Below are 56,478 nucleotides of genomic sequence, written 5' to 3'. Positions count from 1 at the left end.
CCCAGCAGGACGGTGCGCCCGAGATCGGTTACTGGCTCGGCTCCGACTACTGGGGCAAGGGCTACGCCACCGAGGCGGTGCACGCGCTCATCGACTACGCCTTCACCGATCTGGGCTACGACGCCCTGCATGCCGGTGCGCGGGTGACCAACCCGGCGTCGCGGCGCGTGCTCGAGAAGTGCGGCTTTCAGTGGACCGGCGTCGGCCTCTACCGGATCCACTCGATCAAGTCGTCGGCGCCGATCGATCGCTTCCGGCTCGAGCAGCGCATCTGGTCCGCGCTCAAGGGCTGGGCCGCGCTCAAGCGGGTGTCCTAGGCGGTGCATGGAGACATGACATGTACCAGCCTCTGCATTTCCGCGAAGAGCGGCTCGACGTCCTGCACGCGCTCATTCGTTCGCATCCCCTCGGCCTGCTGATCACCGCAGGTCCGGGCGGGTTGCAGGCGAACCACGTGCCGCTCCTGCTCGACGCCAATTCGTCCGAACGGGGCACATTGCGCGCGCACCTTGCCCGCGCCAATCCGCAGGTGCAGGAGCTTGCGGCCGTCTCTGAATGTCTTGTCGTGTTTCAGGGGCCGCAGCACTACATCAGCCCGTCGCTCTATCCGACCAAACACGAGACCGGCAAGGTCGTGCCGACCTGGAACTACATCACGGTCCAGGCTTACGGCGCCCCGCGCGTCGTCGATGATGCTGGATGGCTCCGGCAGCAGATCGGCGATCTGACGCGCCATCAGGAAGGCCCGCGCGCCGCGCCGTGGCAGGTCGAAGATGCGCCCGACAGTTTCATTGCCGCGCAGATCAAGGGCATCATCGGTCTGGAAATTCCACTCGCGCGTCTCGACGGCAAATGGAAGGTCAGCCAGAACCGTCCGGCCATCGACCAGGTCGGCGTTGCCTCAGGGCTCCGCGGTCTCGGCGCCGATGCGAACGCCATGGCCGACGAAGTCGTTGCGCGCGGCAAACCCACGCGTGCGACGAATTAGATCTCCGTTCAACGCACTCCTATCGATGCGGAGTAATCAATGGAACGCAAACTCATCTCCTCCGGCGCCGTCTTCGAATCCAAGATCGGCTTCTCGCGCGCGGTGCGCGTCGGCCCGCATATCGCCGTCTCCGGCACTGCGCCGATCGCGCCGGGAGGCGGCGTCGCCTGCCCGGGCGATCTTTACGGCCAGACCTTGCGCTGTCTTGAGATCATTGAGACCGCGATCAAGCAAGCCGGCGGCAAACGCGACCATGTCATTCGCACGCGCATCTTTCTCAAGGAGATGACGAACTGGGAAGACGCCGGCCGCGCCCATGGCGAGTTCTTCCGCGACATCCGCCCGGCTTCGACCATGATCCAGATCGTGCAGGCGATCGATCCGGGCTGGCTTGTCGAGATCGAGGCGGACGCGATCGTAACTTAGTCGACCGCAAGCTCAGGCCGGCGGCGGCTCGTTGAATGCCGGCGGCTTGGCGAGGCGCTGCTCGCGGATGAAAATGTAGAATCCCGAGGCGATGATGATGCCGGCGCCGATCAGCATGTGCTCCGACGGCACGTCGCCGAAGAAGATGTAGCCGAGCAGCACCGCCCAGACGATGCTCGTATACTGATACGGCACGACCACCGAGGCCGGCGCCATGCCGATCGCGCGGTTGATGCAGAGAAACGCCGTCATGGCCACGGCGCCGAGCAGCGCCAGCAGGCCGGCGTCAAACCAGCTCACCGCCACCCAGGTAAACGGCGCGGTCACCGCCCCGAAGACCAGCGCGGCGATGATCTGCGTCCCGACCAGCACGACATCCGACGTGCCGCGCACCAGCCGTGTGCACACCATGAAGATCGAGAACGACAGGCTGCCGGCGATGGCGACCAGCGCATGCGGCGAGAACGCGCCGCTGCTCGGCCCGAGCGCAATCATCACGCCGACGAAGCCGGCGAGCACCGCCATCCAGCGCCGCCAGCCGACGTGCTCGCCGAGCAGGAACGGCGACACCGCCGTCACATAGATCGGCCCGGCGAGATAGAACGTCATGGTGTCGGCGAGCGACATGCCCGACAGCGCCCAATAGAAACAGGCGACTTCGAACGTGGCGAAGGCGGCGCGCAGCACCTGAAGCCAGGGCCGCGGCGCATTGAAGAAGGCGCCGATCCCGACTTTAGCGATGAAGGGCGACAGGATGATGATCGCGGAAATGCTGCGCAGCAGCAGCACCTGACCCACCGAATACGTGCTGATGAGCCACTTGCCCATGGTGTCGTTGACGGCGAAGAAGAAAATGCCGATCAGCATCAAGGCGATGCCGCCGACGGCGTGCTCACGGCGGCTCTGCGTCTGCGTGGTCATGGCAGCCGTATATACGCGCGCCGGTAGCACGCCAATAGCGCGTCACCGGAACGCCGCGACGGCCCACAGCCGCAGTTCAGCTCTGCTGCGCCAGGCGAGCCGCAGCGGTGAACCTGGCAACGAACTCCTCGAGTTCTTCGCGATTGATGTCGCTGATGGCGAGCAGCGCCAGGCCGTTGTCGCTCCAGCGGATGACATTGAAGCCTTGCACCACCTCGAACTGGGGCGTGCTTGAAGCCCCGTCGGCGCCTTGTCGCACGAACAGATTGATGACATGGACGCGGCGGCGGTAGACGATCGCCGCAGCCGGCTTGCCGTCGATGAAGTCGAGCCGGCCTCCGATCAGGGTGAAGCCCTGGGCGGTCAAATCGACCACCGGTGGCGCGAGGTCGATGCGGCCGTTGAACCACGGCTTCACCGTGTGCTGATCGGTCGATAGTACATCGGTCAAATGGTCCGCCTGCAGCGAGCGCAGATGCGCCGAGATCGCTTCGCCCACCACGATGCTATCGCGATCCTGCCGCAGAATGACGATACCCACGCTCGCCGCCGCGAGCGCCGACAGCGCACCGCCGGCGACAAAGCCCTTGAGCAAGGCGCGGCGGTCGGTCTTCGCCGGCGACGGTACGACGCGCTCGATGCTGGCGCGCAACGACGCCGGCGCGGCGTGACGCAGGCCCTGCACCGGCATGGCGTCGTGCAAGTCGCGCAACGCCGCCAGTTGCGCGGCGCAGCGCGCGCAGCCAGCGACATGTGCTTCGACATCGCGCGCGTGACCAGCATCGAGTTCGCCGTCGATCAGCGCGTGGATGAGCACCTCGGCCTCATCGCAGGTCATGTGTCCTTCTCCTCGGCAAGCCATGCCGCGCGCAACAAGGCCCGGGCCCGCGCCAGCCGCGACATCACCGTTCCGACCGGAACGCCAACCACGTCGGCAATCTCTCGATAGCTTAGATCGTTGATTTCGCGCAGCACCAACGTCTCACGATACGCCTCCGGCAGGCGCGCGATCAGATCCTGCACCGCGACCGCGTCGAGACGACGCAATGTCTCGGTTTCCGGCGACGGCGGATCGTCCCACAGTCCTTCGCTCTTCTGTTCGGCGATATCCTCTTCGCCACCGGTCACGACGATCGACGCATTGCGCCGGGCATATTCGGCGCGGCACACATTGCGCAGAATAGCGAGCAGCCACGGCTTGATCGAACCGCCCCGGAAGCTCGCGAAGTGCCGGAAGGCGCGCAGATAGCACTCCTGAACCGCGTCTTCGGCGTCGTGCGAATCGCGCAGTAGATAGCGGGCCAGCGTGTAGACGTCGTCGAGATATGGCAACGCCGCGGCGCGAAAGCGCTGCGCCGCGTCGTCACCTTTATTGAAGTCCGGCGCCATCATGTCGTCTGCGAGGGCCTACCCCGTTACTGCGGCGCGGCACTCCCCGTCGTGCCCTCGACCACAATCGAGCCGGTCATATGCGGATGCAAGCCGCAAAAATACTTGAACGCGCCCGGTGTCGTGAATGTGAACGAGAAGGATTGATCGGTATCAAGCGCCCGGGAGCGCAGCCCTTGCGTGCCGGAAGCGATGCTGTGCGGGATGTCGTCATGGTTGATCCAGGTGACTTTGGTCCCAGGCTTCACCGTCACGTTCTGCGGCGTGAAAGCGAAGTTATCGATGGTGACCGTTATTTCTTCGGCCTGGGCCGGCGGCGCCACCCAGAGAATGGAGACGGCGACGCCGACCAGAACGACTGGCAGTTTTATTCTCAACATTGATGACCTTTAGGGCTTGAGCGTCGTATCGACGATCGCGAGACGCTGTTCGTTTTGCTTGAAGGTGATATCGGCGATGCCGAGCAACGTGCGCAATTTGTCGTCGGCGACCTTCATCGGACCCGGCGATGGCGCGGTGCCGGGCGCCGGCTGTGGGAAGGCGGTGGAGCGCGCGGTGTGGAAGGTGACGTTGCCTTCGACCTTCTGCATCACCTGGTGAATGTGGCCGTTGAGCACGGTCACCGAGCCGAAGCGCTTGAGATAGCCGAGCGCCTGTGCGCCATCGTCGGTGCCCCAACCCCATTCCGGGTACACGGTCCACAGCGGGATATGGGCGAACACCACGATCGGCTGCGACGCGGAACGACCCTTGAGGTCGTTCTCCATCCAAGCCAGCTGCTCAGGCCCGAGATAGCCAAGGCCGCCGCCTTTGAGGTCGACGACATTGACCAGGCCTATGAAGTGCACACCGTTGGCGTCGAAGGAGTAATAACCGAAGCCTCTGGTGCCGCGGCCGTAGCGCTCCATATAAAGCTTGCCGCGATCTTCATCGATCAGGTCGTGCTCGCCCGGCACATAGTGCACGTCGAGCCGCGCCTGCGAGATGATCTTCTCGGCATCGTCGAATTCAGACGCTTTCGACAGATGCGAAATGTCGCCGGTATGGATCATGAAAGCCGGCTTGCCCGGGATCGCCCGGGCTCTGGTAATGGCCTCTTCCAGGGTACCCTTGGCATTCGGGTTGGCGGGCTTGTCGAAGCCCATATGGCTGTCGCTGATCTGAAGGAATGTGAACCCCTTTGCCTCCTGGGCCACCGCCTCGTCGATGATGCCGAGCGAGGCCGGTACGCCGCCGGCCACGGTCCAGAGCACCCCGGTTCCTGCCCAGGTCATGCATTCGAGCACTTTGCGGCGGCTCGGGCCGTCATCGTGGGTTGTCATATCGGGTGTCCCGCTTTGGTTGATCTGCGGGACTAGATCGGCGGAGCCGGCTTTTTATTCCCGGAAATCTTTCGCCCCCGGCAGGGCAATCGGATATAGAGACAAGATCATGAAATTCCTCGACGAAGCCAAGGTCTATATCGCGTCCGGCGCCGGCGGTAACGGCTGCATCTCGTTCCGGCGCGAGAAGTTCATCGAGTTCGGCGGCCCCAATGGCGGCGACGGCGGCAAGGGCGGCGACGTCTATATCGAAGCCGTCGACGGCCTCAACACGCTGATCGACTACCGCTACCAGCAGCACTTCAAGGCGCAGCGCGGCGAGAACGGCATGGGCAAGGACCGCCACGGCGCCGGTGGCAAAGACGTCACCCTCAAGGTGCCGGCCGGCACGCAGGTCTACGAGGAAGATGGCGAGACGCTGCTCGCCGATCTGGTCAATGTCGGCGACCGCGTCATGATCGCCAAGGGCGGCAATGGCGGCTTCGGCAATGCCTATTTCAAATCGTCGACCAATCAGGCGCCGCGCCATGCCAACCCTGGCCAGCCGGGCGAAGAACTCACGATCCGCCTGCGGCTGAAACTGATTGCCGACGCCGGCCTCGTCGGCCTGCCCAATGCCGGTAAGTCGACGTTCCTGGCGCGCGTTACCGCCGCCAAGCCGAAGATCGCCGATTATCCGTTCACGACCTTGCATCCGCAGCTTGGCGTCGTCCGCGTCGATGACCGCGAATTCGTGCTCGCCGACCTGCCCGGCCTGATCGAAGGCGCGCATGAAGGCGTCGGCTTAGGGGACCGCTTCCTCGGCCACACCGAGCGCTGCCGCGTGCTGCTGCATCTCGTCGACGGCACGTCGGAAGATGTGGTCGCCGCCTACAAGACCGTGCGCGGCGAACTGGAAGCCTATGGCAACGGCCTCGCGGACAAGCCGGAGATCGTGGCGCTGACCAAGGCCGACGCCATGACGCCGGACGAAATCAAGAAACAGGTCGCCAAATTCAAGAAGGCGACGAAGAAGACTCCGCTCGTCCTGTCCTCGGCGTCGGGCGACGGCGTCACCGAAGTGTTGCGCGAACTGTTCAAGATCGTCGGCAAGGACAGCAAGCCGCAGACCGCGAAGAAGAAAGAACAGGCGGCCTGGCAGCCGTAACGTTTCTGTTATCGCCGCCCGCCCACTTCATCACTTCGACGTCAGACGCTCCTCGGCGCGATTGCGTTATCACTCCGCTCCGCTTTAATCCGCCGTCGCTGGCGACGGAGCAAAGCTATGGATCAACATGCGATCATCATCGCCGATCATGACGGCGTCATTCGGTTGTGGAGCGAAGGTGCGGAGCGCCTGACCGGCCATTCCGCCGTTTATGCCGTCGGACAGAAGCTCGATCTTATCGTGCCGGAAGAGTTGCGCGCTCAGCACTGGGCCGGCTTCGGCAAGGTGATGGGCGGCGGTCCGTTCGGCGGCGCCGGGCAGTTTTTCGACCTGCCGGTGCGCTGCAGGGACGGCGCAACGAAGACGTTGCGCGGACAGCTTCACGTGCTACGAAATGAGGCAAGCCACGCCATCGGCGCGATGGCGATATTCTCCGCGCCGCCTTGAAGCGAGAAGGATTGCCGCATGAAAACCCGCGCCGCCGTAGCCTGGAAGGCCGCTTCGCCGCTCACCATCGAGACCATCGACATCGAAGGGCCGAAAGCAGGCGAGGTGCTGGTCGAGGTGAAGGCGACCGGCGTTTGCCACACCGATTATTACACGCTGTCGGGCGCGGACCCGGAAGGCATCTTCCCCGCGATTCTCGGCCATGAAGGCGCGGGCATCGTGCGCGAGGTCGGCGCCGGCGTGACATCGCTGAAGCCGGGCGATCACGTCATCCCGCTTTACACACCGGAATGCCGGCAGTGCAAAACCTGCCTGTCGCAGCGCTCCAATCTGTGCACCGCGATCCGCGGCACACAGGGCAAGGGCCTGATGCCGGACGGCACGTCGCGCTTCCACTGCGATGCCGAGCCGGTGTTCCACTACATGGGCTGCTCGACCTTCGCGAATTTCACCGTGCTGCCGGAAATCGCGCTCGCCAAGGTTCGCGAGGACGCGCCATTCGACAAGATCTGCTACATCGGCTGCGGCGTGACGACCGGCATCGGCGCCGTCATCAACACCGCGAAAGTCTGGCCCGGCGCCAATGTCGCGGTGTTCGGTCTCGGCGGCATCGGCCTGAATGTCGTGCAGGGCGCGCGCATGATCGGCGCCGACAAGATCATCGGCATTGATCTCAATCCCGAGCGCGTCGCCATGGCCAAGAAATTCGGAATGACGCATTTCATCAATCCGGACGAAGTCGGGCGCGACAAGGTGGTGCAGGCCATTGTCGATCTCACCGGCGGCGGCGCCGACTTCTCGTTCGAATGTATCGGCAGCGTCGATGTGATGCGTCAGGCGCTGGAATGCTGCCACCGCGGCTGGGGTGAATCGATCATCATCGGTGTCGCCGGCGCGGGCAAGGAAATCGCGACGCGCCCGTTCCAGCTCGTCACCGGCCGCGTCTGGAAGGGCACGGCGTTCGGCGGCGCCCGCGGCCGCACCGATGTCCCCAAAATCGTCGATTGGTACATGGAAGGTAAAATCAACATCGACGATTTGATCACTCACACCATGCCGCTCGACAAGATCAACGACGCTTTCGACCTGATGCATGAAGGCAAGTCGATCAGAAGCGTCGTTATTTATTGAGAATCCGATGGGACGGCGGGCGGCGCGCCGGCCGCTGCGCCGCCGCCATCGTCAACGCGGATAAACAGTTCCGCCGGAACTGCGGCAAAGACGCGGCACACGCCGCCATATTTCAAACTTGCCGACATCCAACTATCGTCAGGATCACCCCGCATGAAGTCCGGCTTCGGAGGGTATTCCCGTTCTTTCAGAATGAAAGCACGCACCGCGCCACCCCCTGCCAGATCGGGGCGCGGTGAGACGATTGGAGAGAAGCCCACATGCGGCAGCTGTTTCTGCCAGCGTGCATTTGTCTCGTGACGTGGTCAGGCCCGACCAGTTCCGACACTGGCATCACGCTTGAGGAATTTACCAGCAAGCGTCATGTCTTGAGCGAACAGCCGCCGATCAGGCTGGCCTCGCTCGGCACCGCCGAGATCGGCATCACGCATGAAGAGGACGCCAGCGCAATCGCTGCCATTCCGCGCGAGAATTTCTCGCCGCCAAGCAGCGACGAAATCGCCGCGCTGGTGCCGAACCTGCCGGCCGAGTTTCCTGTGCCATCCGGCAAGGTGATCAACAACGGCATTCCCGTCGGCGTTCCGCTGCCGCCGGTGCCGAAGCCGGTGGTCGATCGCTCGGAGGAAGAAGTCTGTCAGGCGCTGGCGCAGGCCGCGCAGCGCAACGACGTCCCCACGCCATTCCTCATTCGCCTCCTGTTCCAGGAAAGCCGGTTCAGGCCCGAAGTGGTCAGCGCCGCCGGCGCGCAAGGCGTCGCCCAGTTCATGCCCGGCACCGCGACCGAGATGGGCGTCGATAATCCTTACGACCCGCTGCAGGCCATTCCGGCATCGGCGCGAATGCTCGGCAACCTCGTCCGCCAGTTCGGCAATCTCGGTCTCGCCGCGGCGGCCTACAATGCCGGGCCGAAGCGCGTCGCCGACTGGCTGGCCGCCAAAGGGAAGACCAAGCTGCCCGACGAGACGCAAGGCTATGTGAAGACCATCACCGGTAACCCGGTTGAGAAATGGAGTGCGGCGACCGCGCGCCATCCGGCGCAGAAGGTGCCGGGAGAAGCGCCGTGCCAGAGCGCCGCCGGTCTGCTCGCGGCCAATGGTCCCGATGCCTTGCCGCTGCCGACGCCATCGCCGTTGCGCGCCACCGTCAAGCTCGCCGACAAGGCTAACGACAAGAGCACCGACGACAAGAAGAACGCCAAGGCCGACCACCAGGCCGACGCGGTGAAGACCGCCGAGGCCAAGCCGGAGAACAAGCCCTCCGACGTTAAACTGGCGGCGATCAAAAAGCCGGGTGCCGCGAAGAAGGCGCTCGACCTCACCATCATCGCGGAAGAGCCACACGCGGCAAGGAAGAATGGCCGCCTCGCGCTCGGCGCCAAGGTCGTTCACCGTTCCGACGCGCGCGCCGAACTGCGGCTCGACGTCAAGCCGGCGGCCAAAGCGGAAGCGAGGGTGGACGGCAAGGCGACCCACAAGTCGCAAGCCAAACCCGAGCCGCGCAAGGATGCGCCGAAGCGCGAGAAGATCGCGCAGCGCTGAGAGCACTGTCCCTCACCTATCGACGGCCCGCTCCCCGGAGCGGGCCGTTTTTCTGCGCGAGCCACCTCCCGGCCCGCATGACGCTGCGCTAGGCTGGCCGAAGCCCGCCTCTAGAGCGCGGCAAACAACTTGGGGAGGAGACCATGAAGCTCGTGAAAGCCGCGGCGGCGTTCGCCATGACTTTTGCCATGACGTTCGCCACCGCGCGGGTATCGGCGGCCGACTATCCCACTCCGCAGCAAGGCGAATGGATCGCCAGGGATTTCAAATTTCACACCGGCGAGGTGATGAAGGAACTGAAGCTGCATTACACCACGATCGGCGATCTGAAGGGCAAGCCGGTCCTGGTGCTGCATGGCACCGGCGGCTCGGCGCAGAGCATGCTGGGCGCGGGCTTTGCCGGCGCGCTGTTCGGGCCCGGTCAGCCGCTCGATGCCACCAAATATTACATCATCATCCCCGACGCGATCGGCGCCGGTCAGTCGTCGAAACCATCGGACGGCCTGCGCGCCAAATTCCCGAAATACAATTACGACGACATGGTCACGGCGCAGCATCTGCTGATCAAGGACGGCCTCGGCATCCAGCATCTGCGTCTCGTCATCGGCAATTCGATGGGGGGCATGCAGACCTGGATGTGGGCGGCCAAATATCCGAGCTACATGGATGCCGCGGTACCCATGGCCTCGCAGCCGACGCCGATGGCGTCGCGCAACTGGATGATGCGGCGCATGTTGCTGGAAGCCATCAAGGCCGATCCGGCTTACAAGAATGGCGACTATACCGAGCAGCCGCCGATGCTTCGGATCGCCAACGTGTTCTTCAGCATCGGCACCAATGGTGGCAGCTTGCGCTATCAGAAGATTGCGGCGACCAACGCCGCGGCCGATGCGTTCGTCGACAAGGCGCTGGCCGCGCCGATGAAGGCCGACGCCAACGACTTCCTCTATCAATGGAGTTCTTCGCAGGACTACGACGTGTCCAAGGATCTCGACAAGATCGAGGCGCAGGTGCTGGTGATCAATTCGGCCGACGACGAGCGCAATCCGCCGGAGACCGGCATCCTCAATCAGGCGATGAAGCGGGTGAAGAACGGCAGGGTTTATCTGATCCCGGCCAGCGCCGACACCGGCGGCCACGGCACCACCGGCGGCATAGCAAGGCTTTACGCCGAGCCGCTCGCCGAACTGCTGGCCACCGCCCCGCAGCGCGGCATGTAGCCCTCTAGCGGTCTTCGTAAATCCAGCGCGGTCCGTAAGCGGGCCGCGCGCCGTCCCGCTGAATCACGACGATACGGCTGCGTTCATAGGGATCGTCGTAACTGACTTCGCCCGGCGATGGCGGCGGCGGCAGGCGCCGCACCGTGCGAACCACTTCGTCGAGGTCATCACCACCACGGCCCACGCTGCCGCGCATCGTGCTCGGCGGCACGCTGGCCTGCCGCGCGCTCTCCGCTGTCATGTCGCACTGCTTCCGGGGGCCCTCGAAAGGCTGATACGTGCAATCCGAAGCGCGGAACGAGCGATACGCGCTGGCGCACGCCTCGATCGCGCAAGCGCCGGCCGGGATCGATGCTCGAACCGCCGACCCGGTGGTGGCCGCAGGTTGAGTGTTGTTTGCTTGACTGTTAGGTGCCGGCTCATTCGTCGCGGCTGGCGGGGCGGGCGTTGCGTTGGCGGCTTGCGCAGGCGCGGGTTGAGGCGTTTTGGCCTCCGGCGCGGGCTTGGTCTCGGGCGCCTTGGCGCCGCCAGCGTCAGTGGCATCGGCCGTCTGAGGCTGGGGCAAATCCTTGCCGGGGGCAGCCGGATAGATCGGCGTCAGGCTCTTGTCGGAGTCGTTCGATGAGGCTTGGGCGGTTGTCTCCCGCGTCGTCTTGCCGATAGGAACCTGGCGCACGGCAGGTCCCGCAGCATTACTATTGTCCGCCTTCGCGGTCTCATGCTTGGCAACCGGCGCACCGGGCGCGGTCAAATAATCGAGGCTGACGGCCGCCGTCACTGCGGTCAGAACGAGCACAAAGAAATAGGCAATGAATGGCATGGCGAGCGCCTCCGTGACCGTCGAAGGCAAACGCGCGGTGCCGTGGCCTTGTTCCGGGAACGAAGGTTCGAAGTTCCGCCGCTATTTCGCACAGAGCCGGCGCGGCCCATCGCTCGGCTGATACGTGCAGTCCGACGCGTTGAACGAGACATAGGCGTCGGTGCAGGCGGCAATGTTGCAGGTCGCTTGCGCCCGCGCCTCCGGCTTCGCCAGGCTTGCTGCAGCAGGCGGAGTGCCCTTGGTGCATAAGCGGCGCGGTCCATCGCTGGGCTGATAGGTGCAATCCGATGCCGTGAAGCTGCGATAGGCCCGCTCGCAGGCGGCGACGTCGCATTTCGGCGGCTCGGCCGCTGCGACAGGCTTCGGCTCCTCAGCGATGATCGGCTGCGGTGCGGGTTCGACCGCTGCCGGGGCCGGTGCCGGGCTCGCAACGGCAACGGCCGTGGCCTCGGCCCGCGCGGTCGTCGCGGCGGTGGCTTTGGTCTCCGGCTTCTTGACGTCGGCCTGCTGTACCGGCGGCGGTGGCGGCGGCTTGGCCACCTGCAACTCATATTTGCTCGGCGCCATAGGCGACATCGGCGCCTGCAGCCAGTCGGCACCGAAAATCACGCTGCCGACCGAAATCAGCAAGACGATGAAGTAGACAAAAAACGACATCGGCGCCCGTCACGAGTCCAACAGCCACATTCTTGCAGCCGAATGTAATATAAGGCCATGAACCGCCACGTTAAATACCCGCGTTCGGCGATGAATCGGCGTCTTTGAGGCAATTTTCGCGAGAATAAGGCTGAATTCTCGACGCGGTCACAGGCAACGGTGAGCACTGCTAACGGCCGAACGCATGCATCATGCCGAAGGCGTGCGCCCTACGATTGCACCACATCGTCACGTGTTGGCGTCACAACCCGGTGAACGTCGCCGCGTTCACGGCGATGCAAAAATTATCCGTCACCGGCAACCCGCAGAAATAGTTTCCGTTCCGATAACCCAACAGAGAATGGCTGCGTTGCGATGACTCGAATTGACGCCACACCGGGCGCCTCCTACAGCGGAACTCCCTCATATTTTAATGCGTGTCATTCAAATGTCGGATTTTCCTCGGTTGGCGTCCACACGACGTCAGTTCCTCACATCCGCCGCCGCATTGTCTTTCGTCACGATCGCCTCGCAGACCTACGCGCAAACGATATCGGGCGCGCTGCCGTGGCATCCTTTTGCCGGCGACCCGCCGCAGCCTTCGCTCGCCGGCTGGTACTTCTTCAAGCCGGAAGAAGCACGCGTCATCGAAGCCATCGTTGACCGGCTGATCCCGGCCGATGATCTGAGCGTTGGCGGCAGGGATGCGGGCTGCGCCGCCTTCATCGACCGCCAGCTTGCCGGGTCCTTCGGCAATTCAAGCCGCCTTTACACCCAAGGCCCGTACGCCAAGGGCACGCCGACGCAGGGCTATCAGGGCGAGGCTACGCCGGCGATGCGCTACCGCGCCGGGCTCGCCGCTATCGACGCCTATCTGCGCAAGAACAAGAACGACCGCGGCTTCGCGCAGCTCAACGCGCAGGAGCAGGACGACTTCCTGAAGACTCTGGAAGCCGGCAAGGTCGATCTCGGCGCCATTGACGGCAAGACCCTGTTCGACCTGTTCCTGCAGAACACCATGGAAGGCTTCTTTGCCGATCCGGTCTATGGCGGCAATCGCGACATGGTGTCGTGGAAGATGATCGGTTTCCCGGGCGCGCGTTACGACTACCGCGACCACATCACCAAACATAATCAGCGCTATCCGCTTGGCCCGGTTTCGATTACCGGCGCTCCGGATTGGTCGCACAAGGGTTGAGCCCAAAGGTCACGACATGGCACGCAAACTCCCGCCCAAGGATGTGGTGATCGTCGGCCTCGGCTGGACCGGCGCCATTCTTGCTCACGAACTCACCGAAACAGGACTCGACGTCGTCGCCATCGAGCGCGGCCCGTGGCGCGACACCGCCACCGATTTCAACATCGGCTACATGCAGGACGAACTGCGCTACGCCGTTCGTCGCGACCTGTTCCTGCAGCCCGCGCAGGAAGCCATGACGATGCGCAACACGACGTCGCAAACGGCGTTGCCGATGCGCGATTACGGCTCGTTCCTCCCCGGCACCGGTGTCGGCGGCGCCGGCGTGCACTGGAACGGCCACACCTGGCGGTTCTGGCAGAGCGACTTCGAAACGAAGAGCCATCTGACTCAGCGTTACGGCGAAGGACGCATCGCCGATCTGCAGGTGCAGGACTGGGGCGTCACCTACGACGAGATGGAAAGCGCCTACGACCGCTTCGAATATCTCTGCGGCATTTCCGGCAAGGCCGGCAATCTCAACGGCAATATCCAGGAGGGCGGCAATCCGTTTGAAAGCGCGCGCAAGCGCGAATATCCGCTGCCGCCGATGCAGATGCCCTACGCGCCTACACTATTTGCCGAAGGCGCGAAGTCGGTCGGTTATCATCCGTTTCCGACCCCCTCTGCCAACCTGTCGAAGTCCTATGTCAATCCGCTCGGCATCGCCATGGGCCAGTGCACGATGTGCGGGTTCTGCGAGCGCTTCGGCTGCGCCAACTACTCGAAGTCGAGCGCCCAGACCACCATCCTGCCGCTGCTGATGCGCAAATCGAACTTCGAGGCGCGCTGCAACAGCGAGGTGCTGCAGGTCAATCTCGATGGCGCCGGCAAGATGGCGAAGGGCGTCACCTATATCGACTCCTCGGGCGTCGAATGGGAACAGCCCGCCGAGATGGTGCTGCTCTGCGCCTACGGCCTGCATAATGCGCGCCTGATGATGCTGTCGAAGATCGGCAAGATCTACGATCCGCAAACCGGCGAAGGCACGGTCGGCCGCAATTACTGCTACCAGACCAATGCCGGCATTCAGCTTTTCTTCGAGGACAAGAACTTCAATCCGTTCATCGCCTCGGGCGCCTGCGGTCAGACGGTGGACGATTTCAACGGCGATGCCTTCGATCACGGATCGCTGGATTTCGTCGGCGGCGCCGGCATCAACTGCATTCCGACCAATGGCCGTCCGATAGGCTTCCGGCCGACGCCGCCGGGCACGCCGCGCTGGGGCAGCGCCTGGAAGAAGGCCACGAAGGACAATTACCTCAGCACGCTCGGCTTCTCCTCGCAGGGCTCGAGCTATGCCGCGCGCGGCAACTATCTCGACCTCGACCCGACCTACAAGGATCGCTTCGGCCGCCCGCTGCTGCGCATGACCTTCGACTTCCCCGACAACGACATCCGCATGTCGCATTGGGTTTCCGATCGCATGGTGGAAATCGCCAAAGCGCTCAAGCCGAAGCAGTATGTCGAGGCGCGCCGGAACAAGTCGTGGAATTCGGTGCCGTACCAGAGCACTCACAACACCGGCGGCGCCATCATGGGCGCCGATCCGAAGACCAGCGCGGTGAACAAGTATCTGCAGAGCTGGGACGTGCCGAACGTGTTCGTCATCGGCGCTTCGGCGTTCCCGCAGAACGCCGGCAAGAACCCGACGGGGACGGTGGGCGCCCTCGCCTTCCATGCCGCCGACGCGATCCGCAACCAGTATCTCCGCAATCCCGGCGCCGCCCTGGTGCAGGCATGAAAGCGATCATGAAGCCGTCACGGATCGTCGCGGCCGTTGCTGCGCTCGTTGTCAGCGCCGGAATCGCCCGCGCCGTCGAACTGCCATTCGATCAGATCAACGCCGGTCGCTATCAGGCCGCGCTCGGCGATTGCGCCGGCTGCCATACCGCGCCGGGCGGCAAACCCTATGCCGGCGGCGTCTCGCTCGAAACGCCGTTCGGCACGCTGGTCGCGCCGAACATAACGCCCGACGGCGCGACCGGCATCGGCACCTGGTCGGAAGCGGATTTCCGCCGCGCGCTGAAGCAAGGCATCGGCCATGGCGGCAAACGGCTTTACCCGGCCATGCCCTACACGGCCTATACCAAGATGACCGACAGCGACGTCGCCGCGCTGTGGGCCTATTTCCGCACCGTGCAGCCGGTCACGAACGAAGTGCAGTCGAACCGGCTGCCGTTCCCGTTCAACATCCGCCTGCTGATGGCCGGATGGAACTGGATCAATTTCACGCCCGGCGACTTCAAGCCCGATCCGAAGAAGACCGATGAGTGGAATCGCGGCGCCTATATCGTCGAGGCCGCCGGCCATTGCAGCGTGTGCCACGCGCCGAAATCCGCGCTCGGCGCCGACAAGGGCGGCCTGACCGGGACTGTCCTGCAGGGCTGGTTCGCGCCGAACATCACCGGGAATCTGCATGAGGGCGTCGGCAGTTGGAGCGCCGAAGAGATCGTGTCTTATCTGAAGACCGGTGTCGGCCGCGGCAGCATCGGCTCCGGCCCGATGCGCGAGGTGATCGAGAACTCGACCTCGAAAATGACCGATGCCGACCTCAAGGCCATTGCCGTTTACCTCAAGGACCTGCCGGCGTCGGACAAGGCGGCGCCCACGCCGGTCGCGACCGACAATCCGGCGATGCAGACCGGCGCCAGGATTTACGCCGTGAACTGCTCCGCCTGCCATAACGGCGACGGCAGCGGCCAGGGCGCGCTCTTCCCGAAGCTCGCCGGCAACAGCGTCGTCCAGCAAGGCGATCCCACGACCCTGATCCATATCGTGTTGGCCGGCAGCCAGGGCGCCGTCACCGCCGCGGCGCCGACCACGCCGGCCATGCCGTCCTTTGCCTGGCGCCTGACCGACCAGCAGGTGGCGGATGTACTGACTTACGTCCGCAACAACTGGGGCAATGCCGCGCCGCCGGTCGCTCCGGATGCCGTCGGCAAGCAGCGCAAGAACGGCTCCTGAGCCACCCCTGTCGGGGTGCATGACGGGATGCGGGGTGGCGTGCTAAGAGCGCGCCATCTCGAACCACCGTCAAGCCATGTCACCTGCTTCGTCGCCCACACCGTCCCTCGCCTCGTTCCGCCGTATCGTCATCAAGGTGGGCTCGTCGCTGCTCGTCGATTCCGCGGCCGGCGAGCTCAAGCGCGCCTGGCTGGCGTCGCTGGTCGACGACATTGCCAATCTGCATGACGGCAAGCGTGACGTGCTGGTGGTGTCGTCCGGCGCCATCGCGCTGGCGCGGGCCACGCTCAAGCTGCCGCGCGGCGCGCTCAAACTCGAGGAAGCGCAGGCCGCCGCCGCGGTCGGCCAGATCGCGCTCGCCCGCTCGTGGTCGGAGACCTTGAGCGCACACCGCATCACCGCCGGCCAGATCCTGCTGACGCTCACCGACACCGAGGAGCGCCGGCGCTATCTCAACGCGCGCGAGACCATCGACAAGTTGCTGGAATGGCGCGCGGTGCCGGTGATCAACGAGAACGACACCGTGGCGACCAGCGAAATCCGCTACGGCGACAACGATCGCCTCGCCGCGCGTGTCGCCACCATGGTCAGCGCCGATCTCTTGGTGCTGCTGTCCGATATCGACGGCCTCTACGACAAGCCGCCGGCGCCCGGCAACGACGCCAAGCTCATTCCGGTGGTGCCGCGCATCACCGCGGAGATCGAGAGCATGGCCGGCGCCTCGGGCTCCGAACTGTCGCGCGGCGGCATGGTCACCAAGATCGAGGCCGGCAAGATCGCCACCACCGCCGGCGTCCACATGGTCATCGCCTCCGGCCGCGTGATGAATCCGCTCAAAGCCATCGCCGATGGCGGGCCGTGCACCTGGTTCCTGACACCGGCCAATCCGGTGACCTCGCGCAAGAAATGGATCGCCGGTTCGCTCGAGCCGCGCGGCGCGTTGCACATCGATGCCGGCGCGGTGCAGGCGCTGCGCACCGGCAAGAGCCTGCTGCCCGCCGGCGTCAAGAAGATCGAAGGCGATTTCGGCCGCGGCGATGCGGTGATCCTGCGCGGCCCCGACGGCGCCGAGGTCGGCCGCGGCCTGGTCGCCTATGATGTCGCCGACGCGGAAAAGATCGTCGGCCGCTCGTCCGCCGATGTGCTCTTGATCCTCGGCTTCACCGGCCGCACCGAAATCGTGCACCGCGACGACCTGGTGATGGGCGGCGGTCTCTAAGAGCCGGAAAAAGAGACCGTTAAGTTTTCTAACAAACTCGTGAGGAAACTCTCGCGCGCTTCGGCCGTTGTTCCGGCACGACGCGCGACGAACACGGCCATCTGGTTACAACTCTGGTGCTGATCTGGCTGCAAGGACGACTGTTGGGTGACGAGCCTTCGACTCCCACCTGAACCCAGCGACCCTACGAGGCGATTGCACGATCGCCCATTAACCCCGGCCCTCGTGGCCGGGGTTTCTGTTTGCGGCGCCGATCGGTCAGTGGCTGCGCGCCCGCTTGATACGCGCGCGCCGGCCGGCCGGGGCCGACTTTTGCGGCAGCGGCCGCTTCGGCAACTTGAGCCGGGTGCCGTCGGGAAATTCGATGAAGCGGCTGAACACCTGCATCTGGCCTTCGTCGCCGGGACGGCCCTCGATCACGAACTTCGTGCCGACCGGAAACCGCGTGGGCAGACGGCTTGAACTGTACGCCATGGCACCCTCCATGCGCGCCGGCCCGGAAACGCTCCAAAAAGCCTTGCGCGGTTGGTTAATCGCACCCTGTCGTACCAATATGTAGCCCCCTTGACGGGTTTCCGGCCGCGCCGGGTTATCCTCGTTATCCCCAGGCGCAGACCGGCTATTCAGGGGGCCGGGGCCATCTCGCCGCGCCGGACTTGACGTGGTAGGAAAGCTTCCCGGCCTCCGGACGGGCCGCGGGGTAGCTGGGTACGGGACAAAACGGCCGGGTTTCTGGTGATGACGGCGCCTTTGAAAGCAATTGACGGGTCTGGCGATGCCGCCAGCCTGGCGAGGACTATGACCGGGATCGGCCGCGACGCGCGCGCCGCTGCCCGGGCGCTGGCGCTCGCGCCGGCCGAGCAGAAGAACCGCGCGCTCGCCGCCATGGCCGCCGCCATTCGCGCCCGCAAGGCCGAGATCCTCGCCGCCAACGCCGCCGATATCGCCGAGGCACGTAACAACGGCATGACCGGTGCGATGCTCGATCGCCTCAAGCTCACCGACAAGAATATCGACGGCATCGCCGACGGCATCGACGTGGTGCGCGACCTGCCCGACCCGGTCGGCGCCGTGATGGAATCCTGGACGCGGCCGAACGGCATGACGATCGAACGCGTGCGCGAGCCGCTCGGCGTTGTCGGTATCATCTACGAGAGCCGCCCGAACGTCACCGCCGACGCCGGCGCGCTGTGCCTCAAGGCCGGCAATGCGGCGATCCTGCGCGGCGGCTCCGACTCGACGCAGTCGAGCCGCGCTATTCACGCCTGCCTGACGCAGGGCCTGCGCGAAGCCAATTTACCCGAGGCGGCGATCCAGTTGGTGCCGACACGCGACCGCGCCGCGGTCGGGCTGATGCTCACCGGCCTCGACAACAATATCGACGTCATCGTGCCGCGCGGCGGCAAGGGCCTCGTCGCCCGCGTCCAGGCGGAGGCGCGCGTGCCCGTGTTCGCGCATCTCGAGGGCGTCAATCACGTCTATGTCGATAAGGCCGCCGATCCGGCGATGGCCAAGGCGATCGTGCTCAATGCCAAGATGCGCCGCACCGGCGTGTGCGGCGCCGCCGAGACCTTGCTGGTCGATCGCGCCGCGGCGTCGACCCTGCTCAAGCCGCTGATCGACATGCTGATCGAGGCCGGCTGCGAGATCCGCGGCGATGCCGCGGTGCAGGCCGCCGACAAACGCGTCAAGGCTGCCAGCGACGACGACTGGAAGACCGAATATCTCGACGCCATCATCACCGCCGGCGTCGTCGACGGCGTCGATGCCGCGATCGATCACATCGAACGCTACGGCTCGCATCACACGGACGCCATCGTCACCGCCGACCAGGCGGCGGCGGACAAGTTCTTGCGCGAAGTTGATTCCGCGATCGTGCTGCACAATGCCTCGACCCAGTTCGCCGACGGCGGCGAGTTCGGTTTCGGCGCCGAGATCGGCATCGCCACCGGCCGTCTGCATGCGCGCGGCCCGGTCGGCGCCGAACAGCTCACGACGTTCAAGTACCGCATCCGCGGCACCGGTCAGACGCGGCCGTGACATCGTGACGTCATCGCCGCCTGCGCAGACCCGCCTGCCGACCATCGAACGGATCATCCCACCGCACGCCCCCCGCATGCGCATCGGCCTGTTCGGCGGCTCGTTCGATCCGCCGCACCGCGCCCATCTCGATGCCTGCCTGCTGGCGATGAAGCGGCTGAAGCTCGATCGCGTCTGGTGGCTGGTGACGCCCGGCAATCCGCTGAAAAACACTAGTCATCTGGCGCCGCTCGCCGAGCGCATGGAGGCGGCGCGCCGCCTCGCCAGTCATCCGCGCATCGATGTCACCGGGCTCGAGGCCGTGATCAACACGCGCTACACCTACGACACCATCGAATGGCTGCGCGCCCGCTGCCCCGGCGTGCAGTTCGTCTGGATCATGGGCGCCGACAATCTTCGTCATTTCCACCGCTGGCAGAAATGGCGCGCCATCGCCGAGCTCATTCCGATCGTCGTCGTCGACCGCCCGGGGCCGAGCCTTTACGCATCGAACAGCACCGCGGCGCAGGCGCTGTGGCGCTTCCGCATTCCCGAAGAGGCGGCGACGTCGCTGCCGGGACGCCGGCCTCCGGTGTGGACCTACCTGCACGGCTTGAAATCGGTGCTGTCCTCGACCGCCCTGCGCGCGTTGCGCGAAAAGCGGAAGACCGAGGAACCGGCGAAGTCCACGACGCCGGCGGCCGACACGGCAAAACAGGCGCCGAAGACCTCGACCCGCAAGGCCACCGGCAAGAAGAAATCGCGCAGCAAAGCGACCACGAAGAAGAAGGCGGCGACGCGCCGCAGCGCCGCTCCCGCCCGCGGCAGCAAGGCACGCAAGGCCAGACCGGCCGCCAAGCGCGGCAAGGTATCCGGCAAGGCTTCCCGCAAAGGCGCGAAATAGCTATCCTGCCGTAAGCGTTATTCATCCGGCTTCAAGTTAGATCGATAACTTGGCAAATCGGGCAAAAGGACCAAGCTCCCCTGGCAAAGACCGTGAAATCCCGAACTGCATCGCGTTCGTCCGCTGGCAAGCGCTCAGGCGCGGCCAAAGGGGGCAGCAAGAAGGCGGCCGCCGCGAAGAAAAACAAGACCAGTTCGTCCGCCGGCAACAAGGTGAGCCCGCGCGCGCTTGCGAAAGCGAGCGTTAAGCCAAGTCCCAAACCGGCGCCCGCGCCGAAGGCCGTCGCCAAGGCGAAACCTCCCGAGAGCAAGTGGCTGAAGATCATTCGTCACAGCCTCGACGACATGAAGGCCGAGGACGTCGTGGTCATTGATCTGTCCGACAAGTCGTCGATCGGCGACACCATGGTGGTGGGGACCGGCCGCTCCAACGTGCATCTGGCCTCGATCGCCGACCGCATCGTCAAGGATCTGAAAGCCGCCGGCATGACCGGCATCGCCGTCGAAGGTTTGCGACAGGGCGACTGGGTGGTGATCGATACCGGCAGCGTGCTGGTGCACATCTTTCGTCCCGAGGTCCGCGCCTTCTACAACATCGAGAAGATGTGGAGCGCGTAACCGTCGGCGCCGGCATCGGCGGCAGGTTTCACAGCTCTTTGCGATAGACGATGAAGCCCGAACGCGCCGCCACCTGATTGTAAAGGCGCATCGCGGTCTGATTGGTTTCATGGGTCTGCCAATAGACCCGACTCGAGCCGCCTTGCCTTGCCTGCTCGTAGACGGCTTCGATCAACGCACGGCCGATGCCCTTGCCGCGGAGCGTCCCGTCGGTGAACAGATCCTGCAGATAGCAGATCGGCCCGAGCAGCGTTGTGCTGCGGTGGAATAGATAATGCACCAATCCCACCAGTCGGCCATCGTACTCGGCAGCCAAGCCACGGACCGGCTCGTAACCGTCGAAGAGTCGCGACCAGGTTGCCTGTGTGATTTCGGCGGGCAGCGCCGTCGGTCCGACGCGGCCGTAGAATTCGTTGTACCCGTTCCACAGCGGCAACCATTGATCGTAATCGGCGCGCACAAGCGGTCGAATGACAGGCGAGATGTTCATCGTGACTCCGGCGTAGACAGGACGGCCAGCCTAGAAGAGCCCAGCGCCCGCAACAAGCGCGGTATCGCCAATCGCTCGCTGCTGCCGGACAAACCGCGGCCAAGCTGATACATTCTTTGCGTCATGCGCATCATCATCGCCGCCATCGGCCGCCTGAAAGGCCCGGAGTCCGAACTCGCCGAGCGTTATCTCAAACGCGCGAACCAGGCCGGCCGTGCGCTCGGCTGGAAAGCGGTCGAGGTCATTGAGATCCGCGAGAGCCGTGCCGACGAAGTGATGAAGCGCATGCTCGAGGAATCGATCGCGCTCGCCAATGTCATTCCGCAAGGCGCCGCGGTGGCGCTGCTCGACGAGAAAGGCGATGCGCTCGGCAGCGAGGCTTTCGCCACAGAACTTGCGACCTGGCGCGGCAACAATGTGCCGGCGGTGGTGTTCATGATCGGCGGCGCCGATGGGCTTGCTGCCAGTCTGCGCGACAAGGCTTCGCTGCGGCTGTCTTTCGGCAAGGCGACCTGGCCGCATCAAATGGTTCGCGTCATGCTGCTCGAACAGCTCTACCGCGCCACGACGATTCTATCCGGGCATCCGTATCACCGGGCATGAGCGTATCTGTCCGGTCGTCCCCTGGATCGGACCCGGCCTGCTGACAGCCCGCGGCGCTCTCTCGGAAAATATACCTTGACGTTGTCTCCTTATAGGACTATATACAATACGTCCTGTTCCGGCCGGGGGCGCTGTCATGAGGCGTCGTTTCAGTGGGAGCAGGGCGCGGTGCCCGCGGGCTTGGCGAATACGCACGCCAGGCGCTCGGGCGGCGCCGGGGCTCCGCCCGCCGGCACTGNCCGAAAGCGCGGCCCGGCGCCGTAACGACACCGCGATGGAGCGCCGCGGGGCGCGGGTTCTCCTGTTCGCCAGGAGAACTACGCACCGCAAGGTGCGATCCAATGGGCGCCTCGCGGCGCTCCATCCCCTCGGCTTTCATGCCGAGGCGAAAGGGGAAGGCAGGCCGCCCCGGGCCTCAAACAACAGGGCCGATGGCGCATGCGCTTCCTCGATTTCGTCCCAAACTCCCGTCACAAGAGCCGCCGAATGACTTGCCGGCAACTCAACCCAGCGTAACGTGGCGACGATGACAGCTCCGCGCCGCGCTTTTGATTCGCACCGCCTGCAGGCAGCCGCGTTCGGCTGCGCCCTGCTCATCGGCGGCGCGGCGCTGGCGCAAACGCCCGCGCCGGCACCGGCCGCGCCAGACAAAACGCAGGTGCTCGACCAGCTCAAGGTTCACGACAAGGAACTGGAAGCGACGCGCAGTCAGCAGCAGCGCTCGAGCGAAGCCGAGGCGGCTCTCAAGCGCGACATCGAACAGATCGGCGCCGACCGGCGCAAGCTGGCGCAGGATCTGATCGATACCGCGGCGCGCGCCCGCGCCAACGAAGCCAAGATCGAGGCGACGCAGCAGCGCCTCGAACCCCTCGACGCCAAGGAAATGACGATCCGCCATTCGATCGACAGCCGCCGCGCCGTCATCGGCGAAGTTCTGGCGGCCTTGCAGCGGATCGGCCGCCGGCCGCCGCCGGCGCTGATCGCCAGCCCCGAGGATGCCCTGATTGCCGTGCGCACCGCCATGGTGCTGGGCGCGGTGCTGCCCGACATGCGCACCAAGGTCGATGCGCTCGCCGCCGACCTCACCGAGTTGCTCAACGTCCGCAAATCGATCGTCGCGGAACGCGACCGGCTGAAACAGGACATCGCCGCGCTCGACACCGAGCGCGCCCGCATGTCGGCCCTGGTCGAGGAGCGGCAGAAGCAGCAGGCGGAACGCGAGCAGGCGCTGGCTGCCGAGCAGGCCAAGGCCGCCGAACTGGCGCGGCAAGCCGGCGATCTCAAAGATTTGATTGCCAGGCTCGAGCAGGCGCTCGATCCGGCGGTCCGCGAGGCCCGCGAGGCCGGCCGCTCCGACAAGCGGCCTGCACTCTCCGCCTACCGCGATCCGGGCCGGCTGGGCCCGGCGGCGGCGTTCGCATCGCTGCGCGGCCGGGTGCCGATGCCGGTGAATGGCGTGAAATTGCGCAATTTTGGCGCTCCCGACGGTAGCGGGGGAACGGAGAAGGGGCTGACCGTGGCGACCCGGGCCGGCGCCCAGGTGACCGCCCCCGCCGACGGCTGGGTGGTCTATGCCGGCCCCTTCCGCTCCTATGGTCAACTATTGATCCTTAATGTTGGCGGCGGATATCATGTCTTGCTCGCCGGAATGGATCGGATATCAGTTGATCTCGGGCAGTTTGTGCTGGCGGGGGAACCCGTTGCGACCATGGGAACCGGCTCTCATATTGCCGCAATTCTGGCGTCAGGCTCCAGCCAACCGGTGCTTTATATCGAGTTCAGAAAAGACGGGACTCCCGTTGATCCAGGCCCATGGTGGGTAGCTGGCGAAGGCGAAAAGGTTCGCGGATGATGCGCAAGACTTCCCTGATTCTTCTTGGTGCAGCGGCCGGCGCGGCCTTGACGGTGATCGCGGTGCAGCCGCGGGCGATCTTTCTGGGATCGAGCGCCAAGGCAGCGGTCGCGGATACGTACAAGCAACTCAACCTGTTCGGCGATGTTTTCGAGCGCGTGCGCGCCGACTACGTCGAGAAGCCGGATGATCAGAAGCTGATCGAAACCGCGATCAACGGCATGCTCGCCGGCCTCGATCCGCATTCGAGCTACATGGACGCCAAGAGCTTCCGCGACATGCAGGTGCAGACCCGCGGCGAGTTCGGCGGTCTCGGCATCGAAGTGACGATGGAAGACGGCCTCATCAAGGTCGTGTCGCCGATCGACGACACCCCCGCCTCGAAGGCCGGCGTGCTCGCCAACGATCTCATCACCAAGCTCGATGACGACCAGGTGCAGGGCCTGACCCTCAACCAGGCGGTCGAGAAGATGCGCGGCCCGGTCAACACCAAGATCCGCCTGACGATCATGCGCAAGGGCTCCGACAAGCCGGTCGAGCTGACCCTGACGCGCGACGTCATCCGCGTTCGCGCGGTCAAGTCGAAGGTCGACGGTGACGACATCGGCTACATCCGCATGACGCAGTTCAACGAGCAGACCACCGACGGCCTGAAGAAGGCGCTCACCGAGATCAAGGCCAAGGTCGCCGACGACAAGCTCAAGGGCTACATCCTCGACCTGCGCAACAACCCGGGCGGCCTGCTCGATCAGGCGATCTCGGTGTCGGACGCCTTCCTCGACAAGGGCGAGATCGTCTCGACGCGCGGCCGCAACGCCGAAGAAACCCAGCGCTTCAACGCGCGCTCGGGCGACCTCACCGACCACAAGCCGGTGATCGTGCTGATCAACGGCGGCTCGGCTTCGGCGTCGGAAATCGTCGCCGGCGCGCTGCAGGACCACAAGCGCGTCACCGTCGTCGGTACGCGTTCGTTCGGCAAGGGCTCGGTGCAGACCATCATCCCGCTCGGTTCGGGTAACGGCGCGCTGCGGCTGACCACGGCGCGCTACTACACGCCGTCAGGCCGCTCGATCCAGGCCAAGGGCATCACCCCGGATATCGAAGTGATGCAGGACGTGCCGGACGATCTCAAGAACCGCGCTGACTCGAAGGGCGAAGCTTCGCTCCGCGGCCACCTCACCGGCGACCCCGGCAAGGAGCAGACCGGTTCGCAGGCTTACGTGCCGCCGGACGAGAAGGACGACAAGGCGCTGCACATGGCGGAAGACCTGCTGCGCGGCACCGTGAAGAACTCGGCGTTCCCGCCGAGCCAGAAGTCGGCAGTTCCGAACTAAGAAACAGCGCACTATCGGATACCCTCGGGGCGGCCTTCGGGCCGCCCCTTTCGTTTGCGGCCCGTCGTTTGCGCCCGGTTAAGGATTGACCGAATCGGCGCGTGATAGACTGCGCCGATGATTCGCCAGGGCCTGTCGAAATACGGTCCGCCTGCCGGGGATTTCGGCCTTGCAACCGGATGATCTGAATACCCCGCTAGGCCAGACCAAACCCAAGAGCCGGCTGCCGAAGCTGCCCGTCGCCGCCCCGCAGATTCTGGCCGGGCTGCTGGCGCTGAGCGGTCTGGTCGTGGTCGGCTGGGCGATGGTCGGCAACAACCCGCTCGGCGGCGAGCCGATGGCCGTGGTCGCCACCAAATCGGCCGGAGCCGGTGGTGATGACGCGCAGAGCGACGGCCGCGAGCATGCCCGCCGTGACGGCCCCAAGGGCCAGGCGGCCAATGCCGGCGCGGTGGCCACGAAAATCCCGGACGGTGCCAAGACCGTCAACATCATCGACGGCTCGAGCGGCAAGACCAAGGAAGTCGTCATTCCCGGCACCGGCAACGACGCCGGGCAAGCAACGGCCAAGGCGGCCGATCAGACGCCGGCCGATCAGACGCCAGCCAATGCGGGAACGCGCGAGCAGAAGCCCGCATTCGCGCCCGAGCAGAAGCCGGCCGAGATCAAGCTGCCGGTCGAGAACGATCCGTCGAAACTCCTGGAAAAAACACGCTACGGCAACATCCCGAAGATCGGACCCGATGGCGGCAAGGCGCTCGCCGTCTATGCCCAGGTCAAGGCGCTGCCAATCAACCTGAAGGACCGCCCGCGTATCGCCATCGTGCTCAGCGGCGTCGGCATCAGCGCTTCGGGCACCGCCGACGCCTTCACGCTGCCGCCGTCGGTGACCTTCGCGGTCGCGCCTTACGCTGTCGACGTCGCCAAGCTCGCCGACCGCGCGCGCGACGAAGGCCATGAACTGCTGCTGCAGACGCCAATGGAGCCGTTCGATTACCCGAACAACGATCCGGGTCCGCAGACGCTGCTCACCTCGCTGACGCCGGAGCAGAACATCGACCGCCTGCATTGGCTGATGAGCCGCATGCAGGGTTATGTCGGCCTGATCAGCTATATGGGCGCGCGCTTTCTCGCCACCGAGCCGGCCATGTCGCCGGTGGTCAATGAAGCGGCCAAGCGCGGCCTGTTGTTCGTGGACGGCGGCGCGTCGAACCGCAGCGTCGCCGGCTCGCTCGCCGCCGCCAAGAGCATGCCCTACGCCAAGGCCGATATCATTATCGACACGGTGCCGACGCCGGTCGAGATCGAGCGCGCGCTGGCCCGGCTCGAGATCATCGCCCGCGAAAGCGGCTCGGCGATCGGCATCGCCACGGCGCAACCCGGCGCCGTCAACCGCATTGCCGAGTGGATGAAGAAGGTCGAAAGCCGCGGCTTCGTGCTGGTGCCGGTCACCCTGGCCATGGCGAAGACGAAGCAGTCCTGACATCCGTCCGGGCGGCTTGCGGCGGCAGCCGGCAGGCGTCATATAGCCGGAATGTCCGACACCGCGCTGCCTTACGAGTCCCTCCCCTACCGCCCCTGCGCCGGCATCATGCTGCTCAACCGAGCCGGCCTCGTCTTTGTCGGGCGCCGCAAGGGCGGCCCCGAACATGTCGACGCCACCCATGTCTGGCAAATGCCGCAGGGCGGCATCGACGAGGGCGAGGATGCGTATCAGGGCGCGCTCCGCGAACTCTACGAAGAAACAAACGTCACGTCGGTCGAGAAGCTTGGCGAGATCGCCGACTGGATTGCCTACGACATTCCGCGCGACATCGCCGGCGAGGCCTGGCAGGGCCGTTATCGCGGCCAGAAACAGAAGTGGTTCGCGCTGCGCTTTGTCGGCAACGACCGCGAGATCGACGTCGTTCATCCCGCCGGCGGCGCTCACAAGCCGGAATTCATAGACTGGCGCTGGGTGGAAATGAAGGCATTGCCGGATCTGGTGGTGCCGTTCAAACGCTCGATCTACGAGCAGGTGGTCAGCGCGTTCGCGCAATATGCGTGACGCGTTCAAAGCGTCGCAGGACATTCCGCCGCACGCCATTCACCTTTCGAGCGCCCACATCGTTTCCTAACTCGTTGGATCGGATCAAAACGAGGGATGAGAACGATGTTCGACGCCAAAAGTCTGCTTGATCAGTTCATCGGCGGCCAGAACCCGCAGGGCAACCGGGGCAACGCGTTCCGCGGCGCCGGCGGCCGCGATCTCCTGCAACAGGCCGGCAATGTCCTGAGCGGCTTCGGCGGCGGCGCACTGACCGGCGGTCTCGCCGGGCTGCTGCTCGGCTCGAAAGGCGGCCGCAAGCTCGCCGGCAATGCGCTGACTTACGGTGGCATGGCGGTCGCCGGCGCGCTCGCCTATCGCGCCTATCAGAATTATCAGGCGGGCAAAGATCCGAGATCGGCCACCACGTCCGCCGCCGCGGCACAGACGTCCCTGCTGCCGCCGCCCGCGGACACGCCATTCAATCCGGCGCACGAGGCGGACCAGCAATCGCTCGGCCGCAATTTGCTGCGAGCGATGATCGCCGCGGCCAAAGCCGACGGTCACATCGATGCGGCGGAGCAGGCCAATATCTTCGCGCAGATGGATAAGCTCAATGTAAGCGCGGAAGACAAGATCTTCGTCATGGACGAATTGCGCAAGCCTCTCGATGTCGACGCGGTGGCGCGCACCGCGCGCACGCCGGAGGAGGCCGCGGAGATCTATACGGTATCGCTGCTGGCAATCGACGTCGATAATCCGTCCGAGCGCGCCTACTTGGCGCTGCTCGCGGCGCGGCTGAAACTCGACGACAGACTGGTCGCGCATCTGCACAGCACCGTCGACGGCGCCATGGAGCCGGTGAAGCAGACGGTCGCCTAACCTTGCTTTTCCCTCGCGCCGCAAAGCGCGGGAGCAAGTGGCGAAACAAAAACGCCGCCGGATTTCTCCGGCGGCGTTTGAATTTCGATTGCCGGCCGATGCCTAGTGCATCGCCGTGCCGGTCAGATGCCGATCGACCTGCTTGAAGTGATCGAGCCGGGTGATCAGCTTGTCGAGCGCGGAGCCCTGCTCCATCTTGGCCGCTTCCTGCTCCATCTCGGCGATGCGGGCCGCAATCGCGGCGCGATCGATGTCCTTCACCGCGTCGGCGGTGTCGGCCAGGATGGTCAGGCCCTTGTCCGAGACTTCGGCGAAGCCGCCGAGCACGACGATCTTCTGCTCACCGCCGGCGGCATGCACCGTGAGGATGCCGGGGCGCAGCGTCGTCACCAGCGGCGCGTGCCCTTCGAGCACGCCGAAGTCACCTTCGGCGCCGGGCACGTCCACCTGATCGACTTCGCCGGAAAAGACCAGCTTTTCAGGCGACACGAGTTCGAAATGCAGGGCCATCGGCTGTTCTTACCTTGAGCGTAATAGCTTAAGCGGCTTCGGCGGCGAGCTTCTTGCTCTTCTCGACGGCTTCTTCGATGTTGCCGACCATGTAGAACGCCGCTTCCGGCAGATGGTCGTACTTGCCTTCGACCAGGCCCTTGAAGCCCTTGATGGTGTCGGCGAGGTCGACGAGCTTGCCCGGCGAGCCGGTGAACACTTCGGCGACGAAGAACGGCTGCGACAGGAAGCGCTCGATCTTGCGGGCGCGCGACACCGTCAGCTTGTCCTCTTCCGACAGTTCGTCCATGCCGAGAATGGCGATGATGTCCTGAAGCGCCTTGTAGCGCTGCAGCACCTGCTGGACGCTACGCGCAACGGCGTAGTGCTCTTCACCGACGACCAGCGGCGACAGCATGCGCGACGTCGAGTCGAGCGGGTCCACCGCCGGATAGATGCCCTTGGCGGCGATGTCGCGCGACAGCACGGTGGTCGCGTCCAAATGCGCGAACGAAGTCGCCGGCGCCGGGTCGGTCAAGTCGTCGGCCGGCACGTAAATCGCCTGCACCGAAGTGATCGAGCCCTTGGTGGTGGTGGTGATGCGTTCCTGCAGCGCGCCCATGTCGGTCGCCAGCGTCGGCTGATAACCCACCGCCGAAGGAATACGGCCGAGCAGCGCCGACACTTCCGAACCGGCTTGCGTGAAGCGGAAGATGTTGTCGACGAAGAACAGCACGTCCTGGCCCTGATCGCGGAAGTATTCCGACAGGGTCAGACCGGTCAGGCCGACGCGGGCGCGGGCGCCCGGCGGCTCGTTCATCTGACCGAACACCAGCGCGCACTTCGAGCCTTCGCCGCCGCCCTTCTTGTTGACGCCGGATTCGATGAACTCGTGATAGAGGTCGTTGCCTTCGCGGGTACGCTCACCGACGCCGGCGAATACCGAATAACCGCCGTGCGCCCTGGCGACGTTGTTGATGAGTTCCTGAATGAGCACGGTCTTGCCGACGCCGGCGCCGCCGAACAGGCCGATCTTGCCGCCCTTGGCGTAAGGCGCGAGCAGGTCGACGACCTTGATGCCGGTGACGAGAATCTGCGCTTCGGTCGATTGCTCGGTGTACTTCGGCGCTTCGGCGTGGATCGGACGCGTCTCGTCGGATTTCACCGGACCGGCTTCGTCGATCGGCTCGCCGATGACATTGATGATGCGGCCGAGAAGACCGGGGCCGACCGGCACCGCGATCGGCAGACCGGTGTCGGTCACCTGCTGGCCGCGCACCAGACCTTCGGTGACGTCCATGGCGATGGTGCGCACGGTCGATTCACCGAGATGCTGCGCCACTTCGAGCACCAGGCGGTTGCCGCCGTTGTTGGTTTCGAGCGCGTTCAAGATCGCCGGCAGATTGCCTTCGAACTGCACGTCAACGACGGCGCCGATGACCTGCGTGATCTTGCCCGTTTTGTTGGAACCAGCCTGAGTCGCCATGTTCGGTCCTCTTACTCTCTAATTTTTTCGCGCTTAGAGCGCTTCCGCGCCGGAGATGATCTCGATGAGTTCCTTCGTGATCATCGCCTGACGCGTACGGTTGTAGGTAATGGTCTGCTTGCGGATCATGTCGCCGGCGTTGCGGGTTGCGTTGTCCATCGCCGACATCTGAGCGCCGTAGAACGAAGCGTTGTTCTCGAGCAGCGCGCGGAAAATCTGGGTCGCCACGTAGCGCGGCAACAGGTCGCCGAGGATTTCCTCTTCCTCCGGCTCGTAGTCGTAGGACGCCGCGGCGGCCGCGGGTTTGCTGCCGTCGAACTTCGGCGGGATGATCTGCTGCGCGGTCGGCACCTGCGAGATCACCGACTTGAACTGCGCGTAGAACAACGTCGCGATGTCGAATTCGCCGGCGGCGAACATCGCCAGCACCTTGTCGGCGATCTGCGAAGCATTGGCGTAGCCGAGCACACGCACGCCGCGCAGCTCGAGACGATCGACGATCAGCTTCTCGTAGTTGCGGCGGAGCTGCTCGTTGCCCTTCTTGCCGACGGTCAGAATCTTGACCTGCTTGCCTTCGGAGACGAGCCGGTTGATGTGCTCGCGCGCCAGACGCACGATCGACGAGTTGAACGCGCCAGCCAGGCCGCGCTCGCCGGTCGCCACGATCAGCAGGTGAACGCTATCGGAACCGGTACCGGCCAGCAGCTTCGGCGCGCCGTCGGCGCCGGCCATGCCGGCAGCGATGTTGCCGAGCGCCAGATCCATACGCTCGGCGTAGGGCCGCGCGGCTTCGGCCGCCGCCTGCGCGCGGCGCAGCTTCGACGCCGCGACCATCTGCATGGCCTTGGTGATCTTCTGCGTCGCCTTTGTCGCGGCGATGCGAACGCGCATGTCCTTGAGTGACGCCATGTCTTCTCAGTCGCCCTCTGGGGGTCTCAAATCACAAATCGGCAAGGCGTGATGGCCGGGCTAGTCCGGCCATCACGAATGTGCGCTTAAGCGAAGCTGCCCGCGAACTTCTCGACCTGCTCTCTCAGCTTCTTCTCGGTATCCGAGGAGAGGTCGTTGGTCTTGCGGATGTCGTCGAGGATGGTCTTCTCGTTGCGCAGCAGCGACAGAAGCCCCTGCTCGAACTTGCCGACCTTCGCGACCTCGATCTTGTCGAGATAGCCGTTGGTGCCGGCCCAGATCACGACGACCTGCTCTTCCATCTTCAGCGGCGAGAACTGCGCCTGCTTGAGGAGCTCGGTCAGGCGCGAACCGCGGGCGAGCAGACGCTGCGTGGTGGCGTCGAGATCGGAGCCGAACTGCGCGAAAGCCGCCATTTCGCGGTACTGCGCGAGCTCACCCTTGATCTTGCCGGCGACTTTTTTCATCGCCTTGGTCTGCGCCGACGAACCGACGCGCGACACCGACAGACCGACGTTCACCGCGGGACGGATGCCCTGATAGAACAGATCGGTCTCGAGGAAGATCTGACCGTCGGTGATCGAAATCACGTTGGTCGGAATGTAGGCCGACACGTCGTTGGCCTGGGTTTCGATGACCGGCAATGCGGTCAGCGAGCCCGCGCCCTTCGAGTCGTTCATCTTCGCCGCGCGCTCGAGCAGGCGCGAGTGGAGATAGAACACGTCGCCCGGGTAAGCTTCGCGGCCCGGCGGGCGGCGCAGCAGCAGCGACATCTGGCGATAGGCGACGGCCTGCTTCGACAGATCGTCATAGATGATCACGGCGTGCATGCCGTTGTCGCGGAAGTACTCGCCCATGGTGCAGCCGGCGAATGGCGCCAGGAACTGCATCGGCGCCGGATCTGACGCGGTGGCGGCGATGACGATCGAGTATTCCAGCGCGCCCTGCTCTTCGAGCACCTTGACGAACTGGGCGACGGTCGAACGCTTCTGGCCGACCGCGACGTAGACGCAGTACAGCTTGATCTTCTCGTCCGGCTGCGCGTTGAGCGGCTTCTGGTTGAGGATGGTGTCGAGCGCGATCGCGGTCTTGCCGGTCTGGCGGTCGCCGATGATCAGTTCGCGCTGGCCGCGGCCGATCGGGATCAGCGCGTCGATGGCCTTGAGGCCGGTTGCCATCGGCTCGTGCACCGACTTGCGCGGAATGATGCCGGGCGCCTTGACGTCCACCTGCTTGCGCACATCGGCCTTGATCGGGCCCTTGCCGTCGATCGGGTTGCCGAGCGCGTCGACGACGCGGCCGAGCAGACCCTTGCCGACCGGCACGTCGACGATGGCGCCGGTACGCTTGACGGTCTGGCCTTCCTTGATCTCGCGGTCGGAGCCGAAAATAACGATACCGACGTTGTCGCTTTCGAGGTTCAGCGCCATGCCGCGCGTGCCGTTCTCGAACTCGACCATTTCGCCCGCCTGGACGTTGTCGAGGCCGTAGACGCGGGCGATACCGTCACCGACGGACAACACCTGGCCGACTTCGGAAACTTCGGCTTCCTGGCCGAAGTTCTTGATCTGCTCTTTGAGAATGTTCGAAATTTCTGCGGCGCGGATATCCATCAGCGTGCCTCTTTCATCGCAATTTTGATCGAATTGAGTTTGGTGCGGAGGGACGTGTCGACCATACGGCTGCCGACCTTCACAATCAGCCCGCCGATGATGGCCGGGTCGATCTTGACGTCCATGTCGATGTCCTTGCCGCCCGTGACCGACTTGAGAGCGCCCTTGAGCGCCTCTTTGTTCGCGTCATTGAGCGGCTCGGCAACGGTGATCTGCGCCACCACCTCGCCCTTGTGCTGGGCGACCAGCGCGCGATAGGCGCGGATCATGTCGCGCACTGCAAACAGCCGGCGGTTGGTGGTGATGACGCGGAGAAAATTGACGGTGATGGCGTTGAGCCCGGCCTTGGCGAGAATGGCGCTGAGCGCCTTGAGCTGTTCGTCGGCGCCGAAAACGGGGCTGCGCACCAGCCGGTTGAGATCGGACGATTCGGCAATCAGCGCATCGAATTTTTCGAGGTCCTGCTTCACCGCATCGGTGGCTTTTTCCTCGAGCGCCAGCTCGAACAGGGCCCCGGCATAGCGGCCCGCCATTCCTGAAACTAGGTGTTCTTCGCCCGCCACTTTGAACGCTCTTTCTTGTGACTTTGAACAGGTCACGCGCCACCGCCGATGCGGCGGCACAAACCATTGGAATTCAAGAGGGAATTCCGATCCCGGCGGCGCTCAGCCAAGCCCCGTGGGCGCCCCTCGGAAATCGAGGGGGTAGCTAACACAGCGGCCGGAGCGGCGCAACACGGCGCGCCATGTTTGGACCGTTTCACGGCTGCGGCGAAAGCGACCGAGGCTTCGCGCGGCACCAGAGGAGAAAAAACCTGCCGATATCGCGCTGCCGTGCCGAAGCGGCGGCCGGCGACTAAGGGAAATCTCGGAGTTGCGGCAGGCGAGTTCCCGGCGCGATGGTGTCGTTTTACGCCAGAGCCGCCCATGTCTTCCCAGCCGCCCGTCTTTGCGCCGCCGACCTTCGTCGAACTGTTCACTCCCAAGCTCGTCACCGTGTTCCGCGAGGGCTATGGCTGGCGCGACCTGCGCGCCGACGCCATTGCCGGCCTCACGGTCGCCGTGGTGGCGCTGCCGCTGTCGATGGCCATCGCCATCGCCTCCGGGGTATCGCCGGAACGCGGGCTCTACACCGCCATTGCCGGCGGTTTCATCGTTTCGCTGATCGGCGGCAGCCGCTTCCAGATCGGCGGCCCGGCGGGCGCCTTCATCGGCCTGGTGGCCTCGGTGGTCGAACGTCATGGCTACGACGGCCTGGCGCTGGCCACGATCGTCGCCGGTCTCATCCTGATCGTGGTCGCGCTGCTCCGGCTCGGCACCTACATCAAATACATCCCGTTGCCGGTGACGGTCGGCTTTACCGCCGGCATCGCCGTGATCATCGCGGCGAGCCAGGTGCGCGAGGTGCTCGGCCTCGACATCGCGCACGAACCGTCGGCGCTGGTGCCCAAGGTCGAGGCGATCGCCGCGGCACTCTCGACCATTAGCTGGCAGACGCTCGGCATTGCCGCCCTGTCCCTCGCCATCATCCTGGTGCTGCGCCGCTACCGGCCGCGCTGGCCTGGCTTCCTGATCGCCATCGCGGTTGCCGGTGCGATCTGCTTTGCCTTCCATCTCGACGTCGCCACCGTCGCCTCGCGCTTCGGCGCGGTGCCGCGATCGCTGCCGGCGCCGTCGTTGCCGCCGTTCAGCCTCGAGAAGCTGCAGGCGGTGCTGCCCGACGCCTTCACCATCGCCCTGCTCTGCGCCATCGAATCGCTGTTGTCCGCCGTGGTCGCCGACGGCATGAGCGGCCGCCGCCATCGCTCGAACGCCGAACTCGGCGCTCAGGGCATTGCCAGCATCACCTCGGTCATCTTCGGCGGCATCTGCGTTACCGGCACGGTGGCGCGGACCGCGACCAACGTCCGCTCCGGCGCGCGCGGGCCGATCTCCGGCATCTTCCATTGCGGATATCTGCTGCTGTTCCTCGCCGTCGCCGCGCCGCTGGTCGGCTATATTCCACTCGCCGCGCTCGGCGCCGTGCTGATCATCGTTTCCTGGAACATGGCGGAGAAGGAAGAGTTCTGGTCGCTGGTCCGCACCTCGCGTGGCGACGCCGCCGTGCTGCTGGCAACCTTCCTGCTCACCATCTTCGTCGACCTCACCACCGGCATCGCCGTCGGGGTGGTGATGGGCGCGCTGATGTTCCTGCACCGCATGGCCGAATCGGTCGATGTGCAGGCCGGCGGCCTTGAAGACGTCGCCGACAGCGTGGACCAGGCCAAATACGACGCCGAGCAGGCGAGCAGCCGCGACGTCATGGTCTATCGCATCACCGGCGCCTTCTTTTTCGGCGCCACCGCGCAGGTGCTGATGACGCTGGAACGCATCGGCCGGCCGGCGAAGCTTCTGATTCTCGATTTCTCCGACGTGCCTTTGATCGACACCACGGCGGCGCGCTCGCTCCATGCCTTCGCCAAGAAACTCGATCGCGCCGGCACCAAGGTGAGCATCGCCGCGGCCAAGCAGAACGTGCGGCACGAACTCACCGCCTCGGGGCTCAAGCCGCCGCTGGTGACATACGCCGCCAGCGTCGCCGCGGCGCGCGCGGCGCATTGAGCCCGGTCCTTGCTGGTACGATAGTCGAATACGCGAAATCGGCGGGCTGTCCTGCGCCGGACGCGGCGCGTGGGGCCTTTCCCGACCGATGTGGCTCACTATCTCACGGGTTCACGTCAAGGCCGCGACCACGGCCGAAAATCCCATGGAAACGTCTGCCTGAACGCCTGCGCAAGCCGGCTCGCCTTGCGCGCGTTAAAGCGTTTCTGGAATCCGGAATCCGGCCTATGAATCCGAAGCTGTCCGCTGCACTGGCCGCCGCCATCTGGGGCACAACCTACATTTTCGTCAGCGTGGTGCTGCCGCACAATCCGATCTTCACGGCCGCGGTGCGCGCGCTGGGCGGCGGATTGCCTCTCCTGCTGCTATACAACGAGGTGCCGCCGCGCGACTGGTGGGGCAAGGTGGCGGTGCTCGGCACGCTGAATTGCGGCATCGTCTTCGCCTTCCTGTTCATCGCCGCGGAGCGGCTGCCTGGTGGCGTGGCCGGCACGCTGCAATCGCTTGGACCCATCATCACTGTGCTGATCGCCTGGCCGCTGCTCGGCGAACGGCCGACCTGGCTGCGCCTCGCCAGCGTCGTGCTCGGCTCGATCGGCATCATGATCCTCCTGACCAGCGGCAAGATCGTACTCGACGGCGTCGGCGCGGTAGCGGGCCTCATTGCGGCGGTGTCGCTGGCGCTCGGCGGCGTGCTGCTCAACCGTTGGGGTCGGCCCATTCCGCTGCTTGAATTCACCGCCCGGCAACTCGTCATCGGCGGCGTCGAATTGGCCGTGCTGGCGGCGATCCTCGGCGACGTGCCCTCGTCGCTCAGCCTCGCGAGCATCGGCGGCTATGTGTATGTGGCGCTGATCGGCACTTCGATCGCTTACGCGCTATGGTTCCACGGCATCGAAAAAGCCGGCGCGCCCGCAGTGGCGCCATTCTTCCTGCTCATTCCGATGGTGGCCTTCGCACTCGATGCGGCGGTGCGCGGCTTCGTGCCGACAGGCGTGCAGGCGCTCGGCGCGGTGATCGTGATCGGCAGCCTGATCGTCAACCAGAGCGCCGGCAAGCGACGGGCCGCCGTCGCGCGGTAGCGGCCGACGGCCCGGAAATTACGGGGGCGACGCGTCACTGGAGAAACGTCATGCCAATAACACGCGAAACCATCGCCATCCCCGGCACCGATCTCAAACCGTCGCGGGTTGCGCTCGGCACCTGGGCCATCGGCGGATGGATGTGGGGCGGCAGTGACGATGCCCTATCGATCCGCACCATCCAGTCCGCCGTCGATCGCGGCATCACGTTGATCGACACCGCGCCGGTTTACGGGTTCGGTCATTCGGAGGAGATCGTCGGCAAGGCTCTGGCCGAGGGCGGACGCCGGCACAAGGCGGTGATCGCCACCAAGGTCGCGCTCGCCTGGACTGCGGACGAAAAAGTGTACCGCGACGCCAGCCGCGCCCGCATCATGACGGAGATCGACGACTCGCTGCGCCGGCTCAAGACCGACGTCATCGATCTTTATCAGGTGCATTGGCCCGATCCGAACATACCGGTCGAGGAAACGGCGGCGGCGCTTGCCGCGCTGCTGAAAGCGGGAAAGATTCGCGCGATCGGCGTCAGCAATTTCTCGACGGCGCAGATGGACGCGTTCCGCAAGATAGCGCCGCTGCACGCCGATCAGCCGCCTTACAATCTGTTCGAGCGCGGCGCCGAACGCGATGTGCTGCCCTACACTACACGCAACAAGATGATCGCGCTGGCCTACGGGCCGCTGTGCCGCGGCCTGCTCGCCGGCAAAATGACGGCCGCCAGCCAATTCCCGGCCGACGATCTGCGCAGCGCCGATCCGAAATTTTCCTCGCCCCGGTTCGAGCAGTATCTTCAGGCGGTGAAGCAGCTCGATCGGTTCGCGCAAGCCAATTACGGCAAGTCCGTTCTGCATCTTGCCGTGCGCTGGATCCTCGACAAGCAACCGAACAGCATCGCTCTGTGGGGCGCGCGCAAGCCGGAACAGCTCGACGCCGTCGACGAGGCTTACGGCTGGACGCTGGACGCGGCGGCACTTGCAGAGATCGACAAGATTCTCGCCGCCACCATCGCCGATCCGATTGGCCCCGAATTCATGGCGCCGCCGGAGCGCTCGGCGGCTTAATAAAAGCTCATCGGATCGACATCGACGTCCATCTTGACGCCGCCGCGCGTCTTCGGCGCGACGGCGAGCCAGTCGCGCAGGTAAGCCGACAGATTGAACTCGCGCGGTGCCTTCACCAGCAGGCGGAAGCGATGACGGCCCCGCACGACCGCGATCGGCGCCTCGGCGGGACCGAGCACACGCACCGTTTCCTCGTAGGGCGCGCATTTCGCCAGCGCTTTGGCATAGCCTTCGGCGTCGTGACGGTTGTCGGCGGATATGACGATGCCCGCGAGTCGGCCGAACGGCGGATAACCTGACGACTCACGCAGCGCGATCTCGTTTTCGTAGAACGCCTCACGATCGCCGAGGATCAGCGCCTTCATCACCGGATGTTCGGGCTGGTGCGTCTGCAGAAAGCCGACGCCGCGATTGTCCTCGCGGCCGGCGCGGCCGACCACCTGATGCAGCAATTGGAAGGTACGCTCGGCGGCGCGCGGATCGCCATTACCAAGGCCGAGATCGGCATCGACGATGCCGACGAGATTGAGCTTCGGAAAATGATGGCCCTTCGCCACCAGTTGCGTGCCGACGATGATGTCGAATTTGCCGTCGGCGACGTCGTCCAGTTCCTGACGCAGCCGCTCCATCGACTCGACGAGGTCGCTCGACAGGATGAGGATGCGCTTGTCGGGAAACAGGTCGCCGGCTTCCTGTTCGAGCCGCTCGACACCGGGGCCGACCGCGGCGAAGCTCTCGGTGGCATGACAGTTCGGACATGCCTGAGGAGGCGGCATGTTGAAGCCGCAATGATGGCAGATCAGCCTTTTGCGAAAGCGGTGATCGACCAGCCAGGCATCGCAGTTCGGGCATTGCAGGCGGAAGCCGCAGGCGCGGCATAAGGTAAGTGGTGCGAAGCCGCGGCGGTTGAGAAACAGCAGCGCCTGGTCGCCGCGCTCCAGCGTATCCTTCACCGCCTCGGCGAGACGCGGCGCGATGAAGCGGCCGCGCGGCGGGCCTTCACGTGTCAGGTCGATGGCTTCGACATGCGGCAGGCTGGCGCCGCCGAACCGCTCCGGCAGATGCAGGCGGCGATAGCGGCCCTTGCGCGCATTGACTTCGGATTCGACCGACGGCGTCGCCGAGGCCAGCACGACCGGGATCTTGGCGATCGAGCCGCGCACCACGGCCATGTCGCGCGCGTTGTAGCGCGCGCCCTCTTCCTGCTTGTAGGCCTGCTCGTGCTCTTCGTCGACGATGATAAGCCCGAGATCGGCATAGGGAAGAAACAGCGCCGAGCGCGCGCCGACCACGACCGAGACTTCACCCTCGGCCACCGCCGCCCAGGTGCGGGCGCGCAGCCGCGGCGACAATTGCGAATGCCATTCGGCAGGCCGCACACCGAAGCGCTCGGTGAACCGATCGAGCGATTGACCCGTCAGCGCGATTTCCGGCATCAGGATCAAGGTCTGCCGGCCCTTGCGGATATTTTCGGCGACCGCTTCGAAATAGACTTCGGTCTTGCCCGAGCCGGTGACGCCATCGACCAGCGAAACGGTGTAGCCGCCCTGATCGACCGTGATGCGCAGCGCGTCCGCGGCGGCGAGCTGGCCGAGGGAGAATTCGGGTTTGCGAAAGTCAGGATCGGGCTGTCGCGTCACCTTCTCCGGCGGCAGCACCACGGTTTCCAAGGTGCCTTCATCGACCAGGCCGTCGATCACGCCGGTCGAGACGCCGGCTTCGCGCGCGGCCTCGCCCTTGACGCGGACCATGCCGTCCTCGAGCGCGCGCAGCACGCGCTGGCGGGCCACCGTCATGCGCTGCGGCGGCGGTCCGACAAGGCGCACGCCGACGCGCTCGCGCGCCGGGCCGAGGCCTTCGCCCATGCGCAGCGCCATGCGCAGCACCATGCCGCGCGACGACAGCGTGTAACCCGCGACCCAGTCGATGAAGGTGCGCAGTTCGCCCTTGAGCGGCGGCACGTCGATCTTCGCCGCGACGTCCTTCATCCGGTTGTGCAGGCCCGGCGCCGGGTTCGGGTTCTCGGCCCAGACCACGCCCATGGTTTCGCCGCGCGCGCCGAGCGGCACGGCGACGACGTCGCCGACCGCAAGCTCCATCCCTGCCGGCACGCGGTAGGAATAGGCCTGGTCGAGCGCCACCGGCACCAGAACATCGACGACGCGGGCTGCCATACAGAGGGTCTGGCCGATTCCGGCTCTTTAAGGAAGGGTAAGGAAGGGCTCCTACTCTGCCGTATATGGGTATGCCGCTCGCCATTTCCGCCGACGTCGCCGCCGAAATCGGCCGCTGGCGCGCCTATCTCGGCGCCGAGCGCCGCATGTCGCCGAAAACGCTGGAAGCCTATGAGCGCGATGTCGGCCAGTTCCTGAGCTTCCTCGCGGAGCATTTGGGCGGGCCGCCGACGCTGAAGACCCTGGCCAGGATCACCCCGGCCGATGTCCGCGCCTTCATGGCCGCGCGGCGCGCCGGCGGCGCCGGCAACCGCACCCTGATGCGCTCGCTGGCCGGCGCACGCTCCTTCGCCCGATTCCTCGAGCGCAACGGCAAGGGCAAGGTCGGCGCGCTCGCCGCCATCCGCGCGCCGAAGCTGGCCCGCACCTTGCCCAAGCCGCTGGCGGCCTCCGCCGCCAGGCAGATGACCGACATCGATCTGCGCGCCGGCGAGGACCGCGACACCTGGGTGCTGGCGCGCGATGCCGCGGTGCTGGCGCTGCTCTATGGCTCCGGCCTGCGCATCTCCGAGGCGCTCGGCCTCAAGCGCCGCGACGCCGACGGCAAGGACGCGCTCACCGTCACCGGCAAGGGCAACAAGACCCGCATGGTGCCGGTGCTGCCGCAGGTCAACAAGGCGATCGCCGATTACATCGCGCTGTGCCCGTACAAGCTGCAGCCGGACGGACCGCTGTTCGTCGGCGCGCGCGGCGGGCCGCTGTCGCCGCGCATCGTGCAACTGGCGATGGCGAGCTTGCGCGGCGCACTCGGCCTGCCCGACAGCGCGACGCCGCACGCGCTGCGCCATTCCTTCGCCACGCATCTCCTCGGCCGCGGCGGCGATCTGCGCTCGATCCAGGAACTGCTCGGCCACGCCTCGTTGTCGACGACGCAGATCTATACCGCCGTCGACACCGCGCGTTTATTGGAAGTTTATGCCAGCGCCCATCCGCGGGCGTCATCGTAATATCATCGTCGACAACGGCGCCGCGCCCTTGCGCGCCTGCCGGACTCCGCCCATCGTCCCCGCGCCAACCAGGGGACGACAATGGCCGGACCGCACGAAAACCTCGAACACGCCGAGCACGCCGAACACGCTCATCACGGCGGCAACAAGAAGATCGCGCTGCTGATTTCCGTGCTGGCGCTGTTTCTCGCCTTCACCGAAACGCTCGGCAAGGGCGCGCAGACCGAAAGCATCGGCCTCAACATCAAGGCGTCCGACACCTGGAATTTCTTCCAGGCAAAGACCATCCGCCAGACCGGCATCCGCACCGCGGCCGACAACCTCGCCGCCATCGCGCCGTCGATCGACAAGCCCGAGGTGAAGGCGGCGATGGAGAAGCAGATCGAGACCTGGCGTGCCACGGCGGCGCGTTATGAGTCCGATCCGAAGGAAAAGGATGGCCGCAAGGAATTGCGCGAGCAGGCCGAGCATTTTGAACATCAGCGCGATTATCAGCTTGCGCGCTACCACCAGTTCGAACTCGGCTCGGCGGCGTTCCAGATCGGCATCGTGCTGGCGTCGGCCGAGGTCATCACCGGCATGGCCGTGCTTGGCTGGCTCGCCGGCCTGTCCGGCGTAATCGGCCTGGTGTTCAGCCTGTTCGGACTATGGGCGCCGCACGCGCTGGATTTCCTGCTGCACGCCAGCGCCGCGCACTGAGCGTCAGGCGGCGCGGCGCCGCAGCCGCTTCAGCCAGCGCAGGATGCCGCCGCGCTCGGATGTGAACCGCGCGGTGATCTCTTTCATCCGCAATCGTACCGGCTCGGTGATCGCGTGCGCCCAGGCGCGCACGCGCAGCAGCCACTCATACAGCGCGCGAAACCACGCCATCTGCAGCAGCTTGTGGCGCGTCGCGTCGAAGATGAAGGCGGTGACGCCGACGCCGATCAGCTTGGCCGCGACAATGACGGCCGCGGCCGCAAACCAGCGGTGCGTGGCGAGACAATAGACTTCGAGGAATTTCAGCGGCAGCAGGACGAGACCCAGCGTCACGACGAAGACGATCAAGGTCGCCCAGGGCGGCAGTCGCTCGATCGCCTGCGCCAGCCGCCGCTTGAACGCCGCCCAGGGGATAAAGCTGATGATCCGCGCGACCACCGGCGACAGATGGTCCCACAGCCATGCTTCCAGCAGGAAAAGCAGGGCCAGCAGAATCCAGAGGGGACGGAGCCAGCGGCGCATCCGCAATAGATAAGGCCGCGCGCCGCGGAAAATAAGGCGGGCGGGCGCCCTCTCCCCGTTTGGCGGGAGAGGGAAGCGCGTCACATATGAATCGAGCGCTTGGCGACCGCCATGGCCGCTTCCTTGACCGCCTCAGGCAAGGTCGGATGCGCGTGGCAGGTGCGGGCGATGTCTTCCGCCGCACCGCCGAACTCCATGACGATGGCCGCTTCGGCGATCATGTTACCGGCGTCGGAGCCAATAATGTGGACGCCGAGCACGCGGTCGGTCTTGGCGTCGGCGATGACCTTGACGAAGCCGTCGGTCTGCTGGTTAGCCTTGGCGCGGCCGTTCGCGGTGAACGGAAACTTGCCGACGTTGTAGGCAATGCCGGCGGCCTTGAGTTCTTCCTCGCCTTTGCCGACCGAGGCGATCTCCGGCATCGTATAAACAACGGCCGGGATGACGTCGTAGTTCACATGGCCGGCCTGGCCGACCAGCATTTCCGCGACAGCGACACCTTCGTCTTCGGCCTTGTGCGCCAGCATCGGCCCGGTGATGACGTCGCCGATCGCCCAGATACCCGGCACGCTGGTGGCGTAATAGTGATCGGTGACGACGCGGCCTCGCTCGTCCATCTTCACGCCGAGCTCTTTCAGACCGAGACCATCGGTATAGGGCACACGGCCGGTAGAGACGAGCACGACATCGGCCTCGATCGTCTCGGCCTTGCCCTCGCCCTTCGCCGGCTCGACAGTCGCCTTCAGGGTCTTGCCCGATGAATCGACCGCGGTGACCTTCGACGACAGCTTGAAAGTGATGCCCTGCTTTTCCAGCAGACGCTGCGACTGCTTGCGCACTTCGCCGTCCATGCCGGGCAGGATGCCGTCGAGGAATTCGACCACCGTGACCTTGGCGCCGAGGCGGCGCCAGACCGAGCCGAGCTCGAGGCCGATGACGCCGGCGCCGATCACCAGCAGATTCTTCGGCACCTCCGGCAGCGACAGCGCGCCGGTGGACGACACGATGCGCTTCTCGTCGATGTCGATGCCGCGCAGCTTGGCGACGTCGGAGCCGGTGGCGATGACGATGGATTTAGTCTCCAGCGTCGTCACCTTGCCGTCGGCGGCCTTCACCTCGACCTTGCCCGGCGCGGCGATGCGGCCGAAGCCGTAATGCGTGTCGATCTTGTTCTTCTTGAACAGGAAGTCGACGCCCTTGACGTTGCCGTCGATGGCGTCCTGCTTGAACTTGAGCATGGTCTTGAGATCAAGCTTGGGCGCAGGAACGCCGATGCCCATCTTGGCGAAGGAATGCCCGGCTTCCTCGAACAGTTCGGAGGCGTGCAGCAGCGCCTTCGACGGAATGCAGCCGATGTTAAGGCAGGTGCCGCCGAGAGTCTTTTCCTTTTCGACGACCGCGGTCTTGAGACCGAGTTGTGCCGCGCGAATGGCGCAGACATAGCCGCCGGGGCCGGAACCGATGACGATAAGATCGTAGGACATAATGGACCTGTCTATATTTCGTTTATCCGCGTTATTCGGCCTCATGGTGAGGAGCCGCGCAAAGCGCGGCGTCTCAAACCATGTGGCCGCCTCGTCCTTCGAGATGCCCGCCTTCGGCGGGCTCCTCAGGATGAGGCGGATTATAGATCCAGCATCAGCCTTGCCGGATCCTCGAGATTTTCCTTCACGCGCACCAGGAAGGTGACCGCCTCGCGGCCATCGACGATGCGGTGATCGTAGGACAGCGCCAGATACATCATCGGCCGCACTTCGATCTTGCCGCCGACCACCATCGGCCGCTCCTGGATCTTGTGCATGCCGAGAATGCCGGATTGCGGCGCGTTGAGGATCGGCGTCGACATCAGCGAGCCATAGACGCCGCCATTGGTGATGGTGAAGGTGCCGCCCTGCATCTCGTCGATCTTGAGCTGACCGTCGCGGGCGCGCTTGCCGAAATCGTTGATCTTCTTCTCGACGCCAGCGAGCGACAGCATGTCGGCGTCGCGCACGACCGGCACGACGAGGCCCTTCTCGGTGCCGACGGCGATGCCGATGTGGTAGTAGTTCTTGTAAACGAGATCGGTGCCGTCGACTTCGGCGTTGACCGCCGGGATGTCCTTGAGCGCCGCGATGCAGGCCTTCACGAAGAAGCCCATGAAGCCGAGCTTGACGCCATGCTTCTTCTCGAACAGCTCCTTGTACTGATTGCGCATCGCCATCACCGTGGTCATGTCGACCTCGTTGAAGGTCGTCAGCATGGCGGCGGTGTTCTGCGCGTCCTTGAGACGGCGCGCGATGGTCTGGCGCAGCTTGGTCATGCGCACGCGCTCTTCGCGGCTCGCATCGTCCGGCGCCGAGGGCGCCCGCATCTGCACCGGCGCGGCGACGGGGGTCGGCTGCGCCGCGGCCTTTTCGATCGCCGCCATCATGTCGCCCTTGGTCACCTGACTGCGCAGGCCGGTGCCGGCGACCGTCGAGGGATCGACGCCGCTCTCGGCGGCCATCTTGCGCACTGACGGCGCCTGCGCGGTGTTGGCCGCGGCGGCCGGCATCTCGCGGAGCTGCGGCACTTCCGGTCCGGCGCCGATCGGCTTGGTCTTGTCCGACTTCTCGTCGGGCGCGCCGGTCGCCGATGCGGCCGGCTTGGTGGCTGTTGACGGCGTCGCCTTGGCGCCGGCGGCGCCGTCCTTGATCGAGCCTAGGATGGCGCCGACGCCGACGGTGTCGCCGTTCTTGGCCGCGATATCGCCGAGCACGCCGGCGGCGGGCGCCGGCACCTCCAGCGTGACCTTGTCGGTCTCGAGTTCGACAAGCGGCTCGTCGACAGCGACGGGATCGCCCGGCTGCTTGAACCATTTGCCGACGGTGGCTTCGGTCACCGATTCGCCGAGGGTGGGCACGCGGATGTCAGTCATGATTGTTTCTCTGCCTCAAAATGTTCTGCGTCATGACCGGGCTCGTCCCGGTCATCCACGTCTTCGTTCCGAACACCCGTCAAGACGTGGATGCCCGGCATAAGGCCGGGCATGACGGCGTGTGTATGGTCCTGTCAGCCCAGCGCCTCTTCGAGGAACTGCTTGAGCTGCGCGAGATGCTTCGACATCTGGCCGACCGCGGTCGAGGCCGAAGCGGGCCGTCCTGCATAGCGGGCGCGGCGGTGCTTGGCGTTGATCTGGTTCAGCACCCATTCCAGATAGATATCGACGAAGAACCAGGCGCCCATGTTGCGCGGCTCTTCCTGACACCAGACGATCTCCGCCTGCTTGAAGCGAGACAGCTCGGCGATCAGCGCCTTGGTCGGGAACGGATAGAGCTGCTCGACGCGCAGGAGATAGATGTCGTCGACGCCGCGCTTCTCGCGCTCGTCGTAAAGGTCGTAATAGACCTTGCCCGTGCAGAGCACGACGCGACGGATCTTGTCGTCGGCGACAAGCTTGATCTTCTCGCCCTGCAGAAACTGCGCGTCATCCCACAACAGGCGGTGGAACGAAGTGCCGGCGTCGAACTCGGCGAGCTTCGACACCGCGCGCTTGTGGCGCAGAAGCGACTTCGGCGTCATCAGGATCAGCGGCTTGCGGATCTCGCGCTTGAGCTGCCGGCGCAGGATGTGGAAGTAGTTCGCCGGCGTGGTGCAGTTGGCGACCTGCATGTTGTCTTCGGCGCACATCTGCAGGAAGCGCTCGAGACGCGCCGATGAATGCTCCGGGCCCTGACCTTCGTAGCCGTGGGGCAGCAGGCAGACGAGGCCGGACATGCGCAACCACTTGCGCTCGCCCGACGACAGGAACTGGTCGAACACCACCTGGGCGCCGTTGGCGAAGTCGCCGAACTGGGCTTCCCACAAGGTCAGCGCGTTCGGCTCGGCGGTCGAATAGCCGTATTCGAAACCGAGCACGGCCTCTTCCGACAGCATGGAGTTCAGCACTTCATACTTGGCCTGACCCTTGCCGAGATTGTTGAACGGCACGTAGCGCTTTTCGGTGTTCTGGTCGAACAGAACCGAGTGACGCTGCGAGAACGTGCCGCGCTCGGAATCCTGGCCGGACAGACGCACCGGGTTGCCTTCCTTGACCAGCGTGCAGAAGGCCAGCGCCTCGCCGGTCGCCCAGTCGATGCCCTCGCCGGTCTCGATCGCCTTGGCGCGATTGTCGAGGAATCGTTGCACCGTTTTGTGCACGTTGAAGTCGTCAGGAACGGTAGTGATCGCCTTGCCGATGGCGCGCAGTTCGTCGAGCGCGACGCCGGTATTGCCCTTGCGCGGGTCTTCGGCATCCTGCGCGGCCTTGAGACCGGACCAGCGGCCGTCGAGCCAGTCGGCCTTGTTCGGCTTGTAGCCCTGGCCCGCTTCGAATTCGGCGTCGAGGCGCGAGCGCCAGTCGGCCTTCATCTTGTCGATTTCGCCTTCGGTGACGACGCCTTCGGCGGTGAGCTTCTCGGCGTAGATTTCCAGCGTCGATTTGTGGCCGCGAATCTTGCGGTACATCACCGGCTGGGTGAAGGCCGGCTCGTCGCCTTCGTTGTGGCCGAAGCGGCGATAGCACCACATGTCGATCACGACCGGCTGCTGGAATTGCATCCGGTATTCGATCGCCACCTTGGCCGCGAAAACCACCGCTTCCGGATCGTCGCCGTTGACGTGCAGGATCAGCGCCTCGATCATCTTGGCGACGTCGGACGGATAGGGCGACGAGCGCGAGTAGCGCGGATAAGTCGTGAAGCCGATCTGGTTATTGACGATGAAATGGATCGAACCGCCGGTGCGGTAGCCCTTCAGTCCCGACAGGCCGAAGCATTCCGCCACGACGCCCTGGCCGGCGAAGGCCGCGTCGCCGTGCATCAGCAGCGGCAGCACGGCAGTGCGGTCGTCCGGCGGACAGCGATGCTGATCCTGCTTGGCGCGCACCTTGCCGAGCGTCACGGGATCGACGATCTCAAGGTGCGACGGATTCGGCGTCAGCGACAGATGCACCTTGTTGCTGTCGAACTCGCGATCCGACGAAGCACCGAGGTGATACTTGACGTCGCCGGAGCCTTCGACTTCGTCCGGAGTCGCCGAGCCGCCCTTGAATTCGTGGAACAGCACGCGGTGCGGCTTGCCCATCACCTGCGTGAGCACGTTGAGGCGGCCGCGATGCGGCATGCCAAGGACGATCTCCTTCACGCCGAGATTGCCGCCGCGCTTGATGATCTGCTCGAGCGCCGGGATCAGCGCTTCACCGCCGTCGAGGCCGAACCGCTTGGTGCCGGTGAACTTGACGTCGAGAAACTTCTCGAAGCCTTCGGCTTCGACCAGCTTGTTGAGGATGGCGCGCTTGCCTTCGCGGGTGAATTGGATTTCCTTGTCGCGTCCTTCGATGCGCTCCTGAATCCAGGCCTTCTGCGCCGCGTTCGAGATGTGCATGAACTCGATGCCGAGCGTCTGGCAGTAGGTCCGCCGCAGGATGGCGACGATCTCGCGCATCGACGCGAATTCGAGGCCGAGCACCTTGTCGAGGAAGATCTTGCGGTCGAGGTCGGCTTCGGTGAAGCCGTACGAAGCGGGCTGCAGTTCCTCCTCGTTCGGCTCTTCCTGGATGGCGAGCGGATCGAGCTTGGCATGGAAGTGGCCGCGAATCCGGTAGGCGCGGATCAGCATCAGCGCATGGATCGAGTCGCGCGTCGCCTGCATCACGTCGGCGTTGGACAGCTCGACGCCTTTGGCCTGCGCGGTCTTGGCGATCTTGTCGCCGATCTTCTTTTCGGTTTCGGCCCACTGCCCGTCGAGCGCGGCGACCAGGTCGCCGCTCGGCCGTACCGGCCAGTTCGGCTTCTTCCACGATGCGCCTTCGGCCGACTTCACCACATCGGCGCTGTTGTCCTTGAGCGCCTCGAAGAACGTCCGCCACTCGGCCTCGACCGAGCTCGGGTCTTTTTCGAACCGGGCCTGGAGGTCTTCGATATAGGCGGCGTTGCCGCCGTAGAGGAATGAGGTTTGGGCGAATGCGGCGTTGGCGTCTTGGCGAGACATGGTGACGAGGTCCTAGCGGCTCGATTCCGGCGCGGCGCGACGGCCGAGCAAATGGTTTTGGCGCATGAGCGTCGAAATTCGCGGCTCCTGCCCCCGGTTGGACGGGATCCGGCCTTTGCGATGCCTCGGCACAGGCGTTAGCCGCCCGCGTCGATGCGGCTCACTCTTAAACCCTTTTATGACGTAGTTAAGTCGAAAAAAGCGTAAGAATGAACATGGGATCATTTCTTATAGGCGGCCCGTTTTGACGGGCCCGGAGTTCTCCGGACCGCCCCTTTGGGCTCCCTCTCAAATGGTAGTCGGCGATGGCTCCCGCCAGCCTCAAAGACGGAAAGCCGCGGGCTCCGAAAATGCATTCGGCCCGGAGGCCGAAGCCCCCGGGCCGATGGAACCCGACTGCCGGACGTGCCGGCCGCTATGTTGCGAACACCTACTTGCCCTTCAGCACTTCCATCAACGTCTTGCCGATGCGGGCCGGCGATGGCGATACCCTGATGCCGGCCGCTTCCATCGCCGCGGACTTCGACTTCGCGTCGCCCTTGCCACCGGAGATGATCGCGCCGGCATGACCCATACGACGGCCGGGAGGCGCCGTGACGCCGGCAATGAAGCCGACCATCGGCTTCTTGCGGCCGCGTTTGGCTTCGTCGATCAGAAATTGCGCGGCGTCTTCTTCCGCCGAGCCGCCGATCTCGCCGATCATGACGATCGACTCGGTCTTCGGATCGCCGAGGAATTTCTCGAGCATGTCGATGAATTCCGTGCCCTTGACCGGATCGCCGCCGATGCCGACCGCGGTGGTCTGGCCGAGACCTTCACGTGTCGTCTGGAACACCGCTTCATAGGTCAGCGTGCCGGAGCGCGACACGATGCCGACCGAACCCGGCTTGAAGATGTTGCCCGGCATGATGCCGATCTTGCATTCTCCGGCGGTCATCACGCCCGGGCAGTTCGGCCCGATGAGGCGCGACTTCGAGCCCGACAGCGACCGCTTCACCTTGACCATGTCCATCACCGGAATGCCTTCGGTGATGCAGACGATGAGCGGGATCTCGGCCTGGATCGCTTCACAGATCGCGTCGCCGGCGCCCGGCGGCGGCACGTAGATCACCGAGGCGTCACAGCCGGTCTTTTCACGCGCTTCGGCGACGGTGTCGAACACCGGCAGATCGAGATGCGTCGAGCCGCCTTTGCCGGGCGAAGTGCCGCCGACCATCTTGGTGCCGTACTTGATGGCCTGCTCGGAATGGAAGGTGCCGTTCTTGCCGGTGAAGCCCTGGCAGATGACCTTGGTGTTCTTGTCGATGAGGATGGACATTACGCAGCCTCCTTCACCGCTTTGACAATCTTCTGCGCGGCATCGTCGAGGTCGTCACCCGAAGTGACGTTGAGCCCCGACTCCTTGATGATCTTTTTGCCCAACTCGACGTTCGTGCCTTCGAGACGAACGACCAGCGGCACTTTGAGGCCGACTTCCTTCACGGCAGCAACGACGCCTTCGGCGATGACATCGCATTTCATGATGCCGCCGAAGATGTTGACCAGGATGCCCTTCACGTTCGGATCGGAGGTAATGATCTTGAACGCCGCGGTCACCTTGTCCTTGGTCGCCGAGCCACCGACGTCGAGGAAGTTCGCCGGCTCCATGCCATACAGCTTGATGATGTCCATCGACGCCATGGCGAGGCCGGCGCCGTTGACCATGCAGCCGATCTGGCCGTCGAGCGCGATGTAGTTGAGGTCGTATTTCGACGCCTCGACTTCCTTCTCGTCTTCTTCGGTGATGTCGCGCAGCGCGATCACATCGGGATGGCGGTAGAGCGCGTTGTCATCGAAGCCGACCTTGGCGTCGAGGCAAATGATCTTGGCGTCCTTGGTGACGACCAGCGGATTGATCTCGAGCAGCGCCATATCCTTGTTGGTGAAGGCGGCGTAGAGCTTCGGCAGGATTTCGCCGATCTGCTTGGCAAGATCGCCGGTTAGGTTCAGCGCCTGCGCGACGCGGCGGGCGTGGTGCGGCATGAAGCCGGTCGCCGGATCGACCGAGAAGGTCAGAATCTTGTCGGGCGTGTCATGCGCCACCTGTTCGATATCCATGCCGCCTTCGGTCGAGACGACGAAGGCGACACGCGAGGTTTCGCGATCAATCAGCGCCGACAGGTAGAACTCCTTGTCGATCGCCGAACCTTCTTCAATGTAGAGGCGGTTGACGACCTTACCCTTCGGCCCCGTCTGATGCGTCACCAGCGTCGATCCGAGGATGCGGGTCGATTCCTTCTTCACGTCATCGACGGATTTGACGACCTTGACGCCACCGGCCTTGCCGCGGCCGCCGGCATGGATCTGGGCTTTCACCACCCAGACCGGCCCGCCCAGATCGTTGGCCGCCTTGATCGCTTCATCGACAGTGAAGGCGGGGATGCCGCGCGGCACCGGGACGCCGAATTCTTTCAGAACTGCCTTGGCTTGGTACTCGTGGATATTCATCCGGCTCTCCCCAACTGCTCGCGCTGTCATGCCCCGCTCGCGCGGGGCATCCAGTTATTTCACAATTCTCGCGTCGCGAACTCCGACGCTGACAGTTACTGGATCGCCCGCTTGCGCGGGCGATGACAGCAAAGAGCTATGCCAAAGTCGGCGCGATTTTCTTGCAGGCCTCGACCAAGCCCTGCACCGAGCCAACCGACTTTTCGAACGCGCTGCGCTCGGCGCCGCTGAACTCGACCTCGACGATGCGCTCCACGCCCTTGGCGCCGATCACCACCGGCACGCCGACATAGAGATCCTTCACGCCATATTCGCCATTGAGCCAGGCGGCGCAGGGCAAAACGCGCTTCTTGTCGAGCAGATAGCTCTCCGCCATGGCGATCGCCGAAGCAGCCGGTGCGTAGAAGGCCGAGCCGGTCTTGAGCAGGTTGACGATCTCGGCGCCGCCATTGGCGGTGCGCTTGACGATCTCGTCGATGCGGGCCTGTGTGGTCCAGCCCATCTTGACCAGATCCGGCACCGGAATGCCGGCGACCGTCGAGTAGCGCACCAGCGGCACCATCGTGTCGCCGTGGCCGCCGAGCACGAAGGCGGTGACGTCTTCAACCGAGACGTTGAATTCGTCGGCGAGAAAGTAGCGGAAGCGGGCCGAGTCGAGCACGCCGGCCATGCCGACGACCTTCTGCTGCGGCAGGCCGGCCGACTTCTGCAGCGCCCAGACCATGGCATCGAGCGGGTTGGTGATGCAGATCACGAATGCGTTCGGCGCATACTTGGCGATGCCGGCACCGACCTGGCCCATGACCTTCAGATTGATGTCGAGCAGGTCGTCGCGGCTCATGCCGGGCTTGCGCGGCACGCCAGCGGTCACGATGCAGACATCGGCGCCTTCGATCGCTTCATAGGAGTTGGCGCCGGTGAAACGGGCGTCGAACTTGTTGACCGGCGAAGACTGGGCAATGTCCAGAGCCTTGCCTTGCGGGGTGCCTTCCATGACGTCGAACAAAACGACGTCGCCCAATTGCTTGAGGCCGACCAGATGGGCCAGCGTGCCGCCGATCTGGCCAGCGCCGATCAATGCGATTTTATTACGCGCCATGATGGGAAAACTCTTTGCTGCTGCCGCGGAGCGCGGCCGGCGCTGGCTTAGCCATTTTGCTGTGATGCAGCAACATTTCCCCCCGGAATTCTTATCGTGTATACATTATACCAGCATCGGTTACGACGAAAGTCCAGCGCTGATTTGATCCATCTGCGGATGGCCCGGGTCTCATGCGCTAAGGTCGCGCGATAACGACCGGGGGGATTGCCGTGCGGCCGGTTCATCTTTCAGCGAAGGCGGTGTGGCGCGCGCTCGGCCCCGGGCTGGTCACCGGCGCGGCGGACGACGACCCGAGCGGCATCGCGACATACTCACAGGCAGGCGCACAGTTCGGCTATGCGCTTTTGTGGAGCCTGTTTCTCACGCTGCCGTTCATGGCCGCCATTCAGATCATCAGCGCGATGATCGGCTGGCAGACCCGGCGCGGACTTTCGGCCAACATCGCGCGCACGATGCCGCGCGCGGTGCTGTACCCGCTGATCGGTTCGCTGCTGGTGGCCAACACGCTCAACATCGCCGCTGACCTTGCCGCGATGGGCGAGGCCCTGCGGCTCGTCGTTGGCGGTTCCGCTCTGGTCTTTGCGGTGATGTTCGGAATCTTCTGCCTGACGGCGGAGATATTCGTGCCTTATCATCGCTATGCCGGCGTTTTGAAACTCATGACCATGGTGCTTCTGTTTTACGTCGCGGCCGCGTTCAGCGTGAACGTGCCGTGGGGTGAAGTCGCAGTTGCGACCTTCATGCCAACGCTGTCGTTCGACCGCGATTTAATGCTGATGGTGGTGGCGGTGTTCGGCACGACCATCAGCCCGTATCTCTTCTTCTGGCAGGCCTCCCAGGAAGCGGAAGAATCACGGCTCAGCCATCGCCGGCTTCTTGCGGCCGCCGGGAAAACGGATGCGCTTCGCGCAATCTCGATCGATACCTGGGTCGGCATGTTCTTTTCGAATCTGATCGCTTTCTTCATCATCGTGACGACGGCCGCGACGCTGCACGCCAGCGGCATCACCCGCATCGACACGGCGACGCAAGCGGCTGAGGCGCTGCGGCCGGTCGGCGGTCCCTTTGCCTTTGCTCTGTTCGCGCTTGGCATTATCGGCACCGGGCTTCTGGCCGTGCCGGTCCTGGCGGGCTCCGCGGCCTACGCTGTGGCCGATGTTTTCAAATTGCCGGGCAGCCTCGAACTACCCTTCAATCGCGCCATCGGCTTTTACGCCATCGTAGCCGCCGCGACTTTGGGCGGCGCCGCGCTCGCCGTCACCAGCATCGATCCGATCGCAATGCTGTTCTGGACCGCGGTGGTCAACGGCGTCGTCGCCGTACCGATCATCGTGGCGATGATGGTTGTGGCCACCAGCAAGCGCGAAGCGAAATTGACGCTGCCGCGATGGCTGATCGTTGTCGGCTGGTTCGCCGCGGCGCTGATGACCGGCGTCGTCGGAATGCTGATTTGGACCAGCCTCTAGGCCGCTTTCGGCCCGCCGCAGCAACATTCGCGGGAACTCTTGCGGTGGCCCGGCTTTAACGCGTGACTTTTCACGCGTGCGAGGCATCCCGCGATGATCAAGGACCTCTGGTACAAGAACGCCGTCATCTACTGCCTGTCGGTCGGCACTTACATGGACGCCAACGGCGATGGCATCGGCGACTTCTCCGGCCTGATGCGCAGGCTCGATTATCTCAACGGGCTCGGCGTTTCCGCAATCTGGCTGATGCCGTTCCAGGCTTCGCCCGGCCGCGACAACGGCTACGACATCTCGGATTACTACAGCGTCAATCCGGCTTACGGCACGCTCGGCGACTTCGTTGAATTCACGCATGCCGCCAAACAGCGCGGCATTCGTGTGCTGATCGACCTGGTCGTCAATCACACCTCCGACCAGCACCCATGGTTCAAGGAGGCGCGGCGCGACCCGAAGTCGAAACACCGCGACTGGTACGTCTGGTCGAAGAAGAAGCCGACCAACGCCAACAAGGGCATGGTGTTTCCCGGCGTTCAGAAATCCACCTGGACGCACGATCCCGTCGCAAAGGAATACTATTTCCACCGATTCTACGATTTTCAGCCCGACCTCAACACCTCGAACCCGGAAGTGCTGGCCGAGATCCTGCGCATCATGGGCTTCTGGATTCAGCTCGGCGTCTCGGGCTTTCGTATGGACGCCGTGCCTTTCGTGATTTCCACCAAGGGCGCCGACGTCAAGAAGCCGCGCGAGCAATACGCCATGCTGCGCGACCTGCGCGAATTCCTGCAATGGCGGGTCGGCGATTCGATGATCCTGGCCGAAGCCAATGTGCTGCCCAGCACGGACATGCAGTATTTCGGCGACGACGGCGACCGCATGCACATGATGTTCAACTTCCAGGTCAACCAGAACCTGTTTTATGCCCTCGCCTCGGCGGATACCAAACCGCTGATCCGCGCCATGGACAAGACGAAGAAGCGACCGCACAGCGGCCAATGGGGCATGTTCCTGCGCAATCACGACGAACTCGATCTCGGCCGTCTGAGCGAAAAACAGCGCCAGACGGTGTTCGATGCCTTCGGACCCAATAAGGAAGACCAGCTCTACGATCGCGGCATCCGCCGGCGATTGGCGCCGATGCTCGGTGGCGACCGCCGCCGTCTCGAGCTCGCCTACAGCCTGATGTTCACGCTGCCGGGCACGCCCGTGCTGCGTTACGGCGACGAACTCGGCATGGGCGACGACCTGTCACTGCCGGAACGCGAATGTTGCCGGACGCCGATGCAATGGTCCACCGAACCGCATGGCGGCTTCACCAAGAGCGACAAGCCGATCATGCCGGTGATCGGCCACGGGCCCTACGGCTACGAGCACGTCAACGCGGCCTTCCAGCGCCGCGACCCCAACTCCATGCTGAACTGGATCGAGCGCATCATCCGCATGCGCAAGGAAGTGCCCGAGGTCGGCTGGGGCGACTTCGAAGCCCTCAATGTCGGCAACGATGCCGTGCTCGCCCTGCGTTACGACTGGCGCAACAATTCGGTTCTGTTCCTGCATAATTTCGCCGCCGAGCCGATCGAGGTGGAGTTCAAGACCGGCCTTGCCGACCAGCGCGGCGCCAGGCTGGTCAATCTGCTCGGCGACGAGCACAGCGAGGCAAAGAAGAACGGCAAGCATTGCGTCTGTCTGGAGAGTTACGGTTATCGCTGGTACCGCGTCGGCGGCCTCGATTACCTGCTCAACCGAAGCGACGTCTGAGACTCTACGGCCGCAGCACCAGCCCCTCGTTCGCGCGCAACAGCGGTTCCGCAAGACGTCCTTGTCGATCCATTGATGTCGACAGCAGGACCTCTGCTTCGGCCAGATGGTCCGGCAACGGCTGTGGCTCATGATCGAGATTGAGCGCCACTATCAGCCGCTCATCGCCGAACGAACGCTCAAAGATTAGCATATCAGCGTCGGAGGAGATGAGCGTGAAGCTGCCGCTGCTCAAGGCGAGATGCTGTCGGCGCAGGTCCAGCAGCGCGCGATAGAGGTTGAGCAGCGATTGCGGCTGCGCGCGCAACGCCTGCACGTTCATGCGCGCATAATCCGCATCGAGCGGCAGCCACGGCTTGTCCGCCGTGGTGAAGCCGGCATTGCGGCCGGCATCCCATTGCATCGGCGTGCGCGAGGGATCGCGGCCGAGTCCGAGGCCCGGCTCGTTCTTTTCCCACGGATCCTGCACCGCATCGGGCGGAATCGTGACGCGGCCGAGACCCAGCTCGTCGCCGTAGTAAAGCGTCGGCGTGCCGCGCAAGGTCAGCAGCAGCATCGCCGCGACACGGGCCTGCGCGGCGCCGATGCGAGCCGCGATGCGCGGTTGGTCGTGATTGCCGAGCACCCAATTCGGCCAGCCGCCGGGCGGCAGGTTTCGTTCATAGTCCTCGATCAGCCGCGCGATCGTCGGCGCGTTCCAGGCGGCGAGGATGAGCTGGAAATTGAACGGCATCTGCGCGCCGGCGAGATCCTTGCCGTAATAGGTCACCAGCTTTTCGACCGGAAGATAGATTTCCCCGATCAGCACGCGCTCGTGGTAGCGATCGAGCAAGCGGCGCATGTCGGCAATGATGTCATGCACCTCCGGCTGGTCGGCATTGTGAATGTTCAGCGTCCGGCGGTGCTCGGATTGCCCGGGCTCCCAGCCCGGATTCACGGGATTATCGCGCAGCGCTTCATCTTTGATCAGCAGCCAGATGACATCGACGCGAAAACCGTCGACGCCGCGCTTGAGCCAGAAGTCGAGCACGGCATACATCGCCGCCCGCACCTCGGGATTGCGCCAGTTGAGATCGGGCTGCTGGCGCAGAAAGCTGTGCAGGTACCACTGCCGGGTCACGGCATCGAAGGTCCAGGCCGGACCGCCGAATTGCGACAACCAGTTGTTCGGCGGCGCGTCGCCGGATTTGCCGTCGCGCCAGACGTACCAGTCGCGCTTCGGATTATCGCGCGACGACCTGCTTTCGCGAAACCACGGATGCTGGTCGGAGGTGTGGTTCGGAACGAAGTCGAGAATCACCTTGAGCTTGCGCGCATGGGCATCGGCGACCAGCGCGTCGAACGCCGCCAGCGAGCCGAACAGCGGGTGGATATCGCAATAGTCCGCCACGTCGTAGCCGAAGTCGGCCATCGGTGAGGGAAAGATCGGCGAGATCCAGAGGGCATCGACGCCGAGCCAGGTCAGGTAATCGAGCCGGCTGCGAATGCCGTCGAGATCGCCGACGCCGTCGCCATTACTGTCCTGAAACGAGCGCGGGTAGATCTGGTAGATCGTCCCGCTCTGCCACCACAACGGCTCCGGCATCGGCCCTCCGGCGAATCAAGCGCCCGGAGGTAGGACGCCACAGAAGCGTGAATGTTCCGCGACGGTTTCGGTCAGCATCATCCTTGCCGCGGATGGCGTATTGCAAGCGCTTGCGACGAAAGACGCGCGGGCCGCCCGTAACCCTCAGGTATCGACGATCCGCGCCAAATCGACATTCTCCGCCGTGCGCGGGCCATGCGGCAGGCCGAGATAGGATTGCGAGCGCATTTCGAACAGCCGCGACGCGGTGCGCTTGAACTCGTTGGCTTCGTAGCCTTCGGTACCCGTATAGAGCTCCTCCGGCGAGGCCTC

51 protein-coding genes and 3 pseudogenes (2 of these 54 running past the window's edge) are annotated in these 56,478 nt (G+C 64.7%); 28 read left to right on the top strand and 26 right to left on the bottom strand.

The window, feature by feature from the left end; genetic code table 11:
• The 3 genes in view from ASD45_RS19065 to ASD45_RS19055 are tightly spaced (at most 39 nt apart) and all read left to right on the top strand, a layout consistent with a single transcriptional unit that may run on beyond the window.
• Positions 1–317, top strand: the 3' portion of a protein-coding gene (locus ASD45_RS19065) for a GNAT family N-acetyltransferase (RefSeq protein ID WP_156380981.1). 283 nt of this gene lie to the left of the window's left edge; only the last 317 of its 600 coding nucleotides appear in the window; the start codon falls outside the window, past its left edge; it ends in the stop codon at positions 315–317.
• Positions 318–337: 20 nt separating this feature from the next.
• Positions 338–988 carry an FMN-binding negative transcriptional regulator gene (locus ASD45_RS19060; RefSeq protein WP_056913253.1) on the top strand — a complete coding sequence of 217 codons (651 nt, stop codon included), beginning with the start codon at positions 338–340 and terminating at the stop codon, positions 986–988.
• Between the two features lie 39 nt (positions 989–1,027).
• Positions 1,028–1,414: a RidA family protein gene (locus ASD45_RS19055; RefSeq protein WP_056913252.1), complete on the top strand. Its 387-nt coding sequence runs from the start codon at positions 1,028–1,030 to the stop codon at positions 1,412–1,414.
• A 12-nt stretch (positions 1,415–1,426) separates the two neighbouring features.
• On the opposite strand, the gene ASD45_RS19050 is transcribed toward ASD45_RS19055, so the two are convergent.
• The 5 genes from ASD45_RS19050 to ASD45_RS19030 form a co-directional block, all read right to left on the bottom strand.
• Positions 1,427–2,335, bottom strand: coding sequence for a DMT family transporter (locus ASD45_RS19050; protein ID WP_056913251.1), 909 nt, complete (start codon positions 2,333–2,335; stop codon positions 1,427–1,429).
• Between the two features lie 76 nt (positions 2,336–2,411).
• Positions 2,412–3,173 (bottom strand): anti-sigma factor, encoded by a 762-nt coding sequence (locus tag ASD45_RS19045; RefSeq protein WP_056913250.1) that lies wholly within the window; start codon positions 3,171–3,173, stop codon positions 2,412–2,414.
• A complete protein-coding gene (locus ASD45_RS19040; RefSeq protein ID WP_056913249.1) occupies positions 3,170–3,724 on the bottom strand; it encodes a sigma-70 family RNA polymerase sigma factor in 555 nt (184 codons plus the stop codon). The genes ASD45_RS19045 and ASD45_RS19040 overlap by 4 nt, the downstream gene beginning before the upstream one ends.
• 26 nt (positions 3,725–3,750) lie before the next feature.
• The gene (locus ASD45_RS19035) at positions 3,751–4,104 is read right to left on the bottom strand and encodes a cupredoxin family copper-binding protein (RefSeq protein ID WP_056913248.1); all 354 of its coding nucleotides are present in this window, start codon (positions 4,102–4,104) and stop codon (positions 3,751–3,753) included.
• 9 nt (positions 4,105–4,113) lie between these two features.
• Positions 4,114–5,046, bottom strand: coding sequence for a metallophosphoesterase (locus ASD45_RS19030; RefSeq protein ID WP_056913247.1), 933 nt, complete (start codon positions 5,044–5,046; stop codon positions 4,114–4,116).
• Positions 5,047–5,155: 109 nt separating this feature from the next.
• Here ASD45_RS19030 and obgE point away from each other — a divergent pair, with 109 nt between their 5' ends.
• From obgE to ASD45_RS19015, 3 genes are all read left to right on the top strand, one after another.
• Positions 5,156–6,193: a GTPase ObgE gene (obgE, locus tag ASD45_RS19025; RefSeq protein ID WP_056913246.1), complete on the top strand. Its 1,038-nt coding sequence runs from the start codon at positions 5,156–5,158 to the stop codon at positions 6,191–6,193.
• Positions 6,194–6,310: 117 nt separating this feature from the next.
• Complete coding sequence (locus ASD45_RS19020) at positions 6,311–6,640, top strand: PAS domain S-box protein (protein WP_056913245.1); 330 nt, start codon at positions 6,311–6,313, stop codon at positions 6,638–6,640.
• Between the two features lie 18 nt (positions 6,641–6,658).
• Positions 6,659–7,771, top strand: a complete 1,113-nt coding sequence (locus tag ASD45_RS19015; RefSeq protein ID WP_056913244.1) for an S-(hydroxymethyl)glutathione dehydrogenase/class III alcohol dehydrogenase — start codon at positions 6,659–6,661, stop codon at positions 7,769–7,771.
• On the opposite strand, the gene ASD45_RS23615 is transcribed toward ASD45_RS19015, so the two are convergent.
• On the bottom strand, positions 7,765–7,977 hold the full coding sequence (locus ASD45_RS23615; RefSeq protein WP_156380980.1) for a hypothetical protein: 213 nt from the start codon (positions 7,975–7,977) through the stop codon (positions 7,765–7,767). The two genes, ASD45_RS19015 and ASD45_RS23615, sit on opposite strands and share 7 nt — an antisense overlap.
• Positions 7,978–8,031: 54 nt before the next feature.
• On the opposite strand from ASD45_RS23615, the gene ASD45_RS19010 reads away from it, so the two are divergent.
• Both ASD45_RS19010 and ASD45_RS19005 read left to right on the top strand, forming a co-directional pair.
• Positions 8,032–9,309, top strand: a complete 1,278-nt coding sequence (locus ASD45_RS19010; RefSeq protein ID WP_056913243.1) for a lytic transglycosylase domain-containing protein — start codon at positions 8,032–8,034, stop codon at positions 9,307–9,309.
• A 143-nt stretch (positions 9,310–9,452) separates the two neighbouring features.
• Complete coding sequence (locus ASD45_RS19005) at positions 9,453–10,529, top strand: alpha/beta fold hydrolase (RefSeq protein WP_056913242.1); 1,077 nt, start codon at positions 9,453–9,455, stop codon at positions 10,527–10,529.
• 4 nt (positions 10,530–10,533) lie between these two features.
• Here ASD45_RS19005 and ASD45_RS24120 read toward each other — a convergent pair whose 3' ends face one another.
• From ASD45_RS24120 to ASD45_RS24110, 3 genes and pseudogenes are all read right to left on the bottom strand, one after another.
• Positions 10,534–11,349: a BA14K family protein gene (locus ASD45_RS24120; RefSeq protein ID WP_244485537.1), complete on the bottom strand. Its 816-nt coding sequence runs from the start codon at positions 11,347–11,349 to the stop codon at positions 10,534–10,536.
• An 81-nt stretch (positions 11,350–11,430) separates the two neighbouring features.
• Positions 11,431–11,511 (bottom strand): annotated as a pseudogene (locus ASD45_RS24115) (BA14K family protein); the annotation flags it as partial.
• Positions 11,512–11,586: 75 nt separating this feature from the next.
• Positions 11,587–11,682: pseudogene (locus ASD45_RS24110) on the bottom strand (BA14K family protein); the annotation flags it as partial.
• Positions 11,683–12,451: 769 nt separating this feature from the next.
• Here ASD45_RS24110 and ASD45_RS18990 point away from each other — a divergent pair.
• The 4 genes from ASD45_RS18990 to proB all read left to right on the top strand — a co-directional run bounded on the left by ASD45_RS18990 (position 12,452) and on the right by proB (position 17,408).
• A complete protein-coding gene (locus ASD45_RS18990; protein WP_244485535.1) occupies positions 12,452–13,183 on the top strand; it encodes a gluconate 2-dehydrogenase subunit 3 family protein in 732 nt (243 codons plus the stop codon).
• A gap of 16 nt (positions 13,184–13,199) precedes the next feature.
• Positions 13,200–14,966, top strand: a complete 1,767-nt coding sequence (locus tag ASD45_RS18985; protein ID WP_056913238.1) for a GMC family oxidoreductase — start codon at positions 13,200–13,202, stop codon at positions 14,964–14,966.
• 8 nt (positions 14,967–14,974) lie between these two features.
• Positions 14,975–16,189, top strand: a complete 1,215-nt coding sequence (locus tag ASD45_RS18980; protein ID WP_056913606.1) for a c-type cytochrome — start codon at positions 14,975–14,977, stop codon at positions 16,187–16,189.
• Between the two features lie 76 nt (positions 16,190–16,265).
• Positions 16,266–17,408, top strand: a complete 1,143-nt coding sequence (gene proB, locus ASD45_RS18975; protein WP_056913237.1) for a glutamate 5-kinase — start codon at positions 16,266–16,268, stop codon at positions 17,406–17,408.
• 258 nt (positions 17,409–17,666) lie between these two features.
• Here proB and ASD45_RS18970 read toward each other — a convergent pair whose 3' ends face one another.
• Entirely contained in the window at positions 17,667–17,882 is a 216-nt protein-coding gene (locus tag ASD45_RS18970) for a hypothetical protein (RefSeq protein WP_156380979.1), read from the bottom strand.
• A 264-nt stretch (positions 17,883–18,146) separates the two neighbouring features.
• Here ASD45_RS18970 and ASD45_RS18965 point away from each other — a divergent pair, with 264 nt between their 5' ends.
• The 3 genes and pseudogenes from ASD45_RS18965 to rsfS all read left to right on the top strand — a co-directional run bounded on the left by ASD45_RS18965 (position 18,147) and on the right by rsfS (position 20,948).
• Positions 18,147–19,448: a glutamate-5-semialdehyde dehydrogenase gene (locus ASD45_RS18965; RefSeq protein WP_056913235.1), complete on the top strand. Its 1,302-nt coding sequence runs from the start codon at positions 18,147–18,149 to the stop codon at positions 19,446–19,448.
• Positions 19,449–19,524: 76 nt separating this feature from the next.
• Positions 19,525–20,121 (top strand): annotated as a pseudogene (locus ASD45_RS24105) (nicotinate-nucleotide adenylyltransferase); the annotation flags it as partial.
• A 302-nt stretch (positions 20,122–20,423) separates the two neighbouring features.
• On the top strand, positions 20,424–20,948 hold the full coding sequence (rsfS, locus tag ASD45_RS18955; protein WP_244485533.1) for a ribosome silencing factor: 525 nt from the start codon (positions 20,424–20,426) through the stop codon (positions 20,946–20,948).
• A 28-nt stretch (positions 20,949–20,976) separates the two neighbouring features.
• Here the strand turns inward: rsfS and ASD45_RS18950 are convergent, their stop codons facing one another.
• The gene (locus tag ASD45_RS18950; RefSeq protein WP_056913234.1) at positions 20,977–21,438 is read right to left on the bottom strand and encodes a GNAT family N-acetyltransferase; all 462 of its coding nucleotides are present in this window, start codon (positions 21,436–21,438) and stop codon (positions 20,977–20,979) included.
• Positions 21,439–21,561: 123 nt separating this feature from the next.
• On the opposite strand from ASD45_RS18950, the gene rlmH reads away from it, so the two are divergent.
• From rlmH to ASD45_RS18920, 6 genes are all read left to right on the top strand, one after another.
• Positions 21,562–22,041: a 23S rRNA (pseudouridine(1915)-N(3))-methyltransferase RlmH gene (gene rlmH, locus ASD45_RS18945; protein ID WP_056913233.1), complete on the top strand. Its 480-nt coding sequence runs from the start codon at positions 21,562–21,564 to the stop codon at positions 22,039–22,041.
• Between the two features lie 526 nt (positions 22,042–22,567).
• A complete protein-coding gene (locus ASD45_RS18940; RefSeq protein WP_082541030.1) occupies positions 22,568–23,893 on the top strand; it encodes a peptidoglycan DD-metalloendopeptidase family protein in 1,326 nt (441 codons plus the stop codon).
• Positions 23,890–25,227, top strand: a complete 1,338-nt coding sequence (locus tag ASD45_RS18935) for a S41 family peptidase (RefSeq protein ID WP_056913232.1) — start codon at positions 23,890–23,892, stop codon at positions 25,225–25,227. Before ASD45_RS18940 ends, ASD45_RS18935 begins: the two co-directional genes overlap by 4 nt.
• A gap of 169 nt (positions 25,228–25,396) precedes the next feature.
• Entirely contained in the window at positions 25,397–26,710 is a 1,314-nt protein-coding gene (locus ASD45_RS18930) for a divergent polysaccharide deacetylase family protein (protein WP_056913231.1), read from the top strand.
• A gap of 51 nt (positions 26,711–26,761) precedes the next feature.
• Complete coding sequence (locus tag ASD45_RS18925; RefSeq protein WP_056913230.1) at positions 26,762–27,274, top strand: RNA pyrophosphohydrolase; 513 nt, start codon at positions 26,762–26,764, stop codon at positions 27,272–27,274.
• A 105-nt stretch (positions 27,275–27,379) separates the two neighbouring features.
• Positions 27,380–28,135 (top strand): tellurite resistance TerB family protein, encoded by a 756-nt coding sequence (locus tag ASD45_RS18920; protein WP_056913229.1) that lies wholly within the window; start codon positions 27,380–27,382, stop codon positions 28,133–28,135.
• Between the two features lie 102 nt (positions 28,136–28,237).
• Here the strand turns inward: ASD45_RS18920 and ASD45_RS18915 are convergent, their stop codons facing one another.
• From ASD45_RS18915 to ASD45_RS18895, 5 genes are all read right to left on the bottom strand, one after another.
• Positions 28,238–28,645: a F0F1 ATP synthase subunit epsilon gene (locus tag ASD45_RS18915; RefSeq protein ID WP_056913228.1), complete on the bottom strand. Its 408-nt coding sequence runs from the start codon at positions 28,643–28,645 to the stop codon at positions 28,238–28,240.
• Between the two features lie 28 nt (positions 28,646–28,673).
• Complete coding sequence (gene atpD, locus ASD45_RS18910) at positions 28,674–30,110, bottom strand: F0F1 ATP synthase subunit beta (protein ID WP_056913227.1); 1,437 nt, start codon at positions 30,108–30,110, stop codon at positions 28,674–28,676.
• 33 nt (positions 30,111–30,143) lie between these two features.
• The gene (locus ASD45_RS18905) at positions 30,144–31,019 is read right to left on the bottom strand and encodes a F0F1 ATP synthase subunit gamma (RefSeq protein WP_056913226.1); all 876 of its coding nucleotides are present in this window, start codon (positions 31,017–31,019) and stop codon (positions 30,144–30,146) included.
• An 86-nt stretch (positions 31,020–31,105) separates the two neighbouring features.
• Positions 31,106–32,632 carry a F0F1 ATP synthase subunit alpha gene (gene atpA, locus ASD45_RS18900; protein ID WP_056913225.1) on the bottom strand — a complete coding sequence of 509 codons (1,527 nt, stop codon included), beginning with the start codon at positions 32,630–32,632 and terminating at the stop codon, positions 31,106–31,108.
• Positions 32,632–33,195, bottom strand: a complete 564-nt coding sequence (locus ASD45_RS18895; protein WP_056913224.1) for a F0F1 ATP synthase subunit delta — start codon at positions 33,193–33,195, stop codon at positions 32,632–32,634. The genes atpA and ASD45_RS18895 overlap by 1 nt, the downstream gene beginning before the upstream one ends.
• A gap of 363 nt (positions 33,196–33,558) precedes the next feature.
• Between ASD45_RS18895 and ASD45_RS18890 the strand changes: the two genes are divergently transcribed.
• The 3 genes from ASD45_RS18890 (at position 33,559) to ASD45_RS18880 (ending at position 37,375) form a co-directional block, all read left to right on the top strand.
• Entirely contained in the window at positions 33,559–35,232 is a 1,674-nt protein-coding gene (locus tag ASD45_RS18890) for a SulP family inorganic anion transporter (RefSeq protein WP_056913223.1), read from the top strand.
• Positions 35,233–35,459: 227 nt separating this feature from the next.
• Positions 35,460–36,314, top strand: coding sequence for an EamA family transporter (locus tag ASD45_RS18885; RefSeq protein ID WP_056913222.1), 855 nt, complete (start codon positions 35,460–35,462; stop codon positions 36,312–36,314).
• 50 nt (positions 36,315–36,364) lie between these two features.
• Complete coding sequence (locus ASD45_RS18880; RefSeq protein WP_056913221.1) at positions 36,365–37,375, top strand: aldo/keto reductase; 1,011 nt, start codon at positions 36,365–36,367, stop codon at positions 37,373–37,375.
• Here ASD45_RS18880 and ASD45_RS18875 read toward each other — a convergent pair.
• A complete protein-coding gene (locus ASD45_RS18875) occupies positions 37,372–39,549 on the bottom strand; it encodes a primosomal protein N' (RefSeq protein WP_056913220.1) in 2,178 nt (725 codons plus the stop codon). The genes ASD45_RS18880 and ASD45_RS18875 overlap by 4 nt on opposite strands.
• A 71-nt stretch (positions 39,550–39,620) precedes the next feature.
• Between ASD45_RS18875 and ASD45_RS18870 the strand changes: the two genes are divergently transcribed.
• Positions 39,621–40,556 carry a tyrosine recombinase XerC gene (locus ASD45_RS18870; RefSeq protein WP_348271244.1) on the top strand — a complete coding sequence of 312 codons (936 nt, stop codon included), beginning with the start codon at positions 39,621–39,623 and terminating at the stop codon, positions 40,554–40,556.
• Positions 40,557–40,637: 81 nt separating this feature from the next.
• On the top strand, positions 40,638–41,255 hold the full coding sequence (locus ASD45_RS18865) for a DUF4337 domain-containing protein (RefSeq protein ID WP_056913218.1): 618 nt from the start codon (positions 40,638–40,640) through the stop codon (positions 41,253–41,255).
• Positions 41,256–41,258: 3 nt separating this feature from the next.
• Here ASD45_RS18865 and ASD45_RS18860 read toward each other — a convergent pair whose 3' ends face one another.
• The 7 genes from ASD45_RS18860 to mdh all read right to left on the bottom strand — a co-directional run bounded on the left by ASD45_RS18860 (position 41,259) and on the right by mdh (position 51,354).
• Positions 41,259–41,777 (bottom strand): hypothetical protein, encoded by a 519-nt coding sequence (locus tag ASD45_RS18860; RefSeq protein ID WP_056913217.1) that lies wholly within the window; start codon positions 41,775–41,777, stop codon positions 41,259–41,261.
• Between the two features lie 80 nt (positions 41,778–41,857).
• A complete protein-coding gene (lpdA, locus tag ASD45_RS18855) occupies positions 41,858–43,264 on the bottom strand; it encodes a dihydrolipoyl dehydrogenase (protein ID WP_200949757.1) in 1,407 nt (468 codons plus the stop codon).
• Positions 43,265–43,401: 137 nt separating this feature from the next.
• Positions 43,402–44,676 (bottom strand): 2-oxoglutarate dehydrogenase complex dihydrolipoyllysine-residue succinyltransferase, encoded by a 1,275-nt coding sequence (gene odhB / locus ASD45_RS18850; protein WP_056913215.1) that lies wholly within the window; start codon positions 44,674–44,676, stop codon positions 43,402–43,404.
• A gap of 134 nt (positions 44,677–44,810) precedes the next feature.
• Positions 44,811–47,768, bottom strand: a complete 2,958-nt coding sequence (locus ASD45_RS18845; RefSeq protein ID WP_056913214.1) for a 2-oxoglutarate dehydrogenase E1 component — start codon at positions 47,766–47,768, stop codon at positions 44,811–44,813.
• 430 nt (positions 47,769–48,198) lie between these two features.
• Entirely contained in the window at positions 48,199–49,086 is an 888-nt protein-coding gene (sucD, locus tag ASD45_RS18840; protein WP_056913213.1) for a succinate--CoA ligase subunit alpha, read from the bottom strand.
• On the bottom strand, positions 49,086–50,285 hold the full coding sequence (gene sucC, locus ASD45_RS18835; protein ID WP_082541028.1) for an ADP-forming succinate--CoA ligase subunit beta: 1,200 nt from the start codon (positions 50,283–50,285) through the stop codon (positions 49,086–49,088). The genes sucD and sucC overlap by 1 nt, the downstream gene beginning before the upstream one ends.
• A 106-nt stretch (positions 50,286–50,391) precedes the next feature.
• Positions 50,392–51,354: a malate dehydrogenase gene (gene mdh / locus ASD45_RS18830; RefSeq protein ID WP_056913211.1), complete on the bottom strand. Its 963-nt coding sequence runs from the start codon at positions 51,352–51,354 to the stop codon at positions 50,392–50,394.
• 212 nt (positions 51,355–51,566) lie between these two features.
• Between mdh and ASD45_RS18825 the strand changes: the two genes are divergently transcribed.
• Positions 51,567–52,823 carry a divalent metal cation transporter gene (locus ASD45_RS18825; RefSeq protein WP_056913210.1) on the top strand — a complete coding sequence of 419 codons (1,257 nt, stop codon included), beginning with the start codon at positions 51,567–51,569 and terminating at the stop codon, positions 52,821–52,823.
• A gap of 93 nt (positions 52,824–52,916) precedes the next feature.
• A complete protein-coding gene (locus ASD45_RS18820; RefSeq protein ID WP_056913209.1) occupies positions 52,917–54,581 on the top strand; it encodes an alpha-amylase family protein in 1,665 nt (554 codons plus the stop codon).
• Between the two features lie 4 nt (positions 54,582–54,585).
• Here ASD45_RS18820 and ASD45_RS18815 read toward each other — a convergent pair whose 3' ends face one another.
• On the bottom strand, positions 54,586–56,166 hold the full coding sequence (locus ASD45_RS18815) for an alpha-amylase family glycosyl hydrolase (protein ID WP_056913208.1): 1,581 nt from the start codon (positions 56,164–56,166) through the stop codon (positions 54,586–54,588).
• Positions 56,167–56,310: 144 nt separating this feature from the next.
• Positions 56,311–56,478: the end of a cell division protein ZapE gene (gene zapE / locus ASD45_RS18810; protein WP_056913207.1), read on the bottom strand. Its footprint extends 1,005 nt past the window's final position; only the last 168 of its 1,173 coding nucleotides appear in the window; the start codon falls outside the window, past its right edge; it ends in the stop codon at positions 56,311–56,313.

The sequence above is a fragment of the Pseudolabrys sp. Root1462 genome, from assembly GCF_001426945.1.
Lineage (GTDB): Bacteria > Pseudomonadota > Alphaproteobacteria > Rhizobiales > Xanthobacteraceae > Pseudolabrys.
The sequence above is the reverse complement of the archived record's forward strand: the minus strand, read 5'-3'. Positions and strand labels throughout refer to the sequence as shown.

Excerpts from the sequence above, each read along its gene's own strand:
- ASD45_RS19020 (WP_056913245.1), top strand. The coding sequence starts at position 6,311 with ATGGATCAACATGCGATCATCATCGCCGATCATGACGGCGTCATTCGG.
- ASD45_RS18985 (WP_056913238.1), top strand. The coding sequence starts at position 13,200 with ATGGCACGCAAACTCCCGCCCAAGGATGTGGTGATCGTCGGCCTCGGC.
- rlmH (WP_056913233.1), top strand. The coding sequence starts at position 21,562 with ATGCGCATCATCATCGCCGCCATCGGCCGCCTGAAAGGCCCGGAGTCC.
- ASD45_RS18885 (WP_056913222.1), top strand. The coding sequence starts at position 35,460 with ATGAATCCGAAGCTGTCCGCTGCACTGGCCGCCGCCATCTGGGGCACA.
- ASD45_RS19040 (WP_056913249.1), bottom strand. The coding sequence starts at position 3,724 with ATGGCGCCGGACTTCAATAAAGGTGACGACGCGGCGCAGCGCTTTCGC.
- obgE (WP_056913246.1), top strand. The coding sequence starts at position 5,156 with ATGAAATTCCTCGACGAAGCCAAGGTCTATATCGCGTCCGGCGCCGGC.
- ASD45_RS18935 (WP_056913232.1), top strand. The coding sequence starts at position 23,890 with ATGATGCGCAAGACTTCCCTGATTCTTCTTGGTGCAGCGGCCGGCGCG.
- ASD45_RS18890 (WP_056913223.1), top strand. The coding sequence starts at position 33,559 with ATGTCTTCCCAGCCGCCCGTCTTTGCGCCGCCGACCTTCGTCGAACTG.
- ASD45_RS18940 (WP_082541030.1), top strand. The coding sequence starts at position 22,568 with ATGACAGCTCCGCGCCGCGCTTTTGATTCGCACCGCCTGCAGGCAGCC.
- ASD45_RS19055 (WP_056913252.1), top strand. The coding sequence starts at position 1,028 with ATGGAACGCAAACTCATCTCCTCCGGCGCCGTCTTCGAATCCAAGATC.
- ASD45_RS18915 (WP_056913228.1), bottom strand. The coding sequence starts at position 28,645 with ATGGCCCTGCATTTCGAACTCGTGTCGCCTGAAAAGCTGGTCTTTTCC.
- ASD45_RS19010 (WP_056913243.1), top strand. The coding sequence starts at position 8,032 with ATGCGGCAGCTGTTTCTGCCAGCGTGCATTTGTCTCGTGACGTGGTCA.
- ASD45_RS18865 (WP_056913218.1), top strand. The coding sequence starts at position 40,638 with ATGGCCGGACCGCACGAAAACCTCGAACACGCCGAGCACGCCGAACAC.
- ASD45_RS18860 (WP_056913217.1), bottom strand. The coding sequence starts at position 41,777 with ATGCGCCGCTGGCTCCGTCCCCTCTGGATTCTGCTGGCCCTGCTTTTC.
- ASD45_RS18815 (WP_056913208.1), bottom strand. The coding sequence starts at position 56,166 with ATGCCGGAGCCGTTGTGGTGGCAGAGCGGGACGATCTACCAGATCTAC.
- ASD45_RS18880 (WP_056913221.1), top strand. The coding sequence starts at position 36,365 with ATGCCAATAACACGCGAAACCATCGCCATCCCCGGCACCGATCTCAAA.
- ASD45_RS18920 (WP_056913229.1), top strand. The coding sequence starts at position 27,380 with ATGTTCGACGCCAAAAGTCTGCTTGATCAGTTCATCGGCGGCCAGAAC.
- proB (WP_056913237.1), top strand. The coding sequence starts at position 16,266 with ATGTCACCTGCTTCGTCGCCCACACCGTCCCTCGCCTCGTTCCGCCGT.
- ASD45_RS19015 (WP_056913244.1), top strand. The coding sequence starts at position 6,659 with ATGAAAACCCGCGCCGCCGTAGCCTGGAAGGCCGCTTCGCCGCTCACC.
- sucD (WP_056913213.1), bottom strand. The coding sequence starts at position 49,086 with ATGTCCATCCTCATCGACAAGAACACCAAGGTCATCTGCCAGGGCTTC.
- odhB (WP_056913215.1), bottom strand. The coding sequence starts at position 44,676 with ATGACTGACATCCGCGTGCCCACCCTCGGCGAATCGGTGACCGAAGCC.
- ASD45_RS18970 (WP_156380979.1), bottom strand. The coding sequence starts at position 17,882 with ATGGCGTACAGTTCAAGCCGTCTGCCCACGCGGTTTCCGGTCGGCACG.
- ASD45_RS18845 (WP_056913214.1), bottom strand. The coding sequence starts at position 47,768 with ATGTCTCGCCAAGACGCCAACGCCGCATTCGCCCAAACCTCATTCCTC.
- ASD45_RS18925 (WP_056913230.1), top strand. The coding sequence starts at position 26,762 with ATGTCCGACACCGCGCTGCCTTACGAGTCCCTCCCCTACCGCCCCTGC.
- ASD45_RS19045 (WP_056913250.1), bottom strand. The coding sequence starts at position 3,173 with ATGACCTGCGATGAGGCCGAGGTGCTCATCCACGCGCTGATCGACGGC.
- ASD45_RS18965 (WP_056913235.1), top strand. The coding sequence starts at position 18,147 with ATGACGGCGCCTTTGAAAGCAATTGACGGGTCTGGCGATGCCGCCAGC.
- ASD45_RS19005 (WP_056913242.1), top strand. The coding sequence starts at position 9,453 with ATGAAGCTCGTGAAAGCCGCGGCGGCGTTCGCCATGACTTTTGCCATG.
- ASD45_RS18905 (WP_056913226.1), bottom strand. The coding sequence starts at position 31,019 with ATGGCGTCACTCAAGGACATGCGCGTTCGCATCGCCGCGACAAAGGCG.
- ASD45_RS18820 (WP_056913209.1), top strand. The coding sequence starts at position 52,917 with ATGATCAAGGACCTCTGGTACAAGAACGCCGTCATCTACTGCCTGTCG.
- atpA (WP_056913225.1), bottom strand. The coding sequence starts at position 32,632 with ATGGATATCCGCGCCGCAGAAATTTCGAACATTCTCAAAGAGCAGATC.
- sucC (WP_082541028.1), bottom strand. The coding sequence starts at position 50,285 with ATGACAGCGCGAGCAGTTGGGGAGAGCCGGATGAATATCCACGAGTAC.
- ASD45_RS18870 (WP_348271244.1), top strand. The coding sequence starts at position 39,621 with ATGCCGCTCGCCATTTCCGCCGACGTCGCCGCCGAAATCGGCCGCTGG.
- mdh (WP_056913211.1), bottom strand. The coding sequence starts at position 51,354 with ATGGCGCGTAATAAAATCGCATTGATCGGCGCTGGCCAGATCGGCGGC.
- ASD45_RS19030 (WP_056913247.1), bottom strand. The coding sequence starts at position 5,046 with ATGACAACCCACGATGACGGCCCGAGCCGCCGCAAAGTGCTCGAATGC.
- ASD45_RS18875 (WP_056913220.1), bottom strand. The coding sequence starts at position 39,549 with ATGGCAGCCCGCGTCGTCGATGTTCTGGTGCCGGTGGCGCTCGACCAG.
- ASD45_RS19060 (WP_056913253.1), top strand. The coding sequence starts at position 338 with ATGTACCAGCCTCTGCATTTCCGCGAAGAGCGGCTCGACGTCCTGCAC.
- ASD45_RS19050 (WP_056913251.1), bottom strand. The coding sequence starts at position 2,335 with ATGACCACGCAGACGCAGAGCCGCCGTGAGCACGCCGTCGGCGGCATC.
- ASD45_RS19035 (WP_056913248.1), bottom strand. The coding sequence starts at position 4,104 with ATGTTGAGAATAAAACTGCCAGTCGTTCTGGTCGGCGTCGCCGTCTCC.
- atpD (WP_056913227.1), bottom strand. The coding sequence starts at position 30,110 with ATGGCGACTCAGGCTGGTTCCAACAAAACGGGCAAGATCACGCAGGTC.
- ASD45_RS18980 (WP_056913606.1), top strand. The coding sequence starts at position 14,975 with ATGAAGCCGTCACGGATCGTCGCGGCCGTTGCTGCGCTCGTTGTCAGC.
- ASD45_RS18950 (WP_056913234.1), bottom strand. The coding sequence starts at position 21,438 with ATGAACATCTCGCCTGTCATTCGACCGCTTGTGCGCGCCGATTACGAT.
- ASD45_RS24120 (WP_244485537.1), bottom strand. The coding sequence starts at position 11,349 with ATGCCATTCATTGCCTATTTCTTTGTGCTCGTTCTGACCGCAGTGACG.